This window comes from Variovorax sp. YR266 (assembly GCF_900107295.1).
GTDB lineage: Bacteria > Pseudomonadota > Gammaproteobacteria > Burkholderiales > Burkholderiaceae_C > Variovorax.
This window is the reverse complement of record NZ_FNPM01000014.1, coordinates 55,977-112,098: the sequence shown is the minus strand read 5'-3', so window position 1 is coordinate 112,098 and position 56,122 is coordinate 55,977. Positions and strand designations below refer to the sequence as shown.

Here is a 56,122-nt window from a genome sequence, read left to right as displayed (position 1 = left end):
GCCGTCGCATCGATGGCCACGTGCAGGTCCTCCGGGGCGGCGTGCACGGCGTAGTAGCACTCGTAGTTGCTGGTCTGCAGGTGGTTGGCCTGGAAGGCCTGCCACAGCTGCTCGTACAGTTGCGGCGGCGCGAAAGGCGACACCGGCACCGGTGGCGCGATGAAATGCGCCACGTGGCGGTCGGTGCGGTCGACCAGGTGCCTGATGTGCACCAGCCCATCGTCGATGTCCACATGGGCCAGCGGCACCCAGTCGGGGTCGATGTTGTGGCTCGGCATGGCGGCGGCCGCGTGAGGGGCGGGCTGCCATGTCGCGTCCACGCAATGGGCGACGAGCGCGTGCGCACCGCGGCAGTCCGCCTGCGCCGCACGCGTGCCGGAACGGGTGGCCACGCGCTGGACGCGCAGCCGCCGTGCCGCTTCGGGTGAGGGCTCGGCATGGCGCAGGCGCCAGTTGCCGAACACGATCATCGAGGTCGCATCGCTCATGCGGCCCTCCGCTCGGGCTCTGCCTGCGCCTGGCCGGCGTCCGCGATCTCGCGCACGAAGTCGAGCTTGGAGTACAGGTCCTGCTGGTGCGCCTGTCCCCAGCGCGCGAGCGACGCACCCACGAAACCCGAGATCGCATCGAAGTCCTGCTGCAGCCCGTGCAGCTCGCCGAAGCTGCGCGTGCGGCAGTACTCGACCTCGCATTGCGAGAACGAATGCGCATCGTCGAGCGTGCGGCACACGTCCATGTAGATGCCGAAGATGTTGCCGGTGGCCAGCGATTCGAACTGCGCATCGAAGCGCTTGCGCCGGTACGAGGGCAGCCTCCGCGTGGCCTCGGGCGTCAGCGTGCGCACATGCGCCTCGATGTCGTCCATGCCGAGCGCCAGGTTGCCCCACAGCGATTCGCGGCGCACCTCGCTGTTCTCGATGAACCACTTGCGCTTGACGGTCATGCGGCCGTCCGCTTGCGGGATGTAGGCGACGTAGCCGCTTTCGGCATTGGCGCCCAGCACCTCGAAGATGTGCTGCTCGTAGTCCCAGACCTGGATCTCGCGGTCGATCTCGGGCACGAAGTCGGGCAGGGCGCCATCGGCGATGGCGTCGTGGAACGCCATCAGCAGCCGCCAGGTGTCGGGAATGCCCATGAACGTGAACTTGCGCTCCATCTCCAGGTCGGGCCGCCACTTGGTGTACCAGCACTCGTCGCCCAGCGCGGGGCGCAGCGCTGCGAGCACGGGCGCATGACTTGCGAGCAGGCTGTCGAAGTGGCGCCAGGCCAGCGGCGCATCGGGCATCGCCTCGTCGCGGTAGCGCACGAACAGGCTGCCGAGCTCGCCCTGCTGCACGAAGTGATGGAAGGCGAGCGAGTCGCCCTCGCGGGTGGCGACGATGGCCGGCGCAAGGCGTGGCGAGAGACCGGCACCGGCTTCGAGCGCGGCCCCGAGCGCCGGATACCGTGCACAGAGCCAGGCGCAGAAGCCGCGGCTGGCCGCGCGCTGCGTCGCGCTGAAGCTGCGGTACTCGAAGGCCGGCGAATCCGGCGGTGCGGCGTCGCAGCGTCCATCGGCGAGCCAGACGGCCTGCAGCCGCAGATCGCCGCCGCGCACGTAGAAGCTGTTCGCGCCCTTGCGCAGACCGGTGCCGCTGCACACAAGGACAGCCACCAGCTGCCGCGGCGCGGCGTTCGCATGCACGAGGAAGTAGACGGATTCGCTCATGCCGTCTCCCGGCTGGCGCTCGCCGCGCGGGCCTCGATCGTCAGGCTCTCGCCTTCGAGGCCGCGCGCGTAGAGCGCGCGCGAGGCCACTGCGGGTACCTGGCTTTCCCGCAGCAGGATCGCGAGGTGGCACAGCATCGAGGCCTGCTCGAACACGAAGCCCGAGACGTACGGAATGAGCGCCGCCAGTGCGGCGTAGGGGCGCGGCGCCACGACGATCATCGATCCGCCGCCGACGCGCGCGCGCTCGGCCAAGCGAACGATGGCCGGCCCCAGGCTCTCCGCGCTCGGCATGTGGCTGATCGACACGGTCGCGGCGATGCTGATGTCTTCCAGATGCCTGTCGGCAGGCACCACCAGCGCCGCGCCGTGCGCAAAGCCGGGGGAAATGGTCCGTCGGCCATCTTCCTCGTGGCCGTCGTCGCCCTGCGCCGTGTGCAGGCTCTTGATCGGCGAGAAGTCGATCAGCCTCAGTTGCCCCGCGCCGATCACCCATTCGAGCTGGACCGGTCCGAAGCGCGCTACCGCCGCATGGGTGGCGCGGTGCAGTTGTTCGCGCTCACGCGCGCCGAACGGCGCGGCCGCAGCGGATTGCGCGCCGCTCACCTGCCGGTCGCTGCCGATGAAGAACGCCTGCGTCTGCGCCGATCCACGGTTGATCGCCAGCAGGCCGTCGGTGGAACATTCGCAGAGCACGCCGCCGTCCTCGGTGGGCTGGGTGATGAGCCCCCAGTCGCCGCGCACGTAGTCGCGGATCACGAAGGTCGACGCCTGCGCGCCCAGCACCTGCCGCAGGCGCGATGCCAGTTCGCCGGTGGGCAGAACCTGCTGCCGCAGGCCGTCGGAAAAGTCGAGCACCACGCTGTCCTCGCCGAAGCGCGCGCAGAGGGCCTGCATGCGCGAGGCATCCTCGAAGCCGCCTGCATTGCCGCGCACCAGCAGCGCCGTGCCCGAGGCCACGCCGTGCGCATGCGCCAGCAATGCCAGCGGCCGGCGCTTGGAGCGGAAGTAGTTCGCGAAACCCGGCAGCGGCCTGAAGGCGGCGATGTCTTCGTCGGCCGCGAGATAGAGATCGGTCCACTGCGCGTGAGCCGCGTCGTCCGCCGCATGCAGCGAGGTGATCGGCCGCCCCTGAAGCACCCATACGCGCTCGCCGTCGCAGGCCCATTCGACGTCAACGGCGGTGCCGAGCTGACCCTCGACCGTGCGCACGATGGCGGCCAGCTCGACCAGCATCTCCTGCGCGTCGCGCAACGGCGCATCGCCAACGAGGCCGGCCTCGCCCCAGCGCACCGACTGCGAGGCCGCGGCGCCCGAGACCAGCGCATCGCCCACGCCCTGCACGGCCTCGATCAGCATCTCCGGCCGGCCGTCGATGGGGTCGTGGCTGAAGGCCACGCCGGCCCATCGCGCGGCGACCATGCGCTGCACGATCACCGTCATGTCCAGCGGTGCGTCGAGCAGGCCGCAGCGCAGTCGCTCCACGGCCGCGCGGCGCGAGAACGCGGAGCGCCATACATCGAAGAGGGCCTCCTTCAGCGCCGCCATGCCCTCGACATGCAGCACGGATTCGAAGATGCCCGCAAAGCTGTGTGCGGCACCGTCCTCGATGCCGCCCGAAGAGCGCACCGCCAGGGCGTGCGCGGCCGACAGGCCGGCCGCTGCGAGATGCGCCGCAAGGAGAGCGTTCGCATCGTCCGTCCATTGCGGCACGGCCACGGCATCGAGCCGGTCGAGGTCGCGGTCCAGGAACGCGCCCGCGGTCAGGCGGATGCTCGCGAACACCTCCTGCGCCTCCTCGCGCATGGCGCCGTGGTTGGCCCAGAGCGCGGCCAGCTGTGCGTCGTCGAGCGCGAAGAGCGCGGGCACGGGCACCGCATGCGACAGCGCGACGAGCGTCCGGTACTTGGAAGACATGGCGTGCCGTTCCTTCCTATACGCCATCGAGCTCGGCGGCGCGGGCATCGACCACCTCGAGCGGATGCGCCTGCGGGGGCATCGCCATCGGCGAGGCCTTCTTCTCGTAGTCCATGAAGATGCGCGAGGCATAGGCCTCGGTCGCGCCCTGGTACTTGCCGTCGTAGAGGTCGATGTCGCCCTGCACGTCCCAGAACATCATCTGCCCGATGTCCATGCCGGCATAGACCCTGATGCGGTTGATGGCCAGCAGCTGGATGGTCCACTTGCCGACGAAGCCGATGTCGCCCAGCGAAGCCGAGAGGTTGATGAACATGCCCAGCCGCGCGATCGACGAGCGCGCCGCGTAGGTCGGCACGAACTTCGTGCTGCCCATGGTCTCCATGGTGGTCGCGAGGTACAGCCGCATCGGCTCCAGCACGAAGCCCTCGGGACCGATGTGGATGTCGTCGGTGGGCTTCTCCTCCTTGATGTCGATCACGCCCTCCTGGTACACCTTCATGTCGGCGGCCAGCCTGAAGTTGTAGCTGTTGGGATTGACGTTCTTCGAGAGAAACGGCGCGATGGTGATGTCGCCGCTGTGAACGCGTCGGGAGATTTCGGTGCCGGTAAGGATCATTTTTGGTCCATGATGATTCGCGAGGGAACAACACCTTCCGAACCCACGTAGCGGCCCTGATACTTCAGTTCTCCGCCGAGGTTGGTCCAGAAGCAAACCTTGCCGATGCGCGCGCCGGCATAGACGCGCAGCGGTTGAGTGACGACGATCTCCAGGGTCCAGCAGATCACCGCGCCCGTGTGGCCCAGCGGTGCGCTGGTCTGTATGAACATGCCGCACAGGGCCGTGGAGAGATTGGCGTAGAGCTCGCTGGCAAAGTGCACGCCGCCGATGCGCTCGGCCGTCTGGCCGAGGTAGAAGCGGTTGGGGTGCAGCACCAGCCCCTCTTCGGGGATGGTGTGGCGGATCACCTGCAGCCCCAGGTGCGGATCGATCTGGTCCGAGCTGTACTCGAGGATCTCCGCGCCCAGGCAGCAACCGTACGAGTTCTGCTCGATCTGGCGCTCGTCGAAGGGCTCGATGACGATCGAGCCGGCCTCGCGCATGCGGCGGATTTCACTTCCCGTGAGGACCATGCATGCCTTTCTCCGGCGCGGTGGCGTGCGCCGGTTCCGGCCGCGCGGCCGGATAGAGTTCATGGATCAGCGAGCGAGGGCCGATGAAGTAACCCTGCGTCGGGTTGGCGGCCGCGCACTGCGCATCGCCCGCCGCCAGCAGGCGAGACAGTTGCGGCAGGTTGTAGCTGGGCACGGCCGGACAGCTGTGGTGCTCCCAGTGGCGGTTGATGTGGCAGGGTGCCCAGAGAAAGCGCTCGATCCATCCGACCCGCAGGCTGCGCGCCGCGGTGGCGACCGGATTGCCGAGCCGCCCGCCGTGCTCCGCAATGCCGCGCACGCGCAGGATGGCGGGCATGAACAGCAGGATGGGCAGCAGCCAGTACAGGATGAATTCGCGCCACACGCCGAACCCGGCCACCAGCGCCGCCACCGCCGCGATGAAGGCCACCGCCAGGCCGCGGTCGAGACGGCTGCCTGGGGCCTTTTTCGAGAACAGGCCCAGCATGCCGAAGCTGTTGGCCGAGCGCAGGGTCGCGATGGTGGTGAGCCCCGAGGCATCGCGCAGCAGCAGCGCAAGGAAGCGGCCGCGCGTGGCGGGGATCACCGAGTCGGCGAGGTCGGGGTCGCCTTCGCCGTTCAGATAGCGGTGGTGCCTGAAATGATGCGCGCGGTAGCGCGCCACGCTGAGCGTCAGCGGAAAGGCGAGCAGCAGGTTGCCGACCGTGTCGTTGAACCAGCGCTTGCGCGCGAGCAGGCAATGGGCGGCGTCGTGCATCAGCACCAGCATCGCGTGCTGGCGCGTGGCGATGACCAGCATCGCCGCGACGGTCACCGGCCACTGCTTCAGGCGCTCCGCCACCGCGATGGCCAGCACGCACACCAGCCACTGCGTGAGGATCTGTGCGGCGCAGCGCCATGGCTTCAGGGTGGCGAGCGCCTGCAGCGTTTCCGGCCCGAAGGGCAGGCGCATCGACCGTCCGCCGAGGGTGGTGCCCATGCCTGCCGTCGTCATGCGGCCTGTTCCTGTGCGCAAGGCGTGGCGGCAGCCTGCGGGCGCACCGTGCGCGGGTGGCATGCGATCCAGTGATCGACCACGCCCGGCAGGAAGCCCAGCGGATCGGGCGAGGGTTCGCGCACGTGCAGCGGCGGCCGCACGCGGTCGCTGCTTGCATAGATGCCGTAGACGCGCAGCAGCCGTTCGAAATAGCGGAAGTCCGAGCGCGAGATGCCCGGCGGCTGCCACGCGGCCAGCGCGCGCTTGAGGAAACCCCATTGCCGGTCGCGCAGGATGGGCACCGGCGCAAGTTCGGGCAGCCCATGGCTGCGGCGTGCAAGCGCGATGCGTTCCTCGATGAGCCGCACCGCGGTTTCGTAGCGCACGCGGTGCGACCCGGCCGAGGCGACGCACTCGCACGGCGTGGCGTCGGCCGCGCACCGCAGCACCATCGCGTGCAGCTCGGCGACCACCCAGTCCACGGGAACGATGTCGAGCAGACCCTCCTTGTTGCCCACGAGGAAGGGCGGGTTGAAGGTGGCAAGGAACTTGATGAGCGGATAAAGCCCGTTGAAGCGCGCGATCTCGCCTGTGCGGCTGTCGCCGACCACCAGGCTGCAGCTGAAGGTCGAGATCGGCAGGCGTGCGCCGAAGCCTTCGCGCAGTTTGCGCTCGGCCATGGCCTTGCTCTCTTCGTAGCCGTTGCGGTAGTCCCAGTCGTGGGTCTGCGTGTAGGCGGTCGAAACGTAGACCATGTGCGGCTGTGTCGACGCCGCGAGCAGCAGGCGGGCGAAGTTCTGTGTGCCCTGCACGTTGAGCTGCTGCATCTCCTGGCAGCTCTTGTCCCACGACACGTCGGCGGCCAGGTGTACGCCAACGGCAGGTGTGTCGTCCGTAGCGAGCACGCGTATCGCGGCATCGATGGAGGCGTCGTCCGACAGGTCGGCCTGGATGAACTCGACACGCCGGCGCAGGGCGGGCGGCAGGCTTTCCTCGAGCGCCGCACGCGCCTTCGCAGAGCGCAGCACGCAGATCAGGCGCAGGTCGACATCGTGCGCAAGCAAGGCGGCGGCGAGCGGGATGCCGACGGTACCGCTCGCGCCGCTCAGCAGCACCTTCATGAACCGACCAGCAGGCCGTCGGCGGCGGCCATGCGCGTGCGGATGCCCTCCAGCATCTGGCGGCTGTTGGCGCGGATGGCACGTTCGCCGATGGGGTGCAGCACCTCGGCCAGCGACGGGATGCCCAGGTCGAAGCTCACGTCGAGCTCCACGCTGAGGCTGCCGTCCCCCGCGATGAGCACGCGCCACTGCCCCCGCCACACCTCGAGGTCGCCGTCGGTCTGCTCGAACACGATGCGGTGGTCGTCGGTGAGCAGGTCGCGCTCGGTCCACGAGAGCTCGCTGCCGTTGAGCAGCACGCGCCAGTGGCTCACGATCTCGGTGGCAGTGCGGCGTTCGACGCGCACCTCGAGCACGTCCTGCATGAAGTCCGGATAGCGCTCGAAGTCGCACAGCGTGCGCCAGAGCAGTTCGCGGTCCATCGGACCCATGACAAGCGAGGAATTGACGTCAGGCATTGGCGAGAGGCTCCTTCGAGGGCGTGGTGTCGCGGGCGGGAAGTGCGGCAACGCTGGCGCAGAAGCACTCGATGCCGTCCATCAGCGTGGCTTCGTCGATGACCGCCGGCGGATACACCCGCACGACGTTCGGTGCCGTGAGGCAGAAGGCGATCAGCAGCTTGCGCTTGGCCGCCTCGATGATCATCTGGCCGGCGTCGCTCATGTCCTTGAACTCGACGCCGATCATGAAACCCTCGCCACGGACCTCCGCCACCGCCGGGTGGTGGCCGACGCGCGCAGCGAGCAGTTCGCGGCAGCGGGTGCCGAGCGTGGCGATGCGGGTCGTGAAAGACGCTTCGGTGACCACATCGAGCACCGCGTTGACCACAGCGCCGGCCATCGGGCTGCCCGCGAAGGACGACGCGTGCACCACCGGATCGCGCGCGGCGGCGCCGAACTGCGCGGTGTCAAATAGCGCCGCGGCCACGGGAAACATGCCGCCGCCGAGCACCTTGCCAAGCAGGCGGATGTCGGGTACGACCGGGCACACCAACTGGCCTGTGCGGCCGAGCCCGGTCTGGATCTCGTCGAGGATGAGCCGCACGCCGTGCGCGCGCGTCAGTTCGCGCAGCGCCTGCAGGAAGGCCGGGCTCACGGGACGGATGCCGCCTTCGCCCTGGACCGGCTCGATGATCGCTGCGGCATACGCGCCGCTGGCCAGCGCGGCCTCGACGGCCTGCAGGTCGCCGACGTCGACGAAGCTCGACTGCCCGTCGGTCAGCAGGCCCCCGTGCCGCTCGTAGCCATGGCTCACGCTCAGCGCACCGGGGGAACGCCCGTGGTAGGCGTGGCGGAACGCGAGGATGCGCCGGCGGCCGGTGGCGATGCGCGCGAGCTTGAGCGCGGCCTCCGTCGCCTCCGAACCGGTGTTGACGAAGATGATGTTGTCCAGCGGCTGGCCGCCCAGCGCGAGCAGGCGCTCGGCCGCGGTCACGATCGGTTCGTTGGCCAGGATCTTCGACGACAGCCCCATGCGCCCGGCCTGCGCCGTCAGCGCCTGCACCACCTGCGGATGGCAATGGCCCAGCAGGTGGACGCCGAACGAGCCGAAGTCGAGCCAGCGCGCGCCCATGCTGTCCTCGATCCAGGCGCCACTCGCGCTGCTCTCGGAGCTCGCAAGGCCAGCCATCTTGAGCATCAGCCCCTGCTGGCGGCCGAAGACGGTGCCGTAGCGGTCCGCGAAGGCGTTCTTGCGCCCGGTGGGCATGTCGTTGCTCATAGCGAAGTCATCAAGGGCGCGAGAAAACCTGCATCGCAGCCCACGCGCTCGCAGGCCTTGTTGGCCGAGCGCAGAAAGCGCAGCACATGGCCCTGGTTCTCGGGTTGCAGCGCATCGACGAGGTCGCTCGGAAACGCCGCGAGCAGGTCTTCGAGCACGCCGGTGAGCCGATCGACTTCCGCGCCGTCGGTGGGCGTGTCGATGCCGAGGAGGCGGGTGGCGGTGGGCCCGTCCATCGCCGCCACGTCGCTCAGCCCGTACGCCATGAGCAGCGGCAGCCGATGCATCTCCTGCGGCACGGCGGCACGGTCGAGCACCGCATCCACCTGCAGCAGCAACTCGGCGATCTTGATCTTGACCAGCGCCGCCGCATCCGGGATGTCGCGTGCGCCCGCCAGGTCCTCGATGTAGGCGCGCAACTCCGTCATGAGCAGCCAGGCGGCGCTGATGGTCGAGGTGACATGGTCGCCCGCGGCAAACCGGTAGCCCGCGTTGATGCGCGGGAACCAGCGGATGTCGCGTGCATCCGGAGACTGCGGCTCAATCGGCGAGGGCATGGACGTCTTCCTTTTCTTCCGCGCAGGAACTGGCGGCCATGAGCGAGAAGCTCAGCGTGCCGCTGCGTGCGCTGCGCAACAGCGAGGCTGCATGCGCGGCGGAGAGGGTGGCCAGGCTCGCGAGGTCTGCCGGTGCGGCCTGTGCCTCGGTCGTCGCAGCGAGCCGGGCGCGGCCGTCGTTGCCGATCAGGAAGGCCGAGCGCTTGTCGAGGGCGGCTTGCGTGCAGGGGGCGTCGGTGTGGGGCATGGCATTGGACAGCGACGGTGCGCCCATCAGGACGCCGAGCCGTCGGTCGACCTCATCCAGCGCAGCGATTCCGCGCGCGCTGGCGGCGCACGAAGGTTCGCCAACCGACGACCACATCGCCGTGAGCCGCTCCTGCAGCCATGCATCGACCACGCGCATGTGCGGGCCCGCCGCTTCGCGCCAGCGCCGCAAGGTCCACTTCTTGTTCGACAGCACCCAGCCGCCGAGCGACAGCGCGGCCGCCATCGCAGACAGGCAGGCGTTGATCAGATAGCCGCGTGCCGCGTCGGGCTCGCCGGCGCGCTGTGCCAGCGCGGCGCAGACGCGGCTCTGGTGGAAGGCGTCGTACTCCTGCGCGGCTGCGACCGGAACCAATGCGCCCAGGTGCGCGAGATGGTACGCCTTGCCATCGGTGGCCACGGCGTAGACGATGCGCTCCAGGTATTTCTTGCGCACGGCGTGGCCGCTGTCCCAGCGCTGGTAGCCCGCCAGACGTTGCGGCAGGGCACACCGCGACAGCAGCGCGAGATCGGCGAAGGCGCGGTCCAGGTCGTCGGTGCCGATCGGCAGGATCTCGCAGTGCTGGCCGTCGCGGTGGATCTGCGTGGCCATCTGGCCCTTGCTCACGGCTTGCGGCGTCACGCAGATGAGGTCGATGTCGCTGGTGGCGGTGGCGATGCCGTGCACCGGCGAACTCGTGAGCAGCACCTGCGCGTCGTCGAAGCCTTGCTCGCGCGCCAGTGTCGCGAGCATGTCGAAGCCGATGCTCCGGCTGCGCAGGAACGCATCGGCATTGGCCGTGACGAAATCCGTATAGTTCACTGTCTGGATGCTCCGCGTGGTGTCGACGGTGTCGTTGCGCTCAGGCGAATCCGTAGGGACCCGCGAAGGTGCCGATGTGGCTCACGTGGCTGACCATGCCGTGCGCCTTGTCCCACAGGTGCAGCATGCAGCCGCGCGGTCCGATGTGGGACTGCGGCGGTGCGTCGGGGGCGAGCTGCAGGTCGATCTCCGTCGTGGTGCTGGGGCAGGAGCACACGACCGTTCCGGCCCAGCGGCGCAGCATCGTGCGGTGCACATGCCCGCACAGCACGAGCTCGATGTTGGGCGCGGCCCGCACCACGCCTTCCAACTGCTGCACCTCCATGTAGCGGTACATGTCCATGTAGGGAATGCCGCTCATGAAAGGCGGGTGATGGAGCATGAGCAACGTGGGCTTGGCTGTGTCCTGCGCCAGCACGCGCGCCAGCCAGGCGAGCCCTTGCGCATCGATGTGCCCGTAGTGCTTTCCTGCGGGGCACGAGTCGAGCCCGATGAAGCGCACCGGATGATCGTCGACACACCAGTGCAGGGGCCCGTCCGCAGGCAGGTAGGACTGGTCGCCAAACGCGGCGCGGAAGTTCTCGCGGTGATCGTGGTTGCCGGGAATCACGAGAAAGGGAATGCGCGAAGCCGAAAGCAGCTCGCGCACCATCGCGTATTCCTCGGGTCGGCCCTCGTCGACGAGGTCGCCGGTGATCAGCAGCAGGTCGGGGCGCTGGTCGAGTGCATGCAGGTGTGCGAGCGCTTCGCAGAACATGCGATTCGAATCCGCCACGCCTTGATACAGCGCGCCTTCAGGCCTGATGTGCGGGTCGGACAACTGCGCGATGAGCATGTGACTCCTCGATGAACTGGCTGTCATGGTGTTGTCATGCGCAGGGTGCAGCCATACGCCTGATGGCGTAGCGGCACAAAGTATTCATGCCGCACTCAACGCATTTGCTTTGACGTAAAAACGCGCGCTGACATCGGACCGTTCCGATCAAGGAGGGATGGAATCATGAGTTCGCCACGCCTCGCGCCTGCGGCCACGGTGATGACGCATCACCGTGCGGGCGACGTGTTCTATGCGACCCAGCAGCCGTTGCGGCCGCATCCGCAGACGCTGCTGGACCATCTCGACAGATGGGCATGCGATGCACCCGATCGCGTGTTCCTGGCGCAGCGTGAGGGTGAGGAATGGCGCACCTTGCGCTACGCCGCGGCGCGCGACAACGTGCATGCCATCGCGCGGATGCTGCTGCAAGGCGATGCGCCCATCGGCACCACGCTGCTTCTGATCGAGGGGAACTCGATCGCGCATGCGCTGCTGTCGCTCGCGGCAATGGCCATCGGCGTGATCGTGGTTCCGCTGTCGCCGGTGCACCTGCACAGCGCGCAGGGGCTTGCGCGCATCGAGGGCATTGCGCAGCGCGTGCGGCCCGGCTTTGCGTACGTGGCCGATGCAACGGTGCCCCGTCCGTCGCTCGGTGAAGTCGATGCGTGCAGGTGGCTCTCGCCGGGCATGCTTGCTGGTGCCGCGACACAGGCCGTTGCCAAGGAATCGCATGCGCGCCTGTGCGAACGCAGGGCACGGATCGGTGGCGACACGCTGGCGAAGTTTCTTCTCACCTCCGGCTCCACGGGGTTGCCCAAGATTGTGATCCACACGCAGCGCATGCTCTGCGCGCAACAGCAGCAGATGGCGCAGCTCTGGCAGTTTCTCGAAGACAGGCCACCCGTCTTGTGCGATTGGCTGCCGTGGAACCACACCTCGGGCGGCAACAACAGCTTCAACATGACGCTGCGCAACGGCGGCACGCTGTTCATCGACGAAGGCCGCCCGACGTTGAAAGACATCGGGCAAAGCGTGCGCAACCTGCGCGAGGTGTCGCCCACCTGGTACACGAACGTGCCGCTGGGCTATGCGGTGCTGCTGCCGTATCTCGAAGCCGATGCGTCTTTCGCCGACGCCTTCTTCCGCCGGCTCGACCTGCTGGTGTACGGCGGCGCGCCATTGGCCGCCGATCTCTGGCGGCGCATGGATGCGCTGTGCCGCCGCAGCACCGGGCACGCCGCGCGCTGGGCGAGCGGATGGGGGCTGACGGAGACGACCTCGACCTCGGCCGTCACGCATTTCGAGACGGCCGGCACCGGCGAGATCGGCGTGCCGCTGCCAGGCATGAGCTTCCGGCTGTCGCCGCGGCGAGGCCTCTATGCCGTGGCGGTGAAGGGACCCAACGTCACGCCGGGCTATCTCGGCGACGAGAAGCGAACGCGCGAGGCGTTTGACGACGAAGGCTTCTTCCACACCGGCGACCTGGTCTCCTTCGTCGACCCCGCCAACCCCGACGCGGGCCTGCGCTACGAAGGCCGTTCGAGCGACGAGTTCAAGCTCGGCAGCGGCATCTGGGTGGTGCCGGGGCGCATCAGGGCCGACCTGCTTTCGCACACCGGCCCGCTGGTGCAGGACGTCGTGGTGGCTGGACTCGGCAGGCTGCGGCTGGTCGCCTTTCTCTGGCTCAACGCCGAACTGGTGCGGCGGGATTTCGAGGGCCTGACCGATGACGATGCCCAGGGCATGGGCAGCGGGGCGCTGCTGCGTTTCCTCGAAGATGCCGTGGCTGCCTACAACGCGGTCCACACCGGCTCGAGCGAATCGATCGCGCGGGCCTGCGTGCTGCTAGAGCCGCCGAGCGCGGCCTTCGGCGAACTGACCGACAAGGGCACGATCAATCCACGCCGCTTTCTCTCGCGGCGCGCGGATCTTGTCGAGGCCCAGTACGTGCACGCGGCGCGGCAGCCGGGCGCCGTCGGACTCGCGGCAGGCGAGGCCCTGGCCCCGCTCCCCGTAGCTGCCGCATGCTGAAGCCCATTTCCACCATGCCGGGCGCCAAGGAGTTCATCGTGCTGGCCGCGGCCGTCATGTCGGTGAACGCAGTGGCGATCGATGCCTTGCTGCCGGCGCTGGCCGCCGTCGGCACCGCGGTGAATGCCGGTGAGGACAACCGCAGGCAGTGGCTGATCACTGCATACCTGATCGGCTTCGGTACGTCGCAGCTCGTCTACGGCACGCTGTCGGATCACTACGGCCGCAAGCCCTTGATGCTCGTGGGCCTCGCCATCTACGCGGCCTTTGCCGCGCTGAGCGTGCTGGCCGGAAGCTTCGGGACCGCCGTGGCCTTGCGTGTGTTGCAAGGATGCGGCGGCGGGGTGAGCGTGCTTGCGCTATCGATCATCCGCGACCGCCATTCGGGCGACGAGATGGTGCGCGTGATGTCTCTGGCCTTCATGCTCTTTCTCGGCATCCCGATCTTCGCGCCCTCGCTGGGGCACGCGATCCTGGTGCTGTCTTCGTGGCAATGGGTGTTCGCCGCGATCGCGCTCTTCGGCGCGCTGCTGCTGCCGTGGGTGGCGCTGCGCTTGCCCGAGACGCTGCCGCCTGAGCGGCGCATGCCGCTGTCGCCGCGGGCTGTGGCGCGGGCGATCGGCTACGTGCTGCGGCAGCGCGATTCGCTCGGCTACACGCTGGCGTCCACGGCGCTCGTGGGGGCGCTGTTCGGCATCGTCACATCGGGCCAGCAACTGTTCGCGAACGTGTTCCATGCGCCCGAGGCTTTTCCCGTGGTCTTCGGCACGGTCGCGACCTGCGTCGCGCTGGCCGCGCTGCTCAACGGACGCGTCGTGGGCCGCTTCGGCGCGCGGCGCACCTCGCACCTGGCGCTGATGGGCTACCTGCTGGTCGCATGCGTGCACGGCGCCGTGGCGTGGTCGGGGCTGGAGCGACCGTGGGTCTTCACGGCGCTGCAATCGGCGTTGATGTTCTGTTTCGGCCTGATGCTCGCGAACTTCGGCTCGCTCGCGATGGCGCGGCTCGCGCACATCGCGGGCACGGCCTCCGCGGTCCAGAGCCTGGTGATCAACGTGGCCGGCGCGCTGGTCGGCATCTTCATCGGGCAGCGCTTCGACGGTACGGCGGTGCCGATGACGCTGGGCTCGATCGCCTGCGGCTGCGCGGCACTGGCGATGGTGCTCATGGCCGAGCGCGGGCGCCTCTTCCAGCCGGTTGCGGCGCCGCTGCCGATGCGGGTGGCGGGATGAACGTTCCTTTCATGCCACCGACGTCCCGGGCCCTGCGGCCGCTCAACGTGGAGCCGGCGCTGCTGCAGGGCCTGCACGAACACATCGCTGCACTGAACGCGGCCGATGCCACGCTGCCTGGTCGCCCCGCCGTCGAGATTGCGCGCAACCGGGCGCAGGTGGCTTCGGCCGCGCGACTGATGGCGCAGGCTTTCGTGCACAACCAGGACAAGGGCTGGCTCGCATGGCTGCCGCCGTCGGAGGTCGCGCGCGTTCGCTCGGGCGACACCCGGCGGGCGCAGGAAAAGATCGCGCGCGTGATCGAGTACCTGTGCGCGGCCGCGGCCTTCGAGGGAGGGCTGGTGCTGCTCGAGTCCGCGGACGCGGCGGAGGAGTCGGATGCATCGGACGCGCGCGAAATCCGCGGTGCTTCGTTGTGGGGGCTTCCGCCGGCCGTGCCCGGCACCGAGCCGTGGTGGCACCTGGCGGCGTTCGGTGCGCCCGCCGCGCTGCGCAGTTACGGGCTGCTGCGCGCAGCGGCGGCCGCAGGGGCGGCGAACGCGTTGGTGCGGGCCTCGCAGCAGACGATGCACCGCCTTGGCTTGCCGGCTCGCTGCATCTACGCGCAGATGGGATGCGTCCGGCCGGCGCACCAGGGCCAACGCGTTTCGCGGCGCATGTTCGAGCCGTTTCGCCTGCTGGCGGACCGCTTCGACCTCGTGTACCGGCTGGAGAGCAGCAGCCCCGAGACGAACGACCAGCGCGTCTTCTCCAACTTCCGCTTCGAGAAGATCGGGGAACACCACTTCGGCACCTCGCGCTTCAACAGCGTCGGGCCCTACACGATCAATCTCATGGTCAGAAGGCCGGGGGCCGAGGCACCATGACCCTGATCTTTCATCCGGTCGATCCTTCCGACGAAGCTTTCCGCGCCCGCTGGAATGCGCGGGTGGCGGAGAACGAACTCTCGCTGGACTGCGAGTTCCTCCGGCTCCTGGCCGACACCGAGCCCGGGACCTCCTACCACTTCGTGCAGGCCATGGACCCGGCGGGGCAGGTGCGCGCACTGGCCTGCTATTCGGTTTCGGAGATGCGCGTGATGCGCTTCGTTCCGATGCGCGTGCTGGTGCTGGGCGGCACGGTCGCCGCGGGCAAGGCCTTCTGGTTCGACGCCGATGCCCTCGACTTCGCTTCGTTCCTGGCCGGCTTCGAGGCCTTCGTGAAGGCCCAGGTGCGTTGCGACATCCTCGTGCTCAAGGAGTTCTCGCCGGGCCGTGACGACGCGTCCATGCGCTCGATGACCGAGGCAGGCTTCATCGCGCAGATGTGCTACGACCGCAGCCGCCTTGCGCTGCCGCCGGACGGGCAGATGCAGAGCTTTCTCGATTCGCTGCCGTCCAAGAAGCGCAGGTACCTGCGCCAGGTCATGGCACAAGGCGAGACGGCCGCTCTCGAGGTCGCGGTGCACACGCGTTTCGACCATCTGGTCGAAGCGACCTATGCACTCTATCTCGCGGTGAACGCGCGGGCCAGCGAAGCGCGCACACCCGCATTGCCGCGCAGCTTCTTCGCGGCACTGGGGCAACTCGACGCCACACGGATGCTCACCGTCTCGCAAGGCACAAGGATGGTCGGATTCGGCCTGCTGATGCAGCGCGGCGCCAAGCTCAAGTGCATGGTGATCGGGCTCGACTACGAGGTGTCGAGGGAGCTTCAGCTCTGGTACCAGATCGTGGTTCGCGCGATCGAGCACGCCATGAACAGCGGCTGCACCAGCGTCGACCTGGGGTCGACCAACCACAGCATGAAGCGCAAGTTCGGCGCCGAGCACGAGGACATATGGATCGCCGTGCGCCACCGCAGCCGATGGGTCACGCGTCTGTTGGCTCCCCTGATCCGGCACACACTGGCTGCCATCTATCGGCCCTCGGGGAGGGGCCTGCCCACCGTCGACGATGCCAACTGAGCACACCGAGAGGATGCGCCATGTACCGCACGATCATCTATGCCATCCCGCTCTTTGCCGTGTTGATCGCCTGCGAATTTGCATGGGGCTGCATCCGGCGGCGCAACACCTACCGGCTCAACGACTTCATCAGCAACCTGAGCCACGGCCTGCTGAGCCAGGTGGTGGCCGTCTGCACGCCGTTCTTCCAGATCGGCTTCTACACGATGATCTTTCCGTTCACGTCGCATTGGTCGAACCAGGACTTCTGGAACAGTTGGGCCGGCCTGTTGTGCGCGGTGATCCTGTTCGACTTCTGCAACTACTGGGTGCACCGTGCCGGCCACGAGTGCGCCGTGTTCTGGGCCGCGCATGCCGTGCATCACCAGAGCCAGGATTTCAACTTGTCGATCGCCCTGCGGCAGGGCAGCGCCGTGGGATTGCTCGGATGGATCTTCTTTCTCCCGATGGCGCTCATCGGCGTGCCTCCGGAGCGGTTCGGCATCGCGGCGCTGGTGTTGGTGCTCTACGGGTACTGGGTGCACACCGAGCACATTGGCAAGCTCGGCTGGTTCGACCATGTGTTCTCCTCGCCGTCGAACCACCGCGTGCATCACGCCATCAACGCCGGGTACCTGGACCGCAACTACGGCGCCTTGCTGGTGGTGTGGGACAAGCTCTTCGGGACCTTTGCCGAGGAGCGAGAGCCGTGCGTCTACGGCACCCTCAAGCCACTCGACAGCTGGAACCCGCTGCATGCTCTCCTGGACACCTACATCTCCCTGGCTCGCACCGCATGGCACACACGAAGGTGGAGCGACAAGTTGCGCGTGTGGGTGAAGCCGCCGGGGTGGCAACCGGCCGATGTTGCACCGAGGTTCCTCGTACGGATTCAGGCGATTGAGACGGTCAAGCGCTATGACCCCGCACTCACGCCTGTCCAGCAATGGACGGCCATCGGCCAACTCGTGCTCTGGCTCGTGGCCATTCTTGTATTCCTGTGGCACGCGAAGGCCTCGTCGTTCGGGCTCAATGCGACGATGCTCGGCCTGACCATCGCGGGACTTTGGATCACTGGCGCGGTGCTGGAGTCTGCCGTTCGTGTCCGCTGGGCATGGTGCCTGCAGGCGATGTTGTTGGGCCTGATTGCTGCTTGTGTGGCAGGGCGGTGGTAGAGACGGACGGCACATCGACGAAGGCCTACGGATAGCCCCCCAAAAACACATGACCTCGACGCCCATGCCCATCCCTCGATGAGGGTGTCACCTTGCCGAAGCCCGCAAGTATTTCGGAGTTTCAGAAATACAGCACCCGGGAAGGCTTGAAGCGGCAGGATCCGACATCAAGCTCAAGTTGAGGGCATGCCTTCGAGCGCATCCACCGCTGCTTGCAGTCCACCCAGCACGCGCTCGGCCACCCGTGGCGAAAAATCCTTCGGCAATTGCGCCTTCACGTCGTTGATCGCAACGGGCGTGCGTTCAATCACCTGCTGGATGATGGCCTCGGCGTCGCGGGCATACCCCACCTGCTGGGCGGTGCTGTTGAAGTGCCGGCGCTGTATGGCAGTCATGGCGTAGTGCTTGTTCTTGCCAAGAAGCGCCATGGCCATCTTGACTTCACGTGGCGCCCATTGATTGGGTCCCTTGCCGAGGATAGGGTAGGCCGACATCACGTCATACATCCTCGTCAGCCGGTAGCCGCCGCCGGCAAGCAGATGGATGCTGAAGTTTTTCGCGTGTCCGTCCGGTGCGCGCAGCAGCCAGAACAACACTTGCGAGGTCATCAAGGTTCGCATGTCATCCGCCGCACTCACGGACTGCTGCAGCAGCGAAAAGAGCTTGGACAGGCCGGGGCCCCCCTCGTTTTCGTACTTCACCAAGGGCGAGGTCCCGGTGGCCTGGCAGAAGTCCTCCTGCGGCAATCGCAGGAGGCGTCCGTTCGAAAGGCGCCTGTCGAAGCGTTCGACCACGAGGACACGTTGTTTGCCGAACGAAGCGATGGTCGCGTCTGCCGTGGGCAGCCCATAGGCGTGCAACAGCTTCAGACACAGCCACTCGTTGTCCACGGAGGTGGAGAAGTCGGCCTGGCGCCCGCCAATCAGACCCAGGGGAAGCTTGAAGATGTGGGTGGTGGGCGTGGTGCCCCGAGGCTTGTGCCAGGTGCCGTTCCACCACAGGTAGGCGTCCTTTTCCTGCGCGCCGGCCAGCGAAATGCGAAAGTCGTCGTCCGGGTCGACCGCGGCGTCGAGCTTGTCGGGGCTGACGACACTCAGCAGGTGCCGCTCGATGGACTGGTCGTCGACCGGCACTGCTTCCACTTGGTCGACAGCCCTTGGCGCCTCGGCCTCATCGAGCAGCTGAATGGCGCCCACGCAGTCGCGCCCGATGGCGCGCAGAAGGTCGAAGGCGTCTACCGAGCCCGTCTTGAAACGCGTCGCCACGCGCTTGCGAATGGCATTGCTGTCGGGCAGCAGGTTGTCGAAGTAGTGCGCGACGGCGGCGCCCTTGATGGGCTCGTTGTGTGGGTTGAATGGCAGGGACAGGGACAACGGACGGCCCAGGGCCGAGCGAACCCAGGCCTCGTCGTAGTGAAGCTCCATGTCGCCGCGCGCGGGGATCGTCCAGCGGCCGACGTGCTCGCCGTTGGACCAGAGGCCGAGGGACTGGCTGTGCGATCGACGACCCATCTCACCACTCCGTCGTGCGTGGCTTGGCTGCCGGCGCGCCACGCGCGCCCAGCTTCAGCTCCAGGCCAAGCGCCGAGCACCAGGTCAGCAGTTGCTTGATGCTCAACTCGTCGGGATGAAGCTCGAGGTAGGAAACCCGGTTCTGGCTGAGGTTCAATCTGGTGCCAATGGCAGCTTGGTTCAGCTTCAGTCGCTTGCGCGTGCTGCGCAGCAATTGCCCCAGTTGATCGCCGGATACCAGAGGTTGGGCAGGAAGTGCATCCATGACTTAGCTGTATTTATGCTATTTGTAATTTAGCACTAATGCGGCTAAATGTCAAATAGCTGAATTTAGGCTAAAATCCATCTGCCACGGCCGCAAGCTCACGAGCGATCCAGCCATCCGGGATTTTCCGCGGATGATGTATCAACATGTTGCATGCATTCGGCACTCCTTAAAAACAAAGGAGGAGCCCGGCCATGAAACAAGCGCGACTCGCACGCTGGCTCGCAGGAATGGCCATCGCGACGGCGGCGATGAGCCACGCGTGTGCCCTGGAGGTGCTGGTGGCACAAGTGGCGCCCATTCGCGGGTTGGAAGCCAAGCAGGGCGCGGGCTACGCCGCCGGCATGCGTCTAGCGTCCGAGGCTGCGAACCGCCGGGGCGGCGTGAACGGCCACACCTTCGCACTGGCGACGTCGATGCTCAACAATCCAAGAAAGCTCGCCACGGTCATGCTCAGCATTGAGGGTGTGACATCACCATAGCAATCCTGCTCCAGCAGAAACGACATCAGGTGTTCATATCTCAGAACGATAAGAAACGCCCCCATCAAGAGGCCAATTGCCAACAATATCGAAATGACCGCAGACAGAACGGCGTGGGCAAGGTGGCTTGGCCAGCTCCCGGAAAACGGAAGGCACCAACAGGACACCCCCAGCCACCCGGTGGACCCCAGGATCAATAAAGGAGTGGTCAGGAGGTAAACGAAGTCTTGAGTGGGGCCGCACACGGGTCCGGGGATTGGGTGACGCTACCCAGCAGGAACAGATAACAGGCGAATAGCGCTGCGGCGCATAAGGGCTTAGTGAGCATGGCCAATACGACAGTGGTGCAATGATTGCAATTCGTGCGAGAACGAGAGATGTGCTGCATCAGCGCAGCGCAACTCTGCAAGAGTTGCAATCATCGATTTTTTAAAGCCGTCAACTGCCCGTGCCAAGCAACTCGATGCTCCAGAGCAGCAGGGCCTCGTAGTCGTTGGCTGATTGCGCGAGCGGCAGCTTCTTGAACAGGGCTACAAGGTATCGGTACGGCTCAATGCCGTTGGCCTTGGTGGTCTCGATGAGCGAATAAAGAATTGGCACTGGTGTTCGCGCCGCCCACGGTGTCAGCGAACAACCACGACCTTCTTCCGACGACGAAGGGCTGAATCGCGTTCTCCACAGGATTGGAGTCCCGTGGCCAAGCGCTGTTGTCTAGGAACCGAACGAGTTTGGGCCACTGCCCGTGCAGGTAGTGCAGTGCTTCGCCCCGCAGGCTCGATGGCGCGACGCTGCGCAGGTGCGTGAGCAGTTGCCGCTCGATCTCGCGCACAACGGCGGCGCTGTAGCGCGAACGCAGCCGCAGCCGGCGCGCAAGCATGCAATCCCTGGCTTCTACATGGCGAGCAGTCATTCACTCTATGCGCTCCACGTCGAAGCTCACGGCGCCGTCTGAGGCGCCCCCGCGGCAATCGACGGATGGGCGTCTAGCGATTTGGCATGCAGCAGCTTGAAAGTGCCACCTTGCGCCGCCGGGGACCCGGCTTAATGCCGCTGTTGCGAGGGTCTTGCCCGATGTCGCCGGCGAACCACCGAAAGATGTTGGCCCGGTTTCTCCACCCGTCGCTGAATCGCACAAAGAGAAAGCCCCGCTCTGCGTTGCCGAGCGCGTCGACCGGTATGCCGGCAGCGCGCAAGGCCGTGATCTCGGCGTCGGTATTTATGCCGGATGGCAGTTTCAAAGTGATCGTCGCGCTGTGGATTGGGTGCCTAGGCATCGCTTCGCTTCCGTCAAACTTCCCGGAGGCGCAGTTGACCTGAAGAGAGCTTCTTCGGGGATCCCACATTTATAGGATGCGCAAGCGACAGCCTATTGGACGGCTCGCAATGACACCCCCCGCTCCAGCAGTTCTCTCAGAAAGGCCCAGGGAAAAATTCCCCTGTCATGCCCGTCGCTGAACACGAATTGAACGCCGTAGGCGCCGACCGGAAGGATGTTCGTCACGCTTGGTCCGGTAGCGGGGTGCACGTCTTCAACGCTATCGGCGCGAGGGATCGCGCGCAGCGCCTTGCAGTCCGCGCAGGGGCAGTTCGACCGCAGCAGCTGGTAACCGGCGACATGCAGCGCACCGTCCGCCCAGCGGAACTCCAGCGCAGCGCGTGCGCGGTGATCGACGATGGACTCAGGCGCCATGCGAGGCTGCCGGACGGGCGCCGATCTGGGCGATGGCCAGCCGCACGGACTTGCGCACTTCGGGATCGGGATCATGGGACGCCTGTTCGAGGCCGGGCAGCGCAGTGGCGTCGCCGATCTCGCCCAGCGCCAGCGCGGCCTCCTTGCGAAGATTGCTGATGCTGTGGCCCAGCGCGGCAAGCAGCGGCGCGACGCTTTCGGTGCTGCGCAGCCGGCCCAGGCTGCGCGCCGCGCGCAGGCGGACCTGCCAGTAGGGGTCGTCGAGCGCTGCCAGCAGCGCCGTCGCTGCCGCGGGCTGCTGCAGTTTGCCGAGCGCGGTGGCGGCTTCTTCACGCACTTGCCAGCTCGCGTCGCGCAGCGCGGTTTCCAGCGCGCTGCGCGCGGCAGCGTCGCCAGCCGCGAATGCCAATGCACCCACGGCCGCGCGGCGCACTTCGTCCACCCGATCGGAAACTGCGAGCGTGGCCAATGCGGGCAGCGCGGCCGCATGCTTCAGATAGCCGAGCACGCCGATGGCCTCACGGCGCAGGGCGACGGCGTCGGTGGCGTCATCGGCGGAGCGTGCCTCCTGAAGCACCGCCAGCGCGGGCTCGGCACTGGCCGGCACGCGCAGCTCGCGCAGCGCACGCAGCACGGCGGCGCGCACACGCGCTGGCCCAGCCCCCGCGTGCGGCAGCAGCCAGGCGGCCGAAGTCGGTTCCTTCAGTTCGGCCAGGCTGTGAGCGGCGGCCTCGCGCACCTGTGCGTCAGGGTCGTCGAGCGCCTGGGCCAGCCCTTCGACTGCTGCCTGGTTCTCCATGGTTTCGAGCGCCAGCGCGGCGGCGGCGCGCACGGCGGGCGCGTCGTCGCGCAGCGCAGCGACCAGCAGCGGCGTGTGCGTTTCATCGGCCAGGTCGCCCAGGTCCATCACGGCGATGCGGCGCACTTCGGCGTCGGGCGAGTCCAGCCGTGCAGCAATGGCCTGCAGTTCGGGGTCGTCGAGGATCGAGGGGTTCATTCTTTTTTCTAGATGGCGAAACGCAGTTGCGCAGCGGTGGGCGCGCCGAGCGGCGTGAGGCGGTCCAGCGGCGCGCTGGCTGCTGCATGCGGATGCAGCAACTGCAGGCAGTGCCGCTTGAGCGCTGTGAATTCGGAAGAAGTGACCAGCGACGGATCGCGCGGCCGGGCGAAGTCCAGCGCGAACTCGGCGACGATGCGGCCCGGCCTCGGCCCCATCACGAGCACACGGTCGCCGAGGAACAGTGCCTCGTCGATGTCGTGCGTGATAAAGACGATGGTGGTGCGCACGCGCGCCCAGGCGTCGAGCAGCTGGCGCTGCATCATGAGCCGGGTCTGCGCGTCGAGCGCGCCGAAGGGCTCGTCCATCAGCATCACGCGTGGATGGTTGATGAGCACCCGCGCAATTTCCGCACGCTGCTGCATGCCGCCCGAGAGTTGCGACGGATAGAAGCCGGCGAAGTCGTCCAGGCCGACGAGCCGCAGCATCTCGTGCGCCCGCGCATGGCGTTCGCGACGGCCGACGCCCTGCATCTTCAGACCGAAGGCGACATTGTCCAGCACCTTCTTCCAGGGAAAGAGCGTGTGGTGCTGAAAGACCAGCCCGCGGTCCGGATGCGGCCCGCGCACCGGTTCGCCGTCCACGTGGATGACACCGCCCGCGGGCGTCAGGTGGCCGGCCAGCGCACCCAGCAGCGTCGACTTGCCGCAGCCCGAGGGGCCGAGCAGGCAGACGAACTCGCCGGGCTCCACATGCAGCGTGATGTCCTGCACCGCATCGAAGGCCTGTGCGCCCTGGCCCAGGCGCACCCGCAGGCCGTCGATGGCGATGCGGCCGGTTTGCACGTCGGCCTTCACGCTCTTTTCTCCTGCACCGAGCGCCAGGGCATCAGCGTCTGGCCGATCCACCGCACCAGCGCGCTGCTGCCCATGCCCAGCACGCCGATGAAGAGCATGCCGACCACGATGTCGGCGTAGTTCTGGATCGTGTACGACATCCACGTGTAGTAGCCGATGCCGAACTGGCCGGAAATCATCTCGGCCGTGACCAGGCAGAACCACGCCGTGCCCATGCCGATGGCCAGGCCGGTGACCACGCTCGGCAGGGCGCCCGGCAGGATCACCTCGCGGAACACCGCGAGACGGCCGGCGCCCAGGCTGCGTGCCGAGGCGACGAGGCGCGCATCCACCGCCTCCACGCCGTGCACGGTGTTGAGCAGCACCGGAAACAGCGCACCGACGAAGGTGATGAACACCATCGATGCTTCCGACGACGGAAACATCAGGATGGCCAGCGGAATCCACGCCACGGCGGGAATCGGCCGCAGCACTTCGAGCGGCGGCAGCAGCGTGTCTTCGGCCCAGCGCGCGCGACCGATCGCCAGGCCAAGCGCCACGCCCAGCACGGCGGCCAGCCCGAAGCCGATGAACACGCGGCGCAGGCTCGCCGACAGATGCTGCAGGACCAGCGGCGATTGCACCAGGGACCAGGCGGACTCGGCCACCTCACGCGGCGGCGGCACATTCTGGAAGGTGATGAAGCCCAGGTTCATGCGCTGGTGCGTGGCGAGGTGCCACGCGAGCACGCAGACGAGCAACGCGGCGATGCGCCAGGTCGCACGCGGCAGGCCGGCGCGCAGCCTGGCGATGGTGGAGCTGGCCATGGCGGGGGCAGGGCTCGAAAAGTCGCGGGGCGTCAGCCGGCCAGCGCGGCGCGCACACCGGCAAAGTCCGCGACCTTGCCGCCGTTCTTCGCGGCCCAGCCCTCGGCCTGCTCCTTGAGCAGGAAGGCGTCGACCTCGCCCCTGGCGCCGAGCACGAACCACGCGTCGGCGGCGAGCAGCTTGTTGCCGCTGTTGCGGTCCTGCGCGTAGACCACGCGCGCCTTCTTGCCGGCCTTCTCCAGCTTCTGCAGATCGCCGAAGGCGCCCTCGGGCGAGGCGTAGTGCCGCACCAGCGGCTCGCCGGCCACCCAGATCTGGGCCACGCGGCTCACGTCGGCGATCGGCTTGCCCGTGGAAGCGTCCTTCGCCACCAGCGGTGCGCGCGCGTAGTTCTTCAGCTGCCTGTCGTAGTCCAGGCCTGCTTCCTTGAAGGCTGCACGGATGTAGCCGTCCTGCACGAAGGCCTCGGCGTCGATGTCGTTGTCGGTGCGCTTGAGCAGGCGCAGAGTCTCCAGCGATGTCTTCACCGCCTGGCGGTACTCGGGCTTCCAGCTCAGGTCGCGCGTCTGCAGGCCGAGCGGGCCGTGGAACAGGTAGTCCACCTCCGCCTCGATGCCGGTGACCTTGGCGATCAGCTCGCTGTACTTCTCGGGTTCCGCGGCCACGAGGCGGTCGGCCTCCAGCGCTGCACGCAGGTAGGCGGTGACGACCTCGGGGTACTTCTTCGCATACTCCTCGTCGACCAGGCTGCCGTGGAAAGTGGGCGCGTTCGCCTGCGAGCCGTCGTAGATCTTGCGGGCGAAGCCGCGGTACGGAAAGAGTTCGGCGAAGGGCACGAAGTCCGCATGCGCCTCGACCTTGCCGGCCTGCAGCGCGGGGCCGGCCACCTCGGGCGCCTGGGTCGTGATGTTCACGTCCTTCAGCGGGTCCCAGCCTTGTGCCTGGATGGCGCGCAGCAGCATGCCGTGCGAGGTCGAGGCGAAGGGCACCGAAATGGTCTTGCCCTTGAGCTCGGCCAGCGACTGCACCTTCGAATCCTTGGGCACGACGATGCCGTTGCCGCTGCCCGTGGTGCTGCCGGAGAGCACGGTGATGAAGATGCTCTTGCGCCCCGCCTTCTGGAAGGCCGCGCCGTTGAAGCTGCCCGGAAAGTCGGCCATCGAGCCGAGGTCGAGCTTGCCCGCGACCATCTCGTTGGTCAGCGGCGCGCCGGAGGTGAAGTTCTTCCACTCGATCTGGTATTGCGCGTCCTTGTACTTGCCGGTGCGCGGCAGGTACTTCTCGAGCAGCTTGAGCTCGCGGATCAGCAGGCCGCCGGTGGCGCAGTTGATGGTGGTGTCCTGCGTGCCGATGGCGATGCGGATGGTCTCGGCCTGCGCGGCGGCAGGCAATGCCAGCAGCAGGCCGAAGGCGGCGCCCCACAGGGCCAGTCTTCTCGTGGTCTTCATCGTGATTGCTCCGGTTGATTCACTTGAAAGGAGGCGGCCGCGGCTCAGCGCAGCAGGTAGGGGATGTCGACGGTGACCGCGCCGGTGGGGCAGTCCTTCTCGCAAGGCATGCAGTACCAGCATTCGTCGAACTTCATGTAGGCCTTGCCCTTGCTGAGGTCGATGGCGAGCACGTCGAGCGGGCAGACGTCCACGCAGACGGTGCATCCCTTGTGGGCGATGCACTTGTCCTCGTCCACGCGCACGGGCACGCTGGTGGGGTTGAAGGCGAGGGGCATGTGGGGTTCTCTTTTTTTGCAGGGCAGGGGCGTCAGGCTGTGGCCGGCTCACGTACGGCGGCGGGCACCCGCAGGTGCTGGTAGGCCGACATCTCGTGGGCATCGAGCGGCACGATGTAGGGATCGACCGGGCGCTTGAAGCTCACCATCGCATCGCCCTTTTTTTGCAGCTGCGTGTGGCAGAACCAGTCGCGGTCGTTGCGCTCGGGAAAATCCACGCGGTGGTGGTAGAGGCCCCAGCGGCTTTCGGTGCGGTAGAGCGAGGCGCGCGCGGCCATCTCGGCGCAGTCGCGGATCGCGTGCACTTCCATCGCGCGCATCAGCTCGTGTGGGCCGGGGGCGGCGATCTGTTCGAGGTCTTCATGAATCTGCTCGAAGCGCGAGAGGCCGATTTCCATTTTGCGCGTGACCTTGGGCGGCTGCAGGTAGTCGTTGACCATGCGGCGCAGCTTGTATTCGACCTGCGCGGGCGGCAGGCCACCCTCGCGCAGAAGCGGGGCGCTGACGCGGGCGTGCTCGCGCGCCACCTGTTCCTCGTCGAGCGCGGGCAGTTCGGTTTCCGCGCAATGCCGCGCCGCGCTTTCACCGGCGAGGCGGCCGTAGACGAAGGCGCCGAGCATGTAGTTGTGCGGCACGCAGGCCAGGTCGCCCGCCGCATGCAGTCCCGGCACGGTCGTACGCGCGTGCTCGTCCACCCACACGCCCGAGGCCGAGTGGCCGCTGCACAGGCCGATCTCGGAGATGTGCATCTCCACCATCTGCTCGCGGTAGTCGGTGCCGCGCCCTGCGTGGAAGCGGCCGCGGCTCGGGCGCTCGTTGGTGTGCAGGATCTGCTCGATGGTGGCGATGGTTTCCTCGGCCAGGTGGCTCAGCTTGAGGAAGACCGGGCCGTTGCCGCCCTGGAGCTCGTTGTAGAACTCCATCATCATCTGGCCGCTCCAGTAGTCGCACTCGATGAAGCGCTCGCCCTTGTTGTTGGTGGTGTGGCCGCCGAAGGGGCCGGTCACGTAGGCGCACGCGGGGCCGTTGTAGTCCTTGATCAGCGGATTGATCTGGAAGCACTCGATGCCCGAGAGCTCGGCACCCGCGTGGTAGGCCATGCTGTAGCCGTCGCCTGCATTGGTCGGGTTCTCGTAGGTGCCGAAGAGGTAACCGGAGGCGGGCAGGCCGAGCCGGCCGGCAGCGCCGGTGGCCAGCACCACCGCCTTGGCGCGGATCACGTGAAACTCGGCCGTGCGGCAGTCGAAAGCCATGGCGCCCGCGATGCTGCCGTCGGCCGCGGTGAGCAGGCGCGTGACCACCAGGCGCTGCGACATCTCCACGCGCGTGCGCTTCAGGCGCCGGTACAGCACGTTCTTGATGTTGTGGCCCTCGGGCATCGGCAGCACGTAGGTGCCCATGTGGTGCACCTTGCGCATCGCGTAGTCGCCGGTCTCGTCCTTCTCGAACTTCACGCCCCAGCGGTCGAGCTCCTCGATCATTGAGTAGCTGTTGCGCGCATAGGCCATCACCGTCTTCTGGTTGACGATGCCGTCGTTGGCGGTGGTGATCTCTTTCACGTACTGCTCGGGCGTGGCGAAGCCCGGTACCACCGCGTTGTTAAGCCCGTCCATCCCCATCGAGATGGCACCGCTGCGCTTGACGTTGGCTTTCTCCAGCAGCAGGACTTCGAGCTTGGGGTTGGCTTCCTTGGCCTTGACGGCCGCCATCGGGCCGGCCGTGCCGCCGCCGATGACCAGCACGTCGACGGTGCGGGTGAGGATGTTCATGGGTTGGCCTTCGTCGTCGGGTTGCTGCGGGCGATGCGCAGACGGTGCTGGAACGCATCGCCGCGGAAGTAGAGGTCTTCGAAATCCAGTGGTGCACCGTCGGCGGTGTGGGTGAGGCGTTCCACGCGCAGCACGGCGGTGCCTTCAGGCACGCTCAATGCGCGCGCGAGCACCTCGTCGGCCAGCATCGCGTCGATCTGCAGGTCGGCGTGGCCGAGGGCGATGCCGTAGTCGTTTTCCAGGATCAGGAAGATGTCGCGCCCGGCCAGATCCGCCTGGCGCAGCCGCTCGCCGATGGCGTGGGGCAGGTAGGTCACCTCGTAGGACACCGGGGCGCGGTTGAGGTGGCGCACGCGCTTGATCTGCGCCACCGGCGTGCCCTCGGCCAGGCCGAGTTGCTGCGCCACGCGCGGCGAGGCGGGCACGGTCTTGTGGCTCGTGACCTGGTTGCGGATCTCGTAGCCCATGCGCACCATCGCCTCGGCAAAGCCTTCGAGCTGGCCGAGGTGCTGGAAGGCCTTGGGCTTGGCGACGAAGGTGCCCTTGCCGGGGATCTTGAAGATCAGGTTCTCGCGCTGCAGGTCGCTGAGCGCCTGGCGCACCGTGATGCGGCTGACCTTGAACAGCGCGACCATTTCGCTTTCGGAAGGTAGTTGCGCATGCGGCGCGTAGGTGCCGTCGAGGATGCGCTCGCGCAGCGTTTCGCGCACCTGGGTGTACAGCGGGACGGGGGAAAAGGCGATCGGCTCGAAAGCCTTGGCGGTGGACATGCGGCTGACCTGTTATGACCGGTTGAATGAGGCCGGATGCTAGTCAGCGATGCTTCTTTCTCTAAATAAGGAAAACGTGCTTTGATATGCGGGAAGTAGGGGCGCCTATGAGCGCAGTCGGAGCCAGCTCAGGTTTGCCATGGCAGCCCACGCATGCGCTCGCGCTTTTCTTCTTCGTCGAAGTGCGCGAGCGAGGGCTTGATGAGATCGCTGCGCGCCACGATGCCCACCAGCACGAGCGACTGCGCATCCTTCACCACCGGCAGCCGCTCGAGCCGGTGGCGCGCGAGCCGCGTGGCAACGCTGCGGCAGTTCTCGCCCGGCAGCGCGAAGAACAGCGGAGCATCGGCACAGGCGTCGCCCACCGTGGCGATCGGGTCGCACGTGCCGTGCGCAGCCAGCATCGCGCGGTCGACCACGCCGATCACCGCGCCGTTGCGCAGCACCGGGAACGCGCGGTGCGCCTGCCCTTCGCCGAAATGCTCGAACAGCGCCTGCGTCACCGGCATGGCCGCGTCGATGCTGCGCACCTCGCGCGTCATCACCTCTTCCACCGAATGCCGCTCCAGCGGATCGATGCCGTATTCGCGGTAGATGTGATAGCCGCGGCGCGCGATCTTCTCGGTGAGGATCGAGCGGCGCATCGTCAGCACCGTGAAGCCGTAGGCCACCGCCGATGTGGTCAGCAGCGGCAGCAGCGCGTTGCTGTCGTGCGTGAGCCCGAAGGCGAAGATGGTGGCGGTGAGCGGTGCGCGCATCACGCCGCCCAGCGTGGCCGCCATGCAGACCAGCGGCCACAGCATCGGGTCGTTGCCGGGCAGGATATGCGACAGCACGGCGCCAAGGCCGGCGCCCATCATCAGGAGCGGCGCGAGCACGCCGCCCGAGGTGCCCGAGCCCAGCGAGATGACCCAGATGACCGCCTTCACCGCCAGCAGCGCGAGCACCACGCCGAGCGCGAGGTGGTTGTGCAGCAGGTCGCCGATCACGTCGTAGCCCACGCCCAGCGCGCGCGGCTGCAGGTAGCCGCCGATGCCGACCGCGAGGCCGCCGATGGCCGGCCACCACATCCAGTGCAGCGGCAGCTTGCCGAACCAGTCTTCCACCTTGTAGAGCGAGATCGAAAGCGACGCCGACAGCGCTCCGCACAGCACGCCAGCGATCACGCACGACAGCATGGCGAGCGGGCCGGGCACGGCCGTCTGCAGCGGGAACAGTGGGCCCGGGTCCATCAGCAGCGGCCGCGCGAAGCCCGCGACCGCGCAGGCCACCGCCACCGGCAGCAGGCTGCGCGGACGCAGCTCGAACAGCAGCAGTTCGACGGCCAGCAGCACCGCGGCCACCGGCGTGCCGAACACGGCCGTCATGCCGGCCGTGGCACCCGCCACCAGCAGCGCCTTGCGCTCGGCCGCGGTGAGGTGAAAGTGCTGTGCGATCAGCGAGCCGATGGCGCCGCCGGTCATGATGATCGGCCCCTCGGCACCGAACGGGCCGCCGCTACCGATGACGATGCCCGACGACAGCGGCTTGAGCAGCGCGACCTTCGGCGACATCTTGCTTTTGCCGAACAGGATCGCCTCGATGGCTTCCGGAATGCCGTGGCCGCGGATCTTGTCGGACCCATAGCGCGCGACGAGCCCGACGATGAGCCCGCCGATCACCGGCACCACGATGACCCACGCGCCCAGCGTGTTGGTGGCCGGCGAACGCTCGGCCAGCGAGAAGGTCTGGAAGAAGAACAGGTTGGTGAAGAAGCGGATCAGGTCGAGCAGCACGCGGGCGGCCACGGTGCTGATGGCCCCGATGACGGCGGCCATGACGGTGATGCGCATGAGCCGGGTGTTGAGCGCGAAGTCGCCGCGCGGCGGATGCGAAGAAGCCTTGGCGGTCATAGTGCTTATGGAGCGTCTGGAAGATCGATTTGCGGCACGTCGAACACGCCCTTGAGCGAGCGCAGTTCCGCGCGGTGGAGTTCGGCCAGCCTCAGCAGCAGCTTCTCGCCCTTGGCGAGCAGGTGCACCTCGACCTGGCGGCGGTCGGTTTCGCTGGGCCGGCGCTGCACGAGCCCGAGCGCTTCGCAACGCGTGACGAGCGCGACCGCGCCATGCGGCTGCAGTTGCAGGCGCTCGGCAATCTCGCCCACCAAAGCCCAGTCGCGCCCGGGCACGCCCTTGATGTGCAGCAGCACCAGGTACTGCTGCGGCGTGAGGCCTTCTGCCTGCGCGGCGCGCTCCGAGAAACGCTCGAAGCGGCGCATCTGGTAACGGAACTGGGAGAGCGCCTCGAAGTCTTTCTTGGCGAGCTTGCGGGGGGTGGAGGCCATGACGGAGGGGAATACCGAAACTGCCGCGAATATATCACGTCATGATATATATGTCGCGTGACACACAGAGTGCAGGCCTGTTTCTACGCCTACCCATCACCCGTCGAATTCAGTCAAGTGCGCCAACTTCTTCTGGGCCTCCAGGGCAGAGAGCCTCGAGGTCAGAGCTTCGTGGACAAAGGCGTAAGCATCACTTCCCAAGGTGAGTCGCCGCGGCGCGGGGCTTTGTGATGTCGAGTCGATGATCGCCTGCGCAACTTTGCGCGGATCACCACGAAACATGGAGAGCCCCGCCGAAGCGACCATGCGCCGAAAGTCTCCGACAGCCGTCTTTTCGTACACATCCATCGTCTTGCCGAACGCGGCGCTAGAGGTCCCGAAGTTTGTGCGAGAGGCACCGGGCTCGACGAGCGTGACCTCGATTCCGAAGCTGGCGATTTCAGGAATCGTTCCTTCGTAGAAGCCCTCGATGCCCCACTTGGTTGCCGCGTAGACCCCCATCGTTGGATACGAGCCTTGGCCGACCATGGACGAAATCTGAACGATTCGACCTCCGCCTTGCCTGCGCAAGTGCGGAATCACGGCTCGGGCAATATGTATGGAGCCAAGCAAGTTGGTATCGACCTGCCGCTCGATTTGAGCGTCATCAACTTCTTCCGCCGCGCCGAGCAACGCGTATCCCTCATTGCTGACAACGACGTCGATCCGCTTGAGGTCGGAAAACGCCTTCTCGACGACACGTCGAACGTCATCGGCGTGCACGACATCGAGGACCTCAACCCAGAGTCGGTCGCCGTGCGCTTTCTTCAGGTCGTCCAGAGCGCCTGCCTTGCGAACGGTGGCGGCGACCCGGTCACCTCGCTGCAGCAGAATCTCGGTGAGCTGGCGGCCGAAGCCGCTGCTGGTGCCAGTGATAAGCCATGTTCTTGACATGATGGTTTCCTTTCAGTGAGCCAGCGACTGCGGTTCGATTTCCAGTCGATTCGACAGTTCGGCTCGCGCAGTGGATGAGTTGCGCATATCCAGTCCAGCCAACTCCGTCCTGAGCGCGGCCAGTCTCTGCGTTCCATTCAATGCTTCCATCCGGCGTTGCGCCTGCAGCCAAAGGGGAAAGGCTTGATCAAGAAGTCGTTGCCCTGCCTGCGTGAGTTCCACCAGGCGCATGCGGCCATCGGTGGGCGCGGGGCCAATCTGAACTAAGCCGTCTCGCTCCAGCACGCAGGCCATCTTTCCCATGGCCGTGCGTTCCGTGTCGAGGCGCTCGGCAAGGGTATTCATGGACGCACTCTCGACCTCTTCGAGCAAAGCCAGAATCAGAAACTGCGATATCCGCAGCCCGCTCGGCTGCAGATGTGCGTCGTACAGCCTTGCCGCCTGCCGGGCGGCCTTCTTGATGGCAAAGCAACTGCAGTCCTCGACCCGTGCGGGCGCATCGGCGATGGGCATACCAGGCTCCTGGGTTCCGGGCCGGACTCGGCCCTTCAGACAAACGCGTCCCGGTTCTTCGCGATGAAGTCCGCAACGGACAGCGCCGGCTTGCCCGTTACCTGCTCGACGGCGTCGTTTGTCCCTGCGAACACCCCATTGCGATAGTCCTGAGCCACCTCGACCAGGTGTTGCACGAGGAACGGGTTGAACTTGTAGGTGTGCTGCATCTCATGCCGGAACTCTTCGATGGAGAGCGGGGCATATTCGATCTTCGCACCGAGGACGTCGCTCATGGCGGCGGCAATCTGGTCGTGATTCATCTCGACCGGACCATGAAGGGCGTAGGTCTTGCCCCCGTGTGCGGAAGGGTTGGCCAGGATGTGCGCAATGACGCGACCCTGGTCGTCGGTGCTGATGGGGGCGTGACGGCCGTCTGCGAACGGGAACTGAATACGCTTTTTCGCCCAGATCTCATGCGCGAAATGGGGATAGACGAGCCAGTCGGCGAAGAAGGTAGGGCGCAGGTGGGTCGTCGCCACGCCCGACCAGTCGAAGACACGTTCCGCAACCCAGTGGTCCTGCGCGGCATGGCTCTTCGAGTCCCGCCGGGCCGAAATCTGCGACATGTTGACGATGGCCGTGACACCCGCCTCCTTCGCAGCCTGCGCAAAATAGGCGCTCGCGTACACGATGCCCGGGCTGATGGGGTGCAGGAAGTAGGCCGAGCGAATCCCTTCCATCGCGGCGCGAATGGCATCGAGGTCTGTGAAATCACCCACGGCAATCTCGACGCCTCGGTCTCGCAGGGCCTGGGCGGCGTCGCCATCCGCACGCACATAGGCTCGCACACGCCTGTCCATCTTCAACAATGTGTCTATCGCTGCGCCGCCTGTACGGCCCGTTGCGCCACTCACGAGGATGTCTGCTTGGGTCATGATTTCATTCCTTTCAGTGACTGCGGGCATATGCTCGCAATCGACAAAGCTGTGCCCGTTCAGTGGAGGCACAAGGCCACTTTTTCTATTTGGGGTTCAGCTCTCGAACGGAGCGTGGTCGAGCAAGTCGCAAACGTCGGGGATCTCCAGGCCATGAACATGGCGGCGCCCGATGTCCGCCAGGCCGGTCCCGATCGCGGTATGCGGCTTCTTGCGCGCGATCTCTGCGAGAGCCTCTTGAAACGCTGTCTTGAAGCCCAGACGTGGGTACAGGACAAGCGTGTCGTCGATGAGCCCAGGGGTGATTTCATCTATCCGAAGGCCCATGACATCCACGTGCGCACCCATGTGAACCAGCGCAACTTCCGACTCTCTGCGGTCGGCGATACCGGCGCTGGAGTGCAGGGCGATGGCATCCCAGACCAGTTGAGCCTTTGAGTCCGAATAACCCTCTGCAATCAGGAATCGGCTGGCGGCATCCGCGCCGTCGACCTCGAATCGGTTGTCTGCCGCGTACTCATCGGTGAGCCCCAGGTCGTGAAGAAGGGAGGCGAGGTAGACGGCTTCCCGGTCGTACTTCAGGCCGCGCTTCCTGCCAAGAAACTCGGAAAACCACCAGGTCCGGTGCAAGTGGTTCATCATCGTCTCGGAGTGCACGCGATGCACCAGAGAGACGGCCTTGCGGGCAAGCTGTGTGTCCGGAGTGGTGATGCCACCGACAGTGACGAGTGAGTTCATTTCGGATGCCTCGGATCTGGTTGACTTGGACTCAAGTCTAGAGATCTAGGTTTGGCGTAAAAGACATTGTTCAGATGATTTCTGCCAAGATGAAGGCCTGATTTTTCGAGGCTGGAGACTCCGATGAGTAAGCGAACGAAGCTTGATGGTCCCCGTATCGGACCCGCTCAAAAGCGGGTGGTCATCCTGGGCCTGGCACCGGTGGATGCTCTGGATGTCATAGGGCCGGCAGAGGTGTTTGCCCTGGCCAACAAGATGCACAAAGGAGAAACCGCGCCCTACGCGCTCGAGCTGGTGAGTGCGGGCGCGGACGTGTGCCTGGAGAGCGATACCGGCATCGGCCTCAGAGGACACCGGACGTTGGCCAACGAGCGCCGCGCGAGCAGGCCTATCGACACGCTCATCGTTGCTGCTGGCATGGGCTCGCTGGAGCACATGGACAGCACTGTGATCGATTGGCTGCGGGTGCGAGCCAAAACCGTGAGGCGGGTTTGCTCGATATGTGTGGGCGCGTTTGCGTTGGCAGAGGCCGGGCTGCTGGACGGCCGCCGAGCGACGACCCATTGGGCCATGGCGAATCGGCTTGCCGAGCACTACCCCGCAGTGCAGGTCGACCCGAATCCGATCTGGGTGAAGGACGGAAACTTCTATACGTCCGCGGGAATCACAGCTGGAATCGACCTCGCCCTCGCATTGGTTGGAGAAGACCTGGGGAACTCTGCTGCGTTGGAGCTCGCAAAGGGCCTGGTCTTGTTTCTTCGAAGACCAGGAGGGCAGGCCCAGTTCAGCGTCTCACTCCAGGCTCAGAAAGGGATGAGCCCTGGCCTCGATGCCCCGCGTCTCTGGGTCAACGAACACCTGGGCACGGAGATCACGGTCGAGATGCTTGCCGACGTCGCAAACACCAGTGTCAGAACGTTGGTGCGGATGTTCCAGCGAGAGATGCAGACCACGCCCGCAAAGTATGTGGAGGAGGTCCGGCTCGAAGCAGTTTGCCGGGCTCTGGAGCTTGGAGGGCGATCGCTGGAGTCGATTGCGCGCCGACATGGCTATCAGAGCGTGGACGTCTTGAGGAGGGCGTTTGTTCGGCGTCTTGGGGTGACGCCCAAGGAGTACGCACAACGGTTCGCGATGGCTGCCACTGGACTTGACGGGATCGAAGTCGGTTAGGGCGATAGTGTCGGTGCTCAGGATGCACGCTCCGTGAATCCCGAGAGAGTCGGCGACCCACGCCGGAGCGAACTGTCCATGTTCCAACGACCGCTACGGCGATTGCGCAAATCCAGAGTTCCCGCTTCTGGAGACGGGGATTTTGGTCATGCTGAAGGTCATGCACGAAAGTCCACCGATGGCTGCGGATTCAGCCGGTTGATGCGACTGCTGAGTTGCGCCGATAGGCGCAGCAGCCTGGTGTGACAACGATCTCGTCGACTTCCTGCCTGGACAGGCCTGCGAGTCCGGCTCGCAGCGTGCGCAAAAATGTCTCGCGGTTCATGCTTGACCTCCGAGGAGTTGATCGACTGCGTCTACGAAGGCGCGCCAAACCAGGGTCAGAGATCGGCGGAACTCAACACGCTGTGCCTCGGTTCCGGAACCCGGAGCGGGCAACGATGCGACATTTCTACTTGGGCCAAACGCGACATTACTGATCAGCCGCTACATCTAAATTTGATGCAATTTATGTTATGTTAAATAACAAACGCGCAAGTACTTCTCGTATCTCATCATTGATGTCCACAGCCCAGAATTGATGTCCTGCCCTAGTGGACGCAACTCATGTGGGGGGGCCGATTCCGCGTGACTTTTTACTCTTCAGCTGAGATCTCGTCCAGCGGAGTCGGCCGACAGAAAGCTGCACATCAAAAACGGGCTTCCGCGACACGAACTACGTACCAACTCAATTTGTCGATCGCGGGCGTGCGGTGACGCTCGCTCGGATTGAAAGAATCGCGAATGTGGTCGCAATGCATGTGGAGGCCTGCTTCTCGGCAGAGCGCGCACCACGAGGCCATTGCTGCCCTAGAACCCATACAGGCCGCCGAATGCGACCTGGTGGCGCGCTGGACTGGCCTATGCATTCTGGGGTTTCTGTGTGCTCGTGATGGACCTGAAGCGGCGCGGGATGCCGGAGCCGCTCACGCCCGCCATGGAGGTGTTGGGCTAGGCTTGCGCGCCGGCCACGCTGTTCAAGCAGGTGGCACACAGCCTCGATGGCGCGACGCTGCTCGGGCTTGAGAACAAGCGTCAGCTTGTCGATTTTGTTCGTCATGCTATTGGCTTCCATGGCACTCACCACGAGTTCACGAATCCAGGGCCGCGCTGTTGACGGCGAAGCTCCAGGCGAGACAGTAAGGGGCCCAGGTTCAGGGCAAGGCAGTTGGCCATGATGAGGCTACGCAGGAACGCTGAGCCAGACTTAACGCCAGATGCGCTTCTCCACTACGGGCCACCAGGGCACTAAGCAGAGTCCCGAGCCGTCGTCCAACACGATGAACTCGCCCCATCTCGCGCTGGAAGACCTCGTGCCCGTGGCTACGTCACAGGGTCTTCAGAGCCGCCCTGGCGTTCCTTGCCGATGGCGCGGAACGAAGGGGTGCCAGGTCATAGAAGAAGTACGGCCCCGAGTACGTCACAACGCCGTCGTCGGCCCTTTCGGCACTGCGTGGAACGATGACGACAGCTCGATAGAGTTGTTTCGGCACGGAAAAGAGCACGCGCCTTTGCATGCTCTGCCCCGCCGCAAGCGGATCGCCGAAAGCCGTCTGTCCTTCCTGTTTCGGATTGACCAGCTTCGTGAGCATTTCATGCGGCTCATACAGTGCACCGGAAGCATCGATCAATCTGAACACGGGTTGAAACCGCACGAAGAGCGGCTGGTCTGCCGTGTTCGTGATGTTCACCTGGAGCAGGACGAAGTCGCCCTTGTACTGCTTTGGCGAATCGCCATTGCTGCTGCTGTCCACGACCAGATTGGCGTACCTGGCTTCCTGAAATTCGAAGGCGACGTTGTCCCGCGTCACCCGCGTGCCCCACGCGAAATTTTTCCCGTCGCCCTCTGCCGCGATCGAAAAAACGGGTGCGATGGCCAGGGTGGCTGCGAACAGCAGCGCAGCCAAGCTTCGGTGGCCACCCAAGCAGCCTGCCAACCGGTGTTGCGGGTTTGCCATCAATACCACTCGTAGCGCAAACCCGAGCGCAGGTTCCATGTCCGCCGGATGCCCCTGGCGGCCAGGCTGGAAGCCTCGAAGTAGACGAAGCCTCGCCGCGGCAGGAATGCAAAGCGGCCGCCCAGTCCGACTTCGCCACCGGTGCCATTACGGCTTTCGGTATCGACGGGAAGACTGCCGCTGCCCTTGACCGCCGTGATCTCCAGGCCATCGCCGAAGTAGTTGATCGCCGAAAGCCTGAGATAGATGTCGCCGCTCAGCTCAAGGAATCGCACGGCCTTGCCCAGGAGCACGCCGGCCCTGACCGAGCCGCCATCGACGTTGTCCTGGCTGATGGTCACGCCATTGCTCGCCACAAGCTTGTCGGCCGCCAGGCGGCTCGCAGTCAGCGCTAGTTGCGGCTCCACGAAAACGCCCTGGGGCAGAGCGAAGCGATGCCCGGCCTCGGCACTGACTTCGTATCCCTGCGTTCGATAGGTGCCGGTGACGCGCCTCGCGAGCGAGTCGGAAGAGGCGTACTTGTTTTCCAGCGAGGCGGTACGCGCGCCAATCTGCAGGTAGGTTCCGCCGTCGTTGACCCACAAGCCGTAGCCCGCGAGTTCGATGGCGGCAGCCTTCCCGTTTCCACGCTCATAGGTGGCGTTGGAATTGATGTAGCTGACGGAGCCGCCCGCATGGCCTTTCCAGCCGCCGAAGTCGCCCAGATTCCGGTCGACACCGACGGCAAGGGCGCCATAGCTCTGGCTGTATGACCTCGCGTAACCCGTCTTGGCGTCGAAGCCACCGCCGTCCACCTCGGCCCAGATGCCAGAGGTTTCGGAGGCCGTATCGCGACGAAGTGACTCGGTTCTGCGAGCGATGCCGTTGGCGCGCAAGGCCCACAGGCTGCGAAGGCTGTCGCCTGCATCAGCCGCGGTCTTCACCGTCTCCGAGGGCGTGATGCGCACCGGAACTGCGGATGAACTGCCTGTGCTCGCACTCGTGCTTGTCATCGCGCTCGTGCTCGTGGCGCCGCTTGTGCTGGTCGCCGCGTCGGTGCTGGCGTCTGCGGCCGCACCCACAATGGCCAAACCGGTCAGCACGACCTTGCTGCCGTCCGCGCTGAGCGCCACGCTGGGCGAATACGAGAAGCGCACGAGGTCGTTCTCGTAGCTCCATTGGCCCGTCGCGCCCCGAACGGCCTGCAGGCGTGCAGTGCCACCGGCTGCGGCACTGGCGTCGATCACGACGACAGGCGTGCTCGCCGGGATCACGGTGCCTGTTTTCATCGTCGCGGCATTGACCCAGCTGGTGTCATTGAGCGCGGGGTCGTACACAACGGCGACCACCTGCGTGCCGGTCGCGCTGAAACCCGTCACCCCGCTGCCGAATTGAATCCTGTCGGCCGCGCCGTTGCGGATGTCGCTGAGGATGCGAAAGGTGGCGCCCTCCCCCAGGCTGACCGTCGCCGCGTTCGTCGAGCTCTGGATACTGAGAACACGCAGCGAGTAAGCGGGGATGCTTCCAGCAAGGAAGCTTCCCCAGCTCGCGGCCATGTCGATCGCGCCGCCATTGGCGAGCGCCAGGGTGCCCGAACCGAAGTCGGCGGTCATGGTGCCTGTACCCGTGGGAATCCAGGAGGCGCCCTTGGAGAACGACAGGTGGGGCGAACCGGCCGAATAGACCGTGGCATCCGACGGGTCGGGGTCCACGAAACCACCGACCGATCCGCGCAAGTAGGAGTCCGAGGTGTCCAGGTTCAGGTTCAGTGCGCCAGTGTACTTCGTGCCGGCAGCGTTCGTCACGCTGCCTGTCACCAGGTCGCCTTGCAGTTTCACTGCCTGCCCGCCTGCGGCATTGACCGTGACCGTGGCATCGCGCCCGTCTGCCGCAACGTTCCAGATTGCATAGCCATTGCCCGTACCGGTGGGCGAAGTCGAAATGCTCAGGCCGCCGGCGGCAGTCACCGTTCCGCCGTCGTTGCGGATGCCATAGACATCGCAGCCGCTGCATGACGACGCGACCTGCAGCGCCACGTTGTCCGTTGCCGAGTTGAAATTCAGCGTGCTGGCGTTGTTGACGGCATAGGCCTCGGCCGCGGCTGACACGTTGACCGTGACCGCCTTGCCGAAGTTGATGGAGGACGTGCCCGGGTAGCTGTTGCCGATCCCCGTCGGATTGCCGAAGGGAATGTACCCGGTCGTACTGACGACGGCGATGTCCACGTTACCCGCGAAGCTCATTCGGGCCGTTCGGTGCGTATTGGCGATGCCGAACGCGGAACGTGTTCCGGTGGACGTGATGCTCACGTCCTGCCCAACGCTGAGCCGACCTTGGTTACGGATGCCGAAGACAGTCGAGCCATTCGCAATGGCCGTGATTTTCAGATCACCCGTAACACTCAGCTTGCTATTCTGGTTGTCGTTGTAGATGCCATGTACGTTGTCGCTGGGGTACTCGCCCGTCGATGCAATGGTCAAGTTGCCGTTGAAAGTGACGCTACTCCTGCCGCCCCCCGAGTTGTGGACCCCGTCGGTGTTCTCCCTCTTCGCGCTCACGACGATGGTGGTGTCTCCATTGAAGGTGACCGTGCTCTGGTAGACCCACACACCCTGCGAGTAACCCGGTGTGCTGGTGCGCACGGTTGTATCGCCGTTGAAGGTGACCGTGCTCTGGTATGCGCGCACGCCGATGGCGGCGCTGTTCGCGTTGTCGGACTGCGCATAGACCGAGGTATTGCCGTTGATTGTGAGAGTGCCGCCCTCGGCGTTGATGCCCATCGACACCCCCCAGCCCGAATCTGCTGTGCCTCTGGTCGAGGAGATGTTCAACTTGCCGCCAGCGGAATCAAGCACCACCGGCGATGAGCTGGAAGCCAAAGTCAATAGAACGCCATACACGTCGCCACTGGCTCCCCTGACGTCGATGCTGTCATCCGCCGCAAAGGTGTAGTGCAGCGTGCCCAGAGAGGGCGTGACGACATAGGCCGGTGAATAGTTGCCGGTTCCGCCCGCCTCGTCGTTGGTCTGCACGCCGGTAACGGTTCCTTCGTAGGTCGTGGCTGCAAGAGCAATGACCGGCTGCGTCATGACGGCCGTGAAGAAGGCCAAAACCAGAAGCGGCACCAGGGGCAAGCCGGGGAATTCACGGAGTGCATGCCTGTCATTTTTTGCAGCACCGACCGATATCCCGCTCGTTCGGGATTGACTTGATGAGAGGGGGAGCAAGTAATGTCCTCTGAAACGTGACCCGGCGCGAAAAACCGATACCCCGTTCTCGAGAGCAAAGCGCAAGATGTGCGTACCGATCCGGAGCGTGAGTAGTGTTACTTCTTAACGAAAAATGTTTTTTTATGCATCCAAATAGGGTCGATTTAGTCAGAGACTCTATTTTGAATGTCTTCTTTAAACAACATAGCAGGGCCCATCGGGTCGCTTCCGGACGATTCCGCCGTGGCCGCTGCGCGCCGGCAACCAACCTTGCCGACGAAGGCATTTCGGCCGCGACCCAACCGTCGCCGCATCGCCTCTGCGACCAACTCTCCCATGAATGCGGATCCCAGAAGAAGCTGGCTTCGGATCGAACATCCCCAAAAAATCGGACGAAGACGGAGCAATGTCGAGGTTCCCATCCATGGCGCCACGATCACCTTGAAGCTGCCATTTGACGTGGACGCCGACGCGGAGATCGCAGCCTTGCACGCTGCCGGCATCCCAGTCGACACGCTCGAGAATGCGGCGCGGCGGGGGTTTTCGTGCGACTCAGCAACGCCTGGAGGAACCGGGTCAACATCTTTCGATGGTTCCCCAGTGACATCGGACACGACCTCCGCAACTGCGACAGTAAACCTCCTCCTCGACAGCACAGGGTCGCGCTTTCAAATTGCAGACCCCAATCGCCTGATGCCTGCTCGTCCTAATACCCAAGAGGCTGAAATAGCGATCACCAAGAGATCAGGGTGTTCTCCGACCCCAAGATAGCCCTTCAGCGTCCCGACACCGTTCTGGGTATACGCAGTCTCGCCGATATGCCCGGTCCCCTGGCTTCGCGCTGCTGGCGCACAGGGAATGAGGGATCGGCAATGAAGACGAGAGAACAAAGCGGTGTGCGCGGCAGAGAGACAACTCGCTGCAATTTTTGCGAACGTGCGTCCTCTCGACCAGCACCCGAATTGGAATTCAGCCGCTCATTTTTCGAGGCAATCGCTTGCTGAGCTGCCAGCATGCGCGCCAAGCAGGCAACCCCCTGCAGCGACGACCGTTCCCATGTGTCGTCGCGCGTCCCATAAAGGCGGCCGTTTCGCCATGGGCCGAACCGGCTCGATTCGATCGGTCGTCAGCATGCAGCGTATCCGTGCCTCTCGACCGGATTCGACTCGAGCTCGGTATGGCCCGGTCGTGCTTGCACAAGGAGGACCTTCTCGTGGTCATCCACTCGAATTCGAGTCTCAGTGATCGTGCAGCCAACTGGCATCGGCCACGGCATAAATAGGAAGGGATTTCCATTATGGAAATAATTTCCATATATTTCCTATGATCACCCCGGGTCAGCCCCGCCGCGGCGGAACGGCCGGCCAGCATCGGCAGAGCGCTCGCACTCTGCGTCATCGATCAGAACGAGGAGACTCCCTTGGAATTTGCCAAATCATTGACTCTCAGGCTCGCCTTGGCGGCGGCCGTGACGCTGGCCGTGACTGCATGCGGAGGAGGAAGCGGAGGTGGTGGAGGGGTGCCGCTCACGGCCCTTCCCGTGGCGCCGGCGGCACCGAGCAATCCGACCGAGCCTGCGGGCGAGACACCGGTTCAGCCAACGGACCCGGTGGCCGAAGCCCCCGACGACAGCTTCGACGCCTACTACAACGTCTGCAGGGGAACGAATCCCAAGTGCTACAACGACTGGGGGGCCTTCGCTTCGACGCCGGATCGGGTGCTGGTCTATTCGCGCACCGCGGGGCCGCGTCATGCCGTGCTGGGCACGCCGATGGCCGCTGGTTTGAACCCAGTGATGAATCCGGACAACGTGATGCAGGCGGGCCTGGTTCGCATGCTGTCGGCCGAAGGCATCACGGTCGACTGGACGGAGGACGTCGCGGTCCTCAGCAGCCGCATCAACAACTACAAGGCGATCATTTTCGCGAGCTCGAACCGCGACACGCTGTGGAACGGCGCGGTCAGCACGAGCCAGGACGCCGCGCGCACCGCGCTGCGCAACTACATGCGCCGCGGCGGCGGCTTCGTCGGCCTGCACAACGCTTTCGGCGCGGAGTACAACTGGCCCTACTACGAAGGCCTGCTCGGCAACGCGAACTTCTACAACCACGGGCCGAATCGCGCCGGTGATGTCGAGATCGTCTCGGATGACCCGTCGACGAAGGACGTGCCCAAGCGCTTTTCCTTCCAGGACGAGTGGTACAACCTCATGCCCTTCCCCACGAAGGTGAAGTTCCTGGCGAAGGTCGACACCTCGACACTGAAGCCGCTGACGGCGGCGCCGCATCCGGGCCATGCGGACTTCCATCCGGTCGCCTGGTGCCAGTACTACGACGGTGGCCGGGCATGGCTCACGACCCTCGGGCACAACGCCCACTCCTTCACCGCGGACCTCTCGGGCGTGGGGGCCATCGAGTTCCAGAAGCTCGTGGTCCAGGGCGTCAAGTCGGCCATGGGTCTCACGCCCTTCTGCACCGAATAGCGACCGAGCAATTGGCTGCCGAGGCCGGCTTCGCGCACCGCGCCCAGCCTGCGGTGCGTGCGGCCTCGCGCGCATCCGTTTCCCAACTTCACCAGGTAGAGACATCCATGAAACAGAGATCATTGGTCACGCTGCTGGTTTCCTGCGGCGTGCTCGCATCCCCCTTGTTGATCAGCGCTTGCGGCGGCTCGAGCGGCGGCGGTACGCCCGTGCTGCCGATCACGCCGGCTCCCGCGCCACCGCCGGCGTCGAGCGCGCCACCGCCTGCATCGCCACCGGCGGCCGCCGCGCCCGCGGCCGACCTGTCCGACTGCTGCACGGCCGGCGACAAGGACTTCCCCAAGGTGGGCGGCAATCTGGGCAACCAGAACTACTCCAGCCTGCGCAAGATCAACAAGGGCCTGGTCGGCCAGCTGGGCGGCGCCTGGGTCAACCAGATCGAGGGCGGCATGACCACCGGCACCAACCAGAGCACGACAGTGGTCGTCGACGGCGTGCTCTACATCGAGTCCGCGCTGGGCAACGTGATCGCGGTGGACGGCAAGACCGGCCTCACGAAATGGAAGTGGACCACGCCCTACGGCGCCATCACCCGCCGCGGGGTGGCTGTCGCGAAGGACCTGGGCCTGGTGTTCACCGTCGCCACCGGCAACCGCCTGGTGGCGCTCAGGACGGACACCGGCGCCATCGCCTGGATCAAGCAGTACCCAAGCAGCACCACCGATCCCGAGTACCAGGGCGCGCTGCAGAAAGTAGCGCTCGTCTATCACGACAAGCGTCTCTACCTCGGAACCAACGACGGCAACCGCGGCGCTGCGTTCTCCGCCGATGCGTTGACGGGCAAGGTGCTGACCTCGTTCTGGGGTGTGCCGCGCGCCGGTGAGATCGGCTACGACACCTGGGGCGGTGCCGCTGAATCCGAACGCACCGGCGCGACACCATGGATCCATCCCGCGGTGGATCCGGAATTGGGCCTGGTCTACTGGACCTTCGGCAACGTGCGCGGCGGTTCGTCGCAGAACGGCTCCACGCGCCCAGGCCTGAATCTCTTCGCCAATTCGATCGTCGCACTCGACCTCAAGACCGGCGAGTACAAGTGGCACTTCCAGTCCGTGCACCACGACATCTGGGACATGGACAACGTGATGTCCCCCGTGCTCGCGGACGTGAAGATCGACGGGAAAGACCGCAAGGTCGTGATCTACGGCAGCAAGACGGGCATGTACTACATCCTCGATCGCAAGGATGGCAGCGCGCCGCTGGGCATCGACGAAGTGCCCATGAAGCAGGACGCCCGCCAGGCCAGTTGGCCCACCCAGCCCTTCCCGCGCCAGGGCGCCTGGACCGAGACCTGCATCGTGGACCAGCCGCTGGGCACGGCGATCCCCGGCGACCCCAACCGCGCGGTCCCGAACTACGTGAAAGGCTGCCTCTACGACGCGCACTGGGACGTGCCGATCCTCTCCATCCCGGGACACGGCGGCGGCGCCAACTGGAACCACCAGTCCTTCAGCCAGCGCACAGGCCTGGTCTACACGGGCATGGGCTACGTGTCGGCGGCTCACTCGCTGACCGAGGCGAGCAACGGACTGCGCCCACCGGGCACCTACATGACCGGCGCGGTCGTAGCGGTCGATCCGAGCACCAACCTCGTGAAGTGGAAGAAGCAGATGCCGTATTCGCTGGCGCACGGCAACGGCATCTTGAGCACGGCCTCCGACCTGCTGTTCATCGGGCAGCCCGATGGCAACCTGCTGGCCCTGGATGCGCATGACGGCAGCGAGCTGTGGCGCTTCCAGACCGGTGCCGCGATCAGTGCCAGTCCGGTTTCCTACGAGATCGATGGCGAGCAGTACATCGCGGTGTTCTCGGGCGGCACGGGCATTCCGTACGGCGATTCGGCACCGCGCGGCGACCGCCTGTGGGCCTTCAAGGTCGGCGGCTCCGTCGCGCCCGCGCCCACACCGGTGCCGCCCGTCGTGCGCCGGCCGGTGTCGGGTTCGGCGGTGGAAGGTGCGGCATTGCCGACGCCGAACACCGTGTTCCTGGCGCGCGTGCAGACCGCCGCGAACGAGCCGGGCGCCACCGAATCGACGGCCGTGAATGCCATGACGCCGACCTTCATGCGCGTGCCGGCGAACACCACCGTGACCTTCACCAACCCGGGAACCAATGCGAACACGCACTGCGCCACGCAGTTCTTCGAAGGCAGGTTCGATTTCAGGCTGGCTCCGGGCCAGTCCGCGAACCATACCTTTGACACGCCGGGCGAATACTTCTACAACGACTGCCATAGCCCGCGCCCGACGGGCAAGATCGTCGTGTATTGATCCCGTCCCTCAACCCTCAACCACTGCGGCACACGGAGGTCGAGCCCATGGTCGCGGCCGCGGGCGGACATGCGCGACATCGGCGGTGCGCCAATCCGTTTCGTGCCAGGCGCCCGGCGATCGGGCGACCTGATCTTCCGCACAGACGCCAATGCACAAGCGCAGGGCCGACCGGACCCGCACGTGACAGCCGGTCCTTGGCCAATCATCCACTGGCTGCCGCTGGGCGGCGGACATGTCATGCAGGAGCATGGAGGCCCGGCGGGCCTGCCGGCGCTGGTGCTCCACGGCGGACCGGGCTCGGGCAGTTCACCCTTGTTGCGCCGCGGATTCGATCCGGCGCGCTACCGCATCATCTGTCCTGACCAGCGCGAGTCCGGACGCAGCACGCCGGCGAGCACGATCACGGCCAACACGCTCGCCGATTTGCTGGATGATCTGCGGCGCCTGCGCGATCACCTCCGGATCGCTCGGTGGCTGGTGGTGGGCCGCTCCTGGGGTGCCACGCTGGCCTTGGCGCATGCGCTGGGCCAGCCTGACGCCGTCGCGGGCCTGCTGCTCAGGAACGTGTTCCTTGCGCGTGCCTGCGACATCCACGATCTCTTCGCGCAGGCCGTGCGCCACGGGAACCCCGAATGGCGCCTCCTGTGGAACGAGGCTCGGCGGCGGCAGTGTCCGATCACGGCCGTGATCGCGGAGGTCTTCACGGATAGAACCCCGCAGCAGCAGTGCCGGATCGCAAGGCTATGGTCCGGGGGGAAAAACGCATGGCCACGGGACAGTCCGCACCGTCGCTCGACGACGCGACGCTGCAGCGGCTGGTGTCGCGCTACCGCGTGCAGAGTCACTGCCTGAAACACGGATGCTGGCTGCGCGGGCTCACGCTCCTTCAGCGCTGCGCCGCACTGCCCACGTCGCCCACGCTGATCGTGCATGGCACGCAGGACCTCCTGTGCCCGCCGCAGGGGGCCCAGGCTCTGACGCTTGCATTGCAGGGACGGGCCATCCTGCAGTGGGTGCTGGGCGCCGGCCACGACCCCACGCACCCGGCCCTCGCGGCAGCCATGCGACATGGCGTAGCACGACTACGCGGATCAGCGCAGGCGCTGCCTGAGCGGGTCACCCATCAGGACCACCCGGCCGTCCTGGCGGTGCGCCCACAGGCGTTCGTTGCCGTTGCCATCGTCGGCAACGAAGAGCACCGAACTGCCCAGGCGGCGAAAGCCCTGCGGCATCGCATGGCGCGTGCCCGGCGCGATGTCCGCCACGGCGTGCGTGCCCGCCGGCGTGCCGTCGCTGGTCCAGGGTTCGACGCCGCTGGCGCTGCCGCCGTTGGCGGAGAACCAGAGGCGGGAACCGATGACCGAGAAGCGTGCGGGCGACCCGTTGTCCGCACCCGGTGCGATGTCCTTGACCCGCACGGTCCCTGCCGCCGTCCCGTCGCTGCGCCACAGTTCCGCGCCCGAGGCGCCGTCGGTCGCGGCGAAGTAGAGCCGCTCGCCCATGGTCGTGATCGGACTCGAGATGGCGCCGGACGGCCCCGGGCGGATGTCCTTCACCAGCGTCGTCCCGCCCTCGGTGCCATCGGTCTTCCAGAGCTCCAGGCCATGCACGCCGTCGTCGGCCGCGAAGTACAGGGCGCGACCAAGTGCGGTCAGGTGTATCGGTAGGGAGGGTTCGGCGCCTGGCCGGAGGTCCTTCACCATGCGCGTGCCGCGCGCGGTGCCGTCGCTCTTCCACAGCTCGATGCCGTGCACGCCGTCGTGGGCGGTGAAGTAGAGATCATCACCTGCCGCCGTCAGGTTCTGGATGCCAGCGTCCTCGGGGCCGGCCCGGATGTCCTTCACCATGCGCGTGCTTTCGGGCGTGCCTTCGCTGACCCAGAGTTCGTGACCGTGCTCGCGCGTGGTCGCGGTGAAGAACAGACGCTGCCCGGCCACCGTGAGCTGGCGTGCCACCGCGCGCGGGCCGGCATCGATCGAGGACACGCGCACCGTGGTGGGCGCGGTGCCCGATGTCTTCCACAACTGGAATCCCGAACGCCCGTCATTGGCCGTGAAGTACAGCGCATCGCGAAACACCGTCAGCTCGCTCGGCAGCGCGCCTTCCTCGCCCGGCTGCAGGTCGACCACGAGGGAGGTTCCCGCGGCGGTGCCGTCGGTGCGCCAGAGCTCGATGCCGTGCACGCCATCGGTGGCCGCGGTATAGACGTGGCCCTTGAACGCCGTCTGGCCGGCGGGGAAGGCGCCCCGGAAGCCCGGGCGGATGTCCTTCAGCATCGCTGTGCCGGCACGGGTGCCGTCCGTGACCCACAGCTCCTGGCCGGTTTCGACGTGGAAGGCGCTGAAGATCAGCTTGACGCCCAGCGGGGTCAGGCCCGTGGGCGAGACGAAAGCCAGCGCCTGGCGCTGCTCGGGCAGCACCTCGCGCTCGGGATCCTGCGCAGCCGCCGGCAACTGTGTCAGGAGCGCGAGCACCCAGAGGCCGACGCGGCCACGCCACCGCGGGCCGGGAGAGCTGGACATCGCCACCGCCTCAGCCCCCGAACCATCGCGCGGGCGCGATGACCAACTGCGGGAACGCGACCATCACGAACAGGATCGCGAACTCGGCGATCATGAAGGGCACCACGCCGCGCGTGACATCGTCCATCGAGATCTTCCCGACGCCGGCCACCACGTTCAGTACCGTGCCCACCGGCGGGGTGACCAGTCCGATCGAGTTGTTGATGATGAACAGCACGCCGAAGTACACGGGATCGATCCCGGCGGCCTTGACGATCGGCATCAGCACCGGCGTGAGGATCAGGATGGTCGGCGTCATGTCCATCGCCGTGCCCACGACCATGACGAGCACCATGATCGCTGCCATCAGCAGGACCGGGTTGCCCATGAAGGGCTGCAGCAGGCCGACGACCTTTGATGGCAGGTCGGCCACGGTGATGAGCCAGGCGCTCACCATGGCCGCGGCGATCAGGAACATCACGATGGCGCTGGTCTTGGCCGCGCTCACGAAGATGCCGTAGAGATCCTTCCACGTGATTTCCCGGTACACCACCGTCGACACGAAAAGCGCGTAGGCGGCAGCCACCACGGCCGCTTCGGTCGGCGTGAACACGCCCATGCGCAGGCCCACGAGGATGATCACGGGCAGCATGAGCGCCCACAGTGCCTTGCGGAAGGCCGAAACGATCTCGGCCGAGGACTTGCGCGGCGGCGGAACGATCTTCTCGCGCCGCACGAGCCATGCCCAGGTGATCCACAGGGCGCCGCCGATGAGCAGGCCGGGAACGATCGCCGCGAGGAACAGCTTGGAGATTGACACGTTGGCGGCCACGCCGAAGATCACGAGGCCGATGCTCGGGGGGATCACCGGGCCGATCACGCCGGTGGCCGCGATGAGACCGCCTGCACGTGCCTTGTCGTGCCCCGCGCTCACCATCATCGGCAGCAGCAGCGCGGTGAGCGCGGCGGCGTCGGCCACGGCCGAGCCGGAGAGCGCCGAAAGCAGGCAGCCGGCCATGATGGTCACGTAGCCCAGGCCGCCCTTCACGTGGCCGACCAGCGCGAGCGCAAAGTCGACGATGCGCTTGGACAGGCCGCCCACGTTCATGATCTCGCCGGCGAGCATGAAGAAGGGGACGGCCAGCAGCGGGAAGCTGTCGGCGCCGCCGATCACGTTCTGCGCCAGGATCTGTGCGTCGAACAGGTCGAGGTGCCACATCAGCGCCACGCCGCTGGCGAGCAGCGAGAACGCGATGGGAATGCCCATCGCCATGGCCAGCAGCAGGGTGCCCACGAAGACGAGGATGGTCATCGGCGTACTCCCTGCGCGTCGTCCTTCGCGCCGAGGATCTGCTGGAGCTGCACGGCTTCCTCCGACTCCTGGACCATCACGAGCTCGCTCTCGGCGATGCGCCCGGTCAGCAGGCGCAGCAGGTCGAGCGCGAGGATCAGGCCGGCGAGCACCGAGAAGACCACGCCCGAGGCATAGACGATGGCCATCGATGCGCCGGTGACGGGCGCGGTCACGTCCCAGTTGATGCGTGCCTGCGCGACGCTGCCCTGGAAGAGCAGCCAGACGATGTAGAGCATGACGACGTGCCCGACGGCCAGGCAGACCTTCTTGCCCAGTGGCGGCAGCTTCTGCACCACCATGTCCACGCCCAGATGCCCGTGCTCCTTCAGGGCGACCACGGCGCCCAGAAAGGTCATCCAGATGAAGAGCCAGCGCGAGACTTCCTCAGACACGGTGATGCCGGAGTTGAAGCCGTAGCGCAGCACGACGTTGCCGAAAACGAGTACGACCATCACCGCGAGCGCGGCCGCGATCAGTGCCTCGATGCCGCGGCAGCACCGGTCGATCCAGTGGCTCATGCGGCGGCCTGCGCTTCGGTCTGCCTGTGCATCTCCACCAGCGCGCGCAGGGCGGCCAGGTACGACTGCGGGCCCAGCCCCTGGATCGTGCCCTTGACCGCCGGCGAGATGATCGAGTGGGCGCGCCATGTTTCACGCGCGGCGATGTTGGACATGTGTACCTCGATGGTCGGAAACGGCATGGCCTTGATCGCGTCGTGCAGCGGCACACCGTGCTGCGTGAGCCCGGCGGGATTGACCAGCGCGCCCTGCGCGTCGTCGATGTGCGCATGAAGGAAGTCGATCAGTGCACCTTCATGGTTCGACTGGAGGGTCTCCAGCGCCACGCCGAGTTCGCCGGCCAGCGCCTGCAGCCGGGCATTGATCTCGGCGAGCGTGGTCCTGCCGTAGATGTGGGGTTCGCGGCGTCCGAACAGGTTCAGGTTGGGGCCGTGGAGGACGAGGATCTTCATGGGGATATCTCGGGACGCGGTCATTGCTTGCGGATGCGGGCGAGTTCGTCGCTGTAGAGTTTGACGATGGCGGGGTCGTACTGCGCCGCGAACTTGTCGATCGCGGGCTTGGCGATCTCGCGCATGCGCACCTGCTCGGCTGCGCTCACCTCGTTGAACTGGGCCCCCTTGGCCTGCAGTTCACCGACGGCCTTCTGGGCCGCCGCGCGGCTGACTTGGCGCTGATAGCCGCGCGCCTCGTCGGCGGCCTCGTGCATCATCTTCTGCTCGGCGGGGGACAGTGAGTCCCAGAATTTCTTGCTGACGAGCACGATGTTGGCGGCGTACACGTGGTTCGTCGCGCTGACGAACTTCTGCACCTCGAAGAACTTGTTCGACAGGATCACCGAATACGGGTTCTCCTGGCCGTCGACCGCCTTGGATTCGAGGGCGCCGTAGAGCTCGGCGAACGGCATCGGCACCGGGTTGGCCTTGAAGGCCTTGAAGGTTTCCAGGAACACGGGGTTGGGGATGACGCGGATCTTCAGGCCCTCGAGGTCCTCGGGCTTGCCGATGGGGCGCTTGCTGTTGGTGACGTTGCGAAACCCCAGGTCCCAGTAGCCGAGGGCCACGAGGCCTTTGTCGGGCAGCTTGGCGATGAGGGCCTGGCCCAGGGGGCCGTCGAGCAGGGCGTCGGCCTGGGCGAAGCTGCTGACGGAGAAGGGAAAGTCGACGAGGCCGAACTCCTTGACGATGCCCGCGAGCGACGTGGTGGCCGGCGCCGACATCTGCTGCACCCCGCCTTGCAGTGCGGACTGCTGCTGCATCTCGTTGCCGAGCTGGGAGGCCGGGAACTCCTGCACCTTCATCTTGCCGCTGCTCTTGGCCGCGAGCAGTTCGGCGAAGCGCTTCACGCCGAAGCTCACCGGATGGTCCGCATTGTTGAGATGGCCGAAGCGGATCACCCGTTCCTGCTGGGCCCAGGTCGGGGCGACAAGGCCGATGCACAGGCCGGCGGCGGCAAGCGTACGAAGAAGTTTCACTGAGGTCTCCAGAGGAAGGCAGAAAGGACTGATTGCGGCGATTTTGAGTTTTGCGGAAAATCTTTCCATTATGGAAATCCCTTCCCGCGATCTGATAGAGTGACAACGTCGCGGAAGACGAGCGGCCGCGGTTGAACCGGGAGACATGAAATGAGCGAGATGCTGGGACGCAGCTTCAAAGTGTTGGAATACCTGGCGGAACACCCGCAGGGCGTTGCACTGTCCACGGTGGCCAGTGAACTGAAGATCCCCCTGAGCGCATCGCACCGACTGCTGACGGAGCTGATTCGCTGTGGCTACGTGCGGCAGAACCTGGCCGACGGCCACTATGTGCTGACCATCAAGCTCGTCTCCGTGGGCCTGTCGTTCCTGAGCAATTCGGGCATCGTGGATGTGGCCCAGCCGCTGCTGGACCAGCTTGCCGCTGCCTCGGGCGAGCTGGTGCGCCTGGCGGTGGTCGACGGCGAAGACCTGACTTTCGTGGCCAAGGCGCAAGGGGCCACCCACGGGCTGCGCTACGACCCGGACATGGGCCTGTCGGTCATGCTGTCGTGCAGCGCCGCGGGACATGCCTGGCTCTCGACGATGAGCGAGGACGATGCGATGGCCCTGGTGGCCAAAAAGGGGCTGGGCAAGCCGGAGGACTTCGGCCCGAAGGCACCCACCACGCTCAAGGCGGTGATGGCCTACGTGAAGGCGGCTCGCCAACGTGGGTTCAGCATGATCAACGAGGTCTTTGCACCGGGAATGACCGCCATGGCCGCCCCCGTCTTCTCCGTCAACGGCGCGGTGATCGGCGTGGTCACGATCGCGGGGCCCGCGGTCAGGCTGACGCCGCAGCGGATGGAGGCACTGGGGCCGGCACTGATCGGTGCGGCCGAGGAGGTCGCACGCGCCAGCGGCGGTTCGGCGCTGTTCAAAAAGAGAGCCTGACTTACATCACCAGGAGACAACTGCCATGAAGAAGAATCCGATTCGCAAGCTGTTGCTGGCCGCTGTGGCCGCCACGGCTGTCCTTGCCGCTCCAGGTGCGGTCGCACAGGTCAAGGAGCGCACGCTCAAGTTCGCGTTCCAGAACCAGGCCGGTCACCCCCAGGCACAAGGCGCGCAGAAGTTCGCCGATCTGGTCGCCGCCAAGTCAGGCGGCAAGATTGCCGTCAAGCTGTTCGCGGGTGGCGTGCTCGGCGGTGACCTGCAGACCGTGTCGGCGCTGCAGGGAGGAACGGTCGAGCTCACGGTGCTGAACGCGGGCATCCTCTCGGCGCAGGTGAAGGAGTTCGCGGCCTACGACTTTCCGTTCCTGTTCAACAGCGGCAAGGAGGCCGACGCGGTCACTGACGGTCCCTTCGGTCAGAAGCTGATGGCCAAGCTGGAGGACAAGGGCCTGCACGGGCTGGGATACTGGGACCTGGGTTTTCGCAATCTCACCAACAGCAAGCGCCCGATCGTGAAGGCGGACGACGTCGCGGGCCTGAAGATCCGCGTGATCCAGTCGCCGATCTACATCGACATGTTCGGCGCGCTGGGCGCCAATGCCACGCCGCTGCCGTTCCCGGAGCTGTATTCAGCTCTCGAGCAGAAGGCGGTGGATGGGCAGGAGAATCCGAACACCACCATCCTGTCGTCCAAGTTCGCCGAGGTGCAAAAGCACATCACCCAGACTCGGCACATCTACAACCCACAGGCGCTGCTGGTCAGCAAGAAGACATGGGATGGCATGAGCGCCGAGGAGAAGAAGATCCTCGCCGAAGCCTCGGCCGAGGCGACGGTGTTCCAGCGCCAGGTCTCACGCGGCGCTGCCGACAGCGCGCTCGATGCGCTGAAAAAAGCAGGCATGACCGTGTCGGAATTGCCGCCAGAGGAGATGTCCAAGCTGCGCGCCAAGGTCAAGCCGGTGATCGACAAGTACTCGGTATCTGTGGGCGAATCCACTGTCAAGGAGTTGATGATAGAAATTGAGAAGGTACGGAAATAGGCGACTGGAAGCCAAGGCTGAGCATCAGCGGTTCCCTCTCATGCATGCGACACTAGATTTGTTGGTCGCGTGCGAAGCGCATTCACCCGATCGCTGCAGCTTCATGAGCCGGCCTCATCGAGCAGTACCTCGACGAGCGAGCAACTCGATCTGCTGACCCCTGCATAGGCCGAGGACGCCACAAAAGGCGATGCGACCGCCGCGCCATCACCGCGGCTGCACGATCGCGGAATCTGCAACGTCACGGGCAATCAATCGAGGGCCACGTCCCATGGCCCCCCGAGGCCCATGCTAACGCCGACAAATGACCCACCGCGACATCAGGCGAAATGCCCGCCGAAGTCACCGGCAACACGCCCAGCAACTTTTGCCGGGTGCTGCCATACACCTCATGGCTGCTCACATGGCCAACGTGCCATTGCTGGTCACGTTGTGCAGACCTGCTCCTGACCTTCACGCCATCGCAAAGCCTCGATCACCAGAACCAACGCCGGTGGGATCTGCCTGCGATTTGCATAATACAGGTGGTAGCCAGGAAACGACGGCCACCATTCCTGCAACACCGGCACAAGCCGGCCTTCATCGATATGCGGCTGCATGATGTCGAGGGGCACGAAAGCGAAGCCCATCCCATCCAACGCGGCACGAAGCATTAGGAACGTGTTGTTGAACGTTGTCTGGCCGCTCACACGGACACTGATCGCCTTCCCTTCTCTCTCGAAGTCCCAGGCATACAGGCCGCCATTCGTAGCCAACCGAAGGTTGATGCAGCGATGGTCGATGAGATCGTGCGGGACGAGGGGCAGTGGCCTGCCTGTCAGGTAAGCGGGAGACGCTGCTACGGCCATGCGCAAATCCGGCGCAATGCGCACTGCGATCATATCTTTGTCCACTCGATCTCCCACACGCACGCCAGCATCGAACCGATGCGCCGCAATATCCGTGAGCGCATAGTCCACGCTGAACTCAACCCGAACATCGGGGTAGTCCTGCAGCAAGGGCTGTATTCGGGGCCACAGCACGGAGGTGATGGCGTGGTCGTGGGCCGTGATGCGCACCGTGCCAGCCGGCTTGTCACGCAGAGCGCTGAGCGAATCCAGCTCGAGTTCGATTTCATCGAGTCGAGGCGCAACTGCTTCCAACAGTCGTGCGCCAGCCTCTGTGACTGAAACGCTGCGGGTGGTGCGCGTCAGCAGCCGCACGCGCAGCCGGGCCTCCAAGGCCAGCATCGCATGGCTCAGCGCCGAGCGGGACAGGCCCAGTTGAGCGGCAGCACGGGTGAAACTGCGCTCGCGGGCGACGGCCACGAAGGCTTGAAGGTCGTTGAGATTCTCTTTTGCCATTGGTGACTTTTTTGCACCACCGTATATCGATAAAGCGATCTTCTCACCCAGTGACGAGGCATCTACAGTTTTCTGCAGATAACCGAGGCATATGAATGGGCGGTTTGGCGCTCTCGCTGCATTTCGCGCTGTGTCAGGGAGATTGGATGCACGCCCGCGCCCTCGCACCGGCGTCAGCGGATAGGGCTCTAGCGGCACCAAAGAAAAAAGTGACGATGTGTCCCAGAGTATCGAAAGGATCAAGATCATGGAACTCAAACGCGCTGGCTCGCAGCCTTCCACAATAGGGCCAGCCGAATGGTTCACTGGGACGGTGCGTATCGACCCGCTGAACAACCCGCCAGCGCCCGCGCGCGCCTCCTGCGCGAGCGTGACGTTCGAGCCGGGCGCGCGCACGGCTTGGCACACCCATCCGCTGGGACAAACGCTGATCGTCACCGCCGGCTGCGGATGGACGCAGTGCGAGGGCGAGCCCATCGTCGAGATCCGTGCCGGTGATGTCATCTGGTGTCCGCCCGGCCATCGGCACTGGCACGGCGCATCGCCGACCACAGCCATGACTCACGTCGCGATCCAAGAAGCACTGGATGGCAAGAACGTCGAGTGGATGGAACACGTGGGCGACGCGCAGTACCTCGCAGGTCCGCCTTGCGGCTGAGCCATTTGGGGATGCGGACAAAAACTTGGACTACCAGGAGGTAGGTCATGTATTCGTACGAAGACAGGATTCGAGCGGTGCATCAAGCTCGGCAAACGCGCCAGGGCGACCATTCGCCAATTGGGGTACCCGACCAAGAATGCGTTGAAGGGCTGGCACCGTGAGCACGAGCGGCGGCTCGACCTACCAAAGGGCTATGCGCGTTCGAAGCCTAAGTATTCTCAGAAGCACAAGGGGGCGCCGTCAGGCATTTCCTCGACCATGGAAGCTGCATCGCATTCTCGATCAAGGCATTGGGCTATCCGGCACCGGATTCGCTGCGTTCTTGGACTCACGAATTGCACCCCGAGTTGCACGCTCGAAGCCCTTCGATGCGACATCCGACGATTGCAGCTCGAAAAAGGCCTCTTGAAGAAGGCGAATGAAATCCCGAAAAAAGACCTGGACATCGACCGGCGACTCCTGACCAATCGATAGAAGACGCTGCTGGTTGATGCCCTGAGTCAGACGACATACACCCTCGTGGAGCTGCTCGACGAAGTGGGTCTGGCACGCAGTTCCTACTTCTATCATCGAGCCCGGCTCGATGCTGCGGACAAGTACGCCGAGGTGCGTCGAACCCTCACCGACATCTTCGAGCGCAATCACCGTTGCTATGGCTACCGCCGGCTGCAGGCTTCGCTGACCAGGCAGCGCGTCAGCATCTCGGAGAAGGTCGTGCAGCGGCTGATGAAACAAGAGAGCTTGGTCGTTGCCAAACCGAAGCGGCGCAGGTACGGCTCATACTTGGGAGAGATCAGTCCGGCGCCAGACAACCTTCTCGGCCGAAACTTCCGGGCGCGCAGCGCCCATGAGAAGTGGCTCACTGACATCACGGAGTTCCAGACCCCGGCCGGCAAGGCGTATCTGTCTCCCATGATCGACTGCTTAGACGGCATGGTCGTCAGCTGGTCGCTCGGTACGCGCCCGGACGCTGAACTCGTCAACACGATGCTGGATGCGGCCATCGAGACGGTGGTCGATACCCAAAGACCGACCCATCGTTCACTCCGATCGTGGTGCCTACTATCGCCGGCCTGGATGGCTATCGCGCATCGCCGATGCGAAGCTGATTCGTTCGATGTCGCGCAAGGGGTACTCGCCTGATAACGCGGCGTGCGAAGGCTTCTTCGGCCGGTTAAAAACCAAGCTGTCTATCCTCGCAATCGACAGTCCACAACCATCGAACAGTTCATACAAGCCGTGGGCTCCTCCATCCGTTGATACAACGAACAGCGGATCCAGATCTCACTGGACTCTCTCAGCCCCATCGAATACCGAGAGAGTCTTGGACTTGCGGCATAAAACCAGTCCAAGTTTTTGTCCGCATCCCCACTACAGCATTTCGAGGAATCGCCAGAATCTCTCGGTATCGCAATAAGCAACATTGAAGCGGAACCAAGCGCTCGCCGCG

General features: G+C 65.5%; 52 protein-coding genes and 1 pseudogene (2 of these 53 only partly in view). 15 read left to right on the top strand and 38 right to left on the bottom strand.

Going from position 1 to position 56,122, the window contains the following annotated elements; translation table 11 throughout:
* The 12 genes in view from BLW48_RS28775 to BLW48_RS28720 are tightly spaced (at most 40 nt apart) and all read right to left on the bottom strand, a layout consistent with a single transcriptional unit that may run on beyond the window.
* A protein-coding gene (locus BLW48_RS28775) for a hypothetical protein (protein WP_093178890.1) crosses the window boundary here: on the bottom strand, window positions 1–488 show its beginning. 637 nt of this gene lie to the left of the window's left edge; 488 of the gene's 1,125 nt are visible here — the first part of the coding sequence; the start codon lies at window positions 486–488; its stop codon lies beyond the left edge, outside the window.
* Entirely contained in the window at window positions 485–1,708 is a 1,224-nt protein-coding gene (locus BLW48_RS28770) for a hypothetical protein (protein WP_093178889.1), read from the bottom strand. The genes BLW48_RS28775 and BLW48_RS28770 overlap by 4 nt, the downstream gene beginning before the upstream one ends.
* The gene (locus BLW48_RS28765) at window positions 1,705–3,624 is read right to left on the bottom strand and encodes a PEP/pyruvate-binding domain-containing protein (RefSeq protein WP_093178887.1); all 1,920 of its coding nucleotides are present in this window, start codon (window positions 3,622–3,624) and stop codon (window positions 1,705–1,707) included. Before BLW48_RS28765 ends, BLW48_RS28770 begins: the two co-directional genes overlap by 4 nt.
* A 16-nt stretch (window positions 3,625–3,640) precedes the next feature.
* Window positions 3,641–4,243 (bottom strand): dCTP deaminase, encoded by a 603-nt coding sequence (locus BLW48_RS28760; RefSeq protein ID WP_093178886.1) that lies wholly within the window; start codon window positions 4,241–4,243, stop codon window positions 3,641–3,643.
* Window positions 4,240–4,758: a dCTP deaminase gene (locus BLW48_RS28755; RefSeq protein WP_093178884.1), complete on the bottom strand. Its 519-nt coding sequence runs from the start codon at window positions 4,756–4,758 to the stop codon at window positions 4,240–4,242. Before BLW48_RS28755 ends, BLW48_RS28760 begins: the two co-directional genes overlap by 4 nt.
* A complete protein-coding gene (locus BLW48_RS28750; RefSeq protein ID WP_177142440.1) occupies window positions 4,739–5,752 on the bottom strand; it encodes a fatty acid desaturase family protein in 1,014 nt (337 codons plus the stop codon). The genes BLW48_RS28755 and BLW48_RS28750 overlap by 20 nt, the downstream gene beginning before the upstream one ends.
* Window positions 5,749–6,855: an SDR family oxidoreductase gene (locus tag BLW48_RS28745; RefSeq protein ID WP_093178881.1), complete on the bottom strand. Its 1,107-nt coding sequence runs from the start codon at window positions 6,853–6,855 to the stop codon at window positions 5,749–5,751. The genes BLW48_RS28750 and BLW48_RS28745 overlap by 4 nt, the downstream gene beginning before the upstream one ends.
* Window positions 6,852–7,313: an aromatase/cyclase gene (locus BLW48_RS28740; RefSeq protein WP_093178879.1), complete on the bottom strand. Its 462-nt coding sequence runs from the start codon at window positions 7,311–7,313 to the stop codon at window positions 6,852–6,854. The genes BLW48_RS28745 and BLW48_RS28740 overlap by 4 nt, the downstream gene beginning before the upstream one ends.
* Window positions 7,306–8,574: an aspartate aminotransferase family protein gene (locus tag BLW48_RS28735; protein ID WP_093178877.1), complete on the bottom strand. Its 1,269-nt coding sequence runs from the start codon at window positions 8,572–8,574 to the stop codon at window positions 7,306–7,308. Before BLW48_RS28735 ends, BLW48_RS28740 begins: the two co-directional genes overlap by 8 nt.
* Entirely contained in the window at window positions 8,571–9,131 is a 561-nt protein-coding gene (locus BLW48_RS28730; protein WP_093178875.1) for a DUF6031 family protein, read from the bottom strand. Before BLW48_RS28730 ends, BLW48_RS28735 begins: the two co-directional genes overlap by 4 nt.
* Window positions 9,115–10,200: a DUF6001 family protein gene (locus tag BLW48_RS28725; protein ID WP_093178874.1), complete on the bottom strand. Its 1,086-nt coding sequence runs from the start codon at window positions 10,198–10,200 to the stop codon at window positions 9,115–9,117. Before BLW48_RS28725 ends, BLW48_RS28730 begins: the two co-directional genes overlap by 17 nt.
* A gap of 40 nt (window positions 10,201–10,240) precedes the next feature.
* Window positions 10,241–11,062 carry a phosphodiesterase gene (locus BLW48_RS28720; protein WP_256330970.1) on the bottom strand — a complete coding sequence of 274 codons (822 nt, stop codon included), beginning with the start codon at window positions 11,060–11,062 and terminating at the stop codon, window positions 10,241–10,243.
* 138 nt (window positions 11,063–11,200) lie between these two features.
* On the opposite strand from BLW48_RS28720, the gene BLW48_RS28715 reads away from it, so the two are divergent.
* Genes BLW48_RS28715 through BLW48_RS28695 form a run of 5 tightly spaced genes read left to right on the top strand, consistent with a single transcriptional unit; the run spans window position 11,201 to window position 17,379 of the window.
* Window positions 11,201–13,048 (top strand): AMP-binding protein, encoded by a 1,848-nt coding sequence (locus BLW48_RS28715; protein ID WP_093178871.1) that lies wholly within the window; start codon window positions 11,201–11,203, stop codon window positions 13,046–13,048.
* The gene (locus BLW48_RS28710; protein ID WP_218137529.1) at window positions 13,042–14,280 is read left to right on the top strand and encodes a multidrug effflux MFS transporter; all 1,239 of its coding nucleotides are present in this window, start codon (window positions 13,042–13,044) and stop codon (window positions 14,278–14,280) included. Before BLW48_RS28715 ends, BLW48_RS28710 begins: the two co-directional genes overlap by 7 nt.
* Before the next feature lie 11 nt (window positions 14,281–14,291).
* Window positions 14,292–15,146 carry a hypothetical protein gene (locus BLW48_RS28705; protein WP_143047805.1) on the top strand — a complete coding sequence of 285 codons (855 nt, stop codon included), beginning with the start codon at window positions 14,292–14,294 and terminating at the stop codon, window positions 15,144–15,146.
* Complete coding sequence (locus tag BLW48_RS28700) at window positions 15,143–16,225, top strand: GNAT family N-acetyltransferase (RefSeq protein ID WP_093178868.1); 1,083 nt, start codon at window positions 15,143–15,145, stop codon at window positions 16,223–16,225. Before BLW48_RS28705 ends, BLW48_RS28700 begins: the two co-directional genes overlap by 4 nt.
* A gap of 20 nt (window positions 16,226–16,245) precedes the next feature.
* On the top strand, window positions 16,246–17,379 hold the full coding sequence (locus tag BLW48_RS28695) for a sterol desaturase family protein (protein ID WP_093178866.1): 1,134 nt from the start codon (window positions 16,246–16,248) through the stop codon (window positions 17,377–17,379).
* Between the two features lie 173 nt (window positions 17,380–17,552).
* Here BLW48_RS28695 and BLW48_RS28690 read toward each other — a convergent pair whose 3' ends face one another.
* Together BLW48_RS28690 and BLW48_RS28685 are read right to left on the bottom strand one after the other, a co-directional pair.
* Window positions 17,553–18,890 (bottom strand): type II toxin-antitoxin system HipA family toxin, encoded by a 1,338-nt coding sequence (locus tag BLW48_RS28690; protein ID WP_093178865.1) that lies wholly within the window; start codon window positions 18,888–18,890, stop codon window positions 17,553–17,555.
* Window position 18,891: 1 nt separating this feature from the next.
* Window positions 18,892–19,155, bottom strand: a complete 264-nt coding sequence (locus tag BLW48_RS28685; RefSeq protein WP_093178864.1) for a helix-turn-helix domain-containing protein — start codon at window positions 19,153–19,155, stop codon at window positions 18,892–18,894.
* Between the two features lie 194 nt (window positions 19,156–19,349).
* Between BLW48_RS28685 and BLW48_RS28680 the strand changes: the two genes are divergently transcribed.
* The gene (locus BLW48_RS28680; protein ID WP_143047804.1) at window positions 19,350–19,637 is read left to right on the top strand and encodes a hypothetical protein; all 288 of its coding nucleotides are present in this window, start codon (window positions 19,350–19,352) and stop codon (window positions 19,635–19,637) included.
* 438 nt (window positions 19,638–20,075) lie between these two features.
* Here BLW48_RS28680 and BLW48_RS28675 read toward each other — a convergent pair.
* The 15 genes and pseudogenes from BLW48_RS28675 to BLW48_RS28600 all read right to left on the bottom strand — a co-directional run.
* A pseudogene (locus tag BLW48_RS28675) lies at window positions 20,076–20,469 on the bottom strand (transposase); the annotation flags it as partial.
* Between the two features lie 534 nt (window positions 20,470–21,003).
* Window positions 21,004–21,327 carry a gamma-butyrobetaine hydroxylase-like domain-containing protein gene (locus BLW48_RS28665; protein WP_093178861.1) on the bottom strand — a complete coding sequence of 108 codons (324 nt, stop codon included), beginning with the start codon at window positions 21,325–21,327 and terminating at the stop codon, window positions 21,004–21,006.
* On the bottom strand, window positions 21,317–22,324 hold the full coding sequence (locus BLW48_RS28660; RefSeq protein ID WP_093178859.1) for a HEAT repeat domain-containing protein: 1,008 nt from the start codon (window positions 22,322–22,324) through the stop codon (window positions 21,317–21,319). The genes BLW48_RS28665 and BLW48_RS28660 overlap by 11 nt, the downstream gene beginning before the upstream one ends.
* An 8-nt stretch (window positions 22,325–22,332) precedes the next feature.
* Window positions 22,333–23,181, bottom strand: a complete 849-nt coding sequence (locus BLW48_RS28655) for an ABC transporter ATP-binding protein (protein WP_093178858.1) — start codon at window positions 23,179–23,181, stop codon at window positions 22,333–22,335.
* Window positions 23,178–23,987: an ABC transporter permease gene (locus BLW48_RS28650; protein ID WP_093178856.1), complete on the bottom strand. Its 810-nt coding sequence runs from the start codon at window positions 23,985–23,987 to the stop codon at window positions 23,178–23,180. The genes BLW48_RS28655 and BLW48_RS28650 overlap by 4 nt, the downstream gene beginning before the upstream one ends.
* A gap of 32 nt (window positions 23,988–24,019) precedes the next feature.
* On the bottom strand, window positions 24,020–25,435 hold the full coding sequence (locus BLW48_RS28645) for an ABC transporter substrate-binding protein (protein ID WP_177142439.1): 1,416 nt from the start codon (window positions 25,433–25,435) through the stop codon (window positions 24,020–24,022).
* 44 nt (window positions 25,436–25,479) lie between these two features.
* Window positions 25,480–25,713: a 4Fe-4S dicluster domain-containing protein gene (locus BLW48_RS28640; RefSeq protein WP_018904228.1), complete on the bottom strand. Its 234-nt coding sequence runs from the start codon at window positions 25,711–25,713 to the stop codon at window positions 25,480–25,482.
* A gap of 32 nt (window positions 25,714–25,745) precedes the next feature.
* Window positions 25,746–27,482, bottom strand: coding sequence for a fumarate reductase/succinate dehydrogenase flavoprotein subunit (locus tag BLW48_RS28635; protein WP_093178855.1), 1,737 nt, complete (start codon window positions 27,480–27,482; stop codon window positions 25,746–25,748).
* Window positions 27,479–28,252, bottom strand: a complete 774-nt coding sequence (locus BLW48_RS28630) for a GntR family transcriptional regulator (RefSeq protein ID WP_093178853.1) — start codon at window positions 28,250–28,252, stop codon at window positions 27,479–27,481. The genes BLW48_RS28635 and BLW48_RS28630 overlap by 4 nt, the downstream gene beginning before the upstream one ends.
* A 128-nt stretch (window positions 28,253–28,380) precedes the next feature.
* Complete coding sequence (locus tag BLW48_RS28625) at window positions 28,381–30,144, bottom strand: chloride channel protein (RefSeq protein WP_093178852.1); 1,764 nt, start codon at window positions 30,142–30,144, stop codon at window positions 28,381–28,383.
* A 5-nt stretch (window positions 30,145–30,149) separates the two neighbouring features.
* Window positions 30,150–30,575: a MarR family winged helix-turn-helix transcriptional regulator gene (locus BLW48_RS28620; RefSeq protein WP_093178850.1), complete on the bottom strand. Its 426-nt coding sequence runs from the start codon at window positions 30,573–30,575 to the stop codon at window positions 30,150–30,152.
* Between the two features lie 96 nt (window positions 30,576–30,671).
* The gene (locus BLW48_RS28615; RefSeq protein ID WP_093178849.1) at window positions 30,672–31,508 is read right to left on the bottom strand and encodes an SDR family oxidoreductase; all 837 of its coding nucleotides are present in this window, start codon (window positions 31,506–31,508) and stop codon (window positions 30,672–30,674) included.
* Between the two features lie 12 nt (window positions 31,509–31,520).
* The gene (locus BLW48_RS28610; protein ID WP_093178847.1) at window positions 31,521–32,021 is read right to left on the bottom strand and encodes a MarR family winged helix-turn-helix transcriptional regulator; all 501 of its coding nucleotides are present in this window, start codon (window positions 32,019–32,021) and stop codon (window positions 31,521–31,523) included.
* A gap of 35 nt (window positions 32,022–32,056) precedes the next feature.
* Complete coding sequence (locus BLW48_RS28605) at window positions 32,057–32,938, bottom strand: NmrA family NAD(P)-binding protein (protein ID WP_093178846.1); 882 nt, start codon at window positions 32,936–32,938, stop codon at window positions 32,057–32,059.
* A gap of 96 nt (window positions 32,939–33,034) precedes the next feature.
* Entirely contained in the window at window positions 33,035–33,676 is a 642-nt protein-coding gene (locus BLW48_RS28600) for an HD domain-containing protein (protein WP_093178844.1), read from the bottom strand.
* A 123-nt stretch (window positions 33,677–33,799) separates the two neighbouring features.
* Between BLW48_RS28600 and BLW48_RS28595 the strand changes: the two genes are divergently transcribed.
* Complete coding sequence (locus tag BLW48_RS28595; protein ID WP_093178843.1) at window positions 33,800–34,846, top strand: GlxA family transcriptional regulator; 1,047 nt, start codon at window positions 33,800–33,802, stop codon at window positions 34,844–34,846.
* A gap of 1,367 nt (window positions 34,847–36,213) precedes the next feature.
* Here BLW48_RS28595 and BLW48_RS28590 read toward each other — a convergent pair.
* Together BLW48_RS28590 and BLW48_RS28585 are read right to left on the bottom strand one after the other, a co-directional pair.
* Window positions 36,214–36,843, bottom strand: coding sequence for a DUF4352 domain-containing protein (locus BLW48_RS28590; RefSeq protein WP_177142438.1), 630 nt, complete (start codon window positions 36,841–36,843; stop codon window positions 36,214–36,216).
* Window positions 36,843–39,947, bottom strand: a complete 3,105-nt coding sequence (locus BLW48_RS28585; RefSeq protein ID WP_256330982.1) for an autotransporter outer membrane beta-barrel domain-containing protein — start codon at window positions 39,945–39,947, stop codon at window positions 36,843–36,845. The genes BLW48_RS28590 and BLW48_RS28585 overlap by 1 nt, the downstream gene beginning before the upstream one ends.
* A 1,504-nt stretch (window positions 39,948–41,451) precedes the next feature.
* Here BLW48_RS28585 and BLW48_RS28575 point away from each other — a divergent pair.
* The 3 genes from BLW48_RS28575 to BLW48_RS35675 all read left to right on the top strand — a co-directional run bounded on the left by BLW48_RS28575 (window position 41,452) and on the right by BLW48_RS35675 (window position 45,698).
* Window positions 41,452–42,513 (top strand): ThuA domain-containing protein, encoded by a 1,062-nt coding sequence (locus tag BLW48_RS28575; protein ID WP_093178838.1) that lies wholly within the window; start codon window positions 41,452–41,454, stop codon window positions 42,511–42,513.
* Window positions 42,514–42,620: 107 nt separating this feature from the next.
* On the top strand, window positions 42,621–44,843 hold the full coding sequence (locus BLW48_RS28570; RefSeq protein ID WP_093178837.1) for an outer membrane protein assembly factor BamB family protein: 2,223 nt from the start codon (window positions 42,621–42,623) through the stop codon (window positions 44,841–44,843).
* A gap of 69 nt (window positions 44,844–44,912) precedes the next feature.
* Window positions 44,913–45,698: an alpha/beta fold hydrolase gene (locus BLW48_RS35675; protein ID WP_256330968.1), complete on the top strand. Its 786-nt coding sequence runs from the start codon at window positions 44,913–44,915 to the stop codon at window positions 45,696–45,698.
* Between the two features lie 239 nt (window positions 45,699–45,937).
* Here BLW48_RS35675 and BLW48_RS28560 read toward each other — a convergent pair whose 3' ends face one another.
* Genes BLW48_RS28560 through BLW48_RS28540 form a run of 5 tightly spaced genes read right to left on the bottom strand, consistent with a single transcriptional unit; the run spans window position 45,938 to window position 50,693 of the window.
* Window positions 45,938–47,368 (bottom strand): ELWxxDGT repeat protein, encoded by a 1,431-nt coding sequence (locus BLW48_RS28560; RefSeq protein WP_093178835.1) that lies wholly within the window; start codon window positions 47,366–47,368, stop codon window positions 45,938–45,940.
* A 10-nt stretch (window positions 47,369–47,378) separates the two neighbouring features.
* The gene (locus BLW48_RS28555) at window positions 47,379–48,659 is read right to left on the bottom strand and encodes a TRAP transporter large permease (RefSeq protein ID WP_093178834.1); all 1,281 of its coding nucleotides are present in this window, start codon (window positions 48,657–48,659) and stop codon (window positions 47,379–47,381) included.
* On the bottom strand, window positions 48,656–49,219 hold the full coding sequence (locus tag BLW48_RS28550; RefSeq protein WP_093178832.1) for a TRAP transporter small permease: 564 nt from the start codon (window positions 49,217–49,219) through the stop codon (window positions 48,656–48,658). Before BLW48_RS28550 ends, BLW48_RS28555 begins: the two co-directional genes overlap by 4 nt.
* Window positions 49,216–49,671, bottom strand: a complete 456-nt coding sequence (locus tag BLW48_RS28545) for a type II 3-dehydroquinate dehydratase (protein WP_093178830.1) — start codon at window positions 49,669–49,671, stop codon at window positions 49,216–49,218. The genes BLW48_RS28550 and BLW48_RS28545 overlap by 4 nt, the downstream gene beginning before the upstream one ends.
* 20 nt (window positions 49,672–49,691) lie before the next feature.
* On the bottom strand, window positions 49,692–50,693 hold the full coding sequence (locus BLW48_RS28540; protein WP_093178829.1) for a TRAP transporter substrate-binding protein: 1,002 nt from the start codon (window positions 50,691–50,693) through the stop codon (window positions 49,692–49,694).
* Between the two features lie 150 nt (window positions 50,694–50,843).
* On the opposite strand from BLW48_RS28540, the gene BLW48_RS28535 reads away from it, so the two are divergent.
* Window positions 50,844–51,626, top strand: a complete 783-nt coding sequence (locus BLW48_RS28535; RefSeq protein ID WP_093178827.1) for an IclR family transcriptional regulator — start codon at window positions 50,844–50,846, stop codon at window positions 51,624–51,626.
* Between the two features lie 25 nt (window positions 51,627–51,651).
* A complete protein-coding gene (locus BLW48_RS28530) occupies window positions 51,652–52,668 on the top strand; it encodes a TRAP transporter substrate-binding protein (RefSeq protein WP_093178826.1) in 1,017 nt (338 codons plus the stop codon).
* 425 nt (window positions 52,669–53,093) lie between these two features.
* On the opposite strand, the gene BLW48_RS28525 is transcribed toward BLW48_RS28530, so the two are convergent.
* Window positions 53,094–54,011 carry a LysR family transcriptional regulator gene (locus BLW48_RS28525; protein ID WP_093178824.1) on the bottom strand — a complete coding sequence of 306 codons (918 nt, stop codon included), beginning with the start codon at window positions 54,009–54,011 and terminating at the stop codon, window positions 53,094–53,096.
* A 247-nt stretch (window positions 54,012–54,258) separates the two neighbouring features.
* On the opposite strand from BLW48_RS28525, the gene BLW48_RS28520 reads away from it, so the two are divergent.
* The 3 genes from BLW48_RS28520 to BLW48_RS36100 all read left to right on the top strand — a co-directional run bounded on the left by BLW48_RS28520 (window position 54,259) and on the right by BLW48_RS36100 (window position 56,013).
* A complete protein-coding gene (locus BLW48_RS28520; RefSeq protein WP_093178823.1) occupies window positions 54,259–54,669 on the top strand; it encodes a (R)-mandelonitrile lyase in 411 nt (136 codons plus the stop codon).
* Between the two features lie 522 nt (window positions 54,670–55,191).
* A complete protein-coding gene (locus BLW48_RS35920) occupies window positions 55,192–55,815 on the top strand; it encodes an IS3 family transposase (RefSeq protein WP_256330965.1) in 624 nt (207 codons plus the stop codon).
* 132 nt (window positions 55,816–55,947) lie between these two features.
* On the top strand, window positions 55,948–56,013 hold the full coding sequence (locus tag BLW48_RS36100; RefSeq protein ID WP_371127575.1) for a hypothetical protein: 66 nt from the start codon (window positions 55,948–55,950) through the stop codon (window positions 56,011–56,013).
* A gap of 30 nt (window positions 56,014–56,043) precedes the next feature.
* Here the strand turns inward: BLW48_RS36100 and BLW48_RS28510 are convergent, their stop codons facing one another.
* Window positions 56,044–56,122 carry the end of an aminotransferase-like domain-containing protein gene (locus BLW48_RS28510; RefSeq protein ID WP_093178821.1) on the bottom strand. It continues 1,325 nt past the right edge of the window, so the window shows 79 of its 1,404 coding nt (coding positions 1,326–1,404); its start codon lies off the right edge, out of view — the gene reads right to left on this strand; the stop codon is at window positions 56,044–56,046.

Coding starts and splice junctions, on each gene's coding strand:
- BLW48_RS28770 (WP_093178889.1), bottom strand. CDS start 1,708: ATGAGCGAATCCGTCTACTTCCTCGTGCATGCGAACGCCGCGCCGCGG.
- BLW48_RS28765 (WP_093178887.1), bottom strand. CDS start 3,624: ATGTCTTCCAAGTACCGGACGCTCGTCGCGCTGTCGCATGCGGTGCCC.
- BLW48_RS28760 (WP_093178886.1), bottom strand. CDS start 4,243: ATGATCCTTACCGGCACCGAAATCTCCCGACGCGTTCACAGCGGCGAC.
- BLW48_RS28755 (WP_093178884.1), bottom strand. CDS start 4,758: ATGGTCCTCACGGGAAGTGAAATCCGCCGCATGCGCGAGGCCGGCTCG.
- BLW48_RS28750 (WP_177142440.1), bottom strand. CDS start 5,752: ATGACGACGGCAGGCATGGGCACCACCCTCGGCGGACGGTCGATGCGC.
- BLW48_RS28745 (WP_093178881.1), bottom strand. CDS start 6,855: ATGAAGGTGCTGCTGAGCGGCGCGAGCGGTACCGTCGGCATCCCGCTC.
- BLW48_RS28740 (WP_093178879.1), bottom strand. CDS start 7,313: ATGCCTGACGTCAATTCCTCGCTTGTCATGGGTCCGATGGACCGCGAA.
- BLW48_RS28735 (WP_093178877.1), bottom strand. CDS start 8,574: ATGAGCAACGACATGCCCACCGGGCGCAAGAACGCCTTCGCGGACCGC.
- BLW48_RS28730 (WP_093178875.1), bottom strand. CDS start 9,131: ATGCCCTCGCCGATTGAGCCGCAGTCTCCGGATGCACGCGACATCCGC.
- BLW48_RS28720 (WP_256330970.1), bottom strand. CDS start 11,062: ATGACAGCCAGTTCATCGAGGAGTCACATGCTCATCGCGCAGTTGTCC.
- BLW48_RS28715 (WP_093178871.1), top strand. CDS start 11,201: ATGAGTTCGCCACGCCTCGCGCCTGCGGCCACGGTGATGACGCATCAC.
- BLW48_RS28710 (WP_218137529.1), top strand. CDS start 13,042: ATGCTGAAGCCCATTTCCACCATGCCGGGCGCCAAGGAGTTCATCGTG.
- BLW48_RS28705 (WP_143047805.1), top strand. CDS start 14,292: ATGCCACCGACGTCCCGGGCCCTGCGGCCGCTCAACGTGGAGCCGGCG.
- BLW48_RS28700 (WP_093178868.1), top strand. CDS start 15,143: ATGACCCTGATCTTTCATCCGGTCGATCCTTCCGACGAAGCTTTCCGC.
- BLW48_RS28695 (WP_093178866.1), top strand. CDS start 16,246: ATGTACCGCACGATCATCTATGCCATCCCGCTCTTTGCCGTGTTGATC.
- BLW48_RS28690 (WP_093178865.1), bottom strand. CDS start 18,890: ATGGGTCGTCGATCGCACAGCCAGTCCCTCGGCCTCTGGTCCAACGGC.
- BLW48_RS28685 (WP_093178864.1), bottom strand. CDS start 19,155: ATGGATGCACTTCCTGCCCAACCTCTGGTATCCGGCGATCAACTGGGG.
- BLW48_RS28680 (WP_143047804.1), top strand. CDS start 19,350: ATGAAACAAGCGCGACTCGCACGCTGGCTCGCAGGAATGGCCATCGCG.
- BLW48_RS28665 (WP_093178861.1), bottom strand. CDS start 21,327: ATGGCGCCTGAGTCCATCGTCGATCACCGCGCACGCGCTGCGCTGGAG.
- BLW48_RS28660 (WP_093178859.1), bottom strand. CDS start 22,324: ATGAACCCCTCGATCCTCGACGACCCCGAACTGCAGGCCATTGCTGCA.
- BLW48_RS28650 (WP_093178856.1), bottom strand. CDS start 23,987: ATGGCCAGCTCCACCATCGCCAGGCTGCGCGCCGGCCTGCCGCGTGCG.
- BLW48_RS28645 (WP_177142439.1), bottom strand. CDS start 25,435: ATGAAGACCACGAGAAGACTGGCCCTGTGGGGCGCCGCCTTCGGCCTG.
- BLW48_RS28640 (WP_018904228.1), bottom strand. CDS start 25,713: ATGCCCCTCGCCTTCAACCCCACCAGCGTGCCCGTGCGCGTGGACGAG.
- BLW48_RS28635 (WP_093178855.1), bottom strand. CDS start 27,482: ATGAACATCCTCACCCGCACCGTCGACGTGCTGGTCATCGGCGGCGGC.
- BLW48_RS28630 (WP_093178853.1), bottom strand. CDS start 28,252: ATGTCCACCGCCAAGGCTTTCGAGCCGATCGCCTTTTCCCCCGTCCCG.
- BLW48_RS28625 (WP_093178852.1), bottom strand. CDS start 30,144: ATGACCGCCAAGGCTTCTTCGCATCCGCCGCGCGGCGACTTCGCGCTC.
- BLW48_RS28620 (WP_093178850.1), bottom strand. CDS start 30,575: ATGGCCTCCACCCCCCGCAAGCTCGCCAAGAAAGACTTCGAGGCGCTC.
- BLW48_RS28615 (WP_093178849.1), bottom strand. CDS start 31,508: ATGTCAAGAACATGGCTTATCACTGGCACCAGCAGCGGCTTCGGCCGC.
- BLW48_RS28610 (WP_093178847.1), bottom strand. CDS start 32,021: ATGCCCATCGCCGATGCGCCCGCACGGGTCGAGGACTGCAGTTGCTTT.
- BLW48_RS28605 (WP_093178846.1), bottom strand. CDS start 32,938: ATGACCCAAGCAGACATCCTCGTGAGTGGCGCAACGGGCCGTACAGGC.
- BLW48_RS28600 (WP_093178844.1), bottom strand. CDS start 33,676: ATGAACTCACTCGTCACTGTCGGTGGCATCACCACTCCGGACACACAG.
- BLW48_RS28595 (WP_093178843.1), top strand. CDS start 33,800: ATGAGTAAGCGAACGAAGCTTGATGGTCCCCGTATCGGACCCGCTCAA.
- BLW48_RS28590 (WP_177142438.1), bottom strand. CDS start 36,843: ATGGCAAACCCGCAACACCGGTTGGCAGGCTGCTTGGGTGGCCACCGA.
- BLW48_RS28570 (WP_093178837.1), top strand. CDS start 42,621: ATGAAACAGAGATCATTGGTCACGCTGCTGGTTTCCTGCGGCGTGCTC.
- BLW48_RS35675 (WP_256330968.1), top strand. CDS start 44,913: ATGCGCGACATCGGCGGTGCGCCAATCCGTTTCGTGCCAGGCGCCCGG.
- BLW48_RS28560 (WP_093178835.1), bottom strand. CDS start 47,368: ATGTCCAGCTCTCCCGGCCCGCGGTGGCGTGGCCGCGTCGGCCTCTGG.
- BLW48_RS28555 (WP_093178834.1), bottom strand. CDS start 48,659: ATGACCATCCTCGTCTTCGTGGGCACCCTGCTGCTGGCCATGGCGATG.
- BLW48_RS28550 (WP_093178832.1), bottom strand. CDS start 49,219: ATGAGCCACTGGATCGACCGGTGCTGCCGCGGCATCGAGGCACTGATC.
- BLW48_RS28545 (WP_093178830.1), bottom strand. CDS start 49,671: ATGAAGATCCTCGTCCTCCACGGCCCCAACCTGAACCTGTTCGGACGC.
- BLW48_RS28535 (WP_093178827.1), top strand. CDS start 50,844: ATGAGCGAGATGCTGGGACGCAGCTTCAAAGTGTTGGAATACCTGGCG.
- BLW48_RS28530 (WP_093178826.1), top strand. CDS start 51,652: ATGAAGAAGAATCCGATTCGCAAGCTGTTGCTGGCCGCTGTGGCCGCC.
- BLW48_RS28525 (WP_093178824.1), bottom strand. CDS start 54,011: ATGGCAAAAGAGAATCTCAACGACCTTCAAGCCTTCGTGGCCGTCGCC.
- BLW48_RS28520 (WP_093178823.1), top strand. CDS start 54,259: ATGGAACTCAAACGCGCTGGCTCGCAGCCTTCCACAATAGGGCCAGCC.